Genomic DNA, 56704 nt, shown 5'->3' on the forward strand with positions numbered 1-56704 from the left:
CGGGCAGCAGGCCGGCGCGGCGGAAGTTGGCGGGCAGGCCGAGCGCGATGCCCGAGCCGCCCGTGACCAGCGCGTGGTCGGCGCAGGCCTCGCCCACCACGTGCAGGTCCGCGTCGGACAGCGCGTCGGTGATCGCGTAGCGCACGCCGTCGGCACGCAGCGCCGCGAACGCGTCGCGCACCGCCTGCGCGCCGCGCGCGATGATGTCGTGGCGCACCAGCCCGACCTTGGACGGTGTCTGCGCTTGCAGCACGCGCACCAGGTTCGCGTCCGTCATCGGCGTGAGCGGGTGGTGCTCCATGCCCGATTCGCTGAGCAGCGCGTCGCCCACGAACAGGTGGCCGCGATAGATGGTGCGGCCGTTCTCGGGGAAGGCCGGGCAGGCGATCGCGAGCTGCTGGTCGGCGCCGAGCGCCTTGGCCAGCGCGTCGGCGACGGGGCCGATATTGCCGGCGGCGGTCGAATCGAAGGTCGAGCAGTACTTGAAGTAGATCTGGCGGCATCCTTGCGCGCGCAACCAGTCGAGCGCGGCGAGCGACTGCGCGACCGCGTCGGCGGGGGCGATCGTGCGCGACTTCAGCGCGACGATGATCGCGTCGGCGTCGAGCGAGGCACCGGCCTCGGGCACGCCGATCGTCTGGATCGTGCGCATGCCGCTCCTGACCAGCATGTTGGCCAGGTCGGTGGCGCCGGTGAAGTCGTCGGCGATGCAGCCCAGCAGCGGCCGGGCGGGAGCGGCGGAGGAAGCTCGGGAGGAAGCGGTCATGGCGGCGGTCGGGATCAGCGGGCGGGCGGCAGCGTGATGCCGGGGAAGGTCTTGATCACGGCCGAGTCGTCCTCGCCGCCGTGGCCGGCGCTCGAGGCGCTCATGAACATCTGGTGCGCGGTGGCCGACAGCGGCAGCGGGAACTTGCTGCGGCGCGCCGTATCGAGCACCAGGCCGAGATCCTTGACGAAGATGTCGACCGCCGACAAGGGCGTGTAGTCGCCGTCCAGGATGTGCGGCACGCGGTTCTCGAACATCCAGGAGTTGCCGGCGCTGTGGGTGATCACCTCGTAGAGCGCGTCGGCGTCGACGCCCTCGCGCAGGCCCAGCGCCATCGCCTCGGCGGCCGCCGCGATATGCACGCCGGCCAGCAACTGGTTGATGATCTTCACCTTCGAGCCCGCGCCGTGTTCGGCGCCGAGCCGGTAGACCTTGCCGGCGATCGCGGCCAGCACGTCCTCGCAGGCCGCGTAGGCTTCGGCCGGGCCGGAGCTCATGACGGTCATCTCGCCCGAGGCGGCGCGCGCGGCGCCGCCCGAGACGGGCGCGTCGAGCATCAGCAGCCCGGCCGCCTCGACGCGCGCGCCGAGCTGGAGCGCGAAGTCGGGCGCGACCGTGGCGCTGGAGATCACCACCGAGCCGGCGCGCATGGCCGGCACCGCGCCCTGTTCGCCGAACAGCACGGCTTCGGTCTGGGCGGCGTTGACCACCAGCGTGATCAGCACCTCGCAGCGCGCGCCGAGCTCGGCCGGCGTGGCGCAGGGCACGCCGCCCTCGGCCGCGAACGCGGCCAGCACGTCCTCGCGCAGGTCGCAGGCGTGGACGCGGAAACCGGCGCGCAGCAGCGAGCGGGCGACGCCCAACCCCATGGCGCCGAGACCGATGACTCCTACTTGTCGTGACATGGATGAACCTTCGTATGAGCGGGTGGCCCGGCCTGGCCGGGCACGGGATCAGCGGATGCCGGCCTGCGCCAGGCGCCGCGCGGCATTGACCATGTGGGTGCGGGCCGCGTTGCTGGCGGCCAGCGCGTCGCCGGCGCGGATCGCGTCGACGATCGCGGCGTGCTCCTCGCGCACCTGGCGCGAGAAATCCTCGCGCGTCGCCTCGTTGCGGCGCGTGACGGCCACGCCGGCTTCCAGGTACTGGTTCAGGAAGCTCAGCGTCTTGAGGAAGTAGGGGTTGCCGGTGACGGCGGCGATCGTGCGGTGGAAGGCGACGTCCTCGGCCACGCCGTCGAGGCCGGCGGCCACGGCCGCGTCGATCTTCGCCAGCGCCTCGTCGATGCGCATCATGTCGGCGTCGGTACGGCACTTGGCGGCCTCGGCGGCCACCTCGGCCTCGATCGCGCGGCGCACCGACAGCAGGTGCACCAGCGAGCCCGATTCGACCGCCTCCGCGTAGTCGATCCGCAGCGGCCGGATCGCGCCGTGCGTCGCGATGAACACGCCGCTGCCCTGGCGCGGCTCGACCACGCCCTCGTTCTTCAGGCGCGAGATCGCCTCGCGGATCACCGTGCGGCTCACGCCGAATTCCTGCGCCAGCACCGTTTCGGTCGGCAGCTTGCCGGTGCCGGCGAAGGCGCCGATCTCGATCTGCTTGAGCAGTTGCTGGGCAACCGTGTCGCTCATCGCGCGGGCCGGGATTTTCTCGAACATGGATGGACCGGGTTATCAGGTTATGTGGTCATCATACAAATTTTTGTTCGAGAGGTGGCATGAGGGATTACCCGGGGAAGGCTTGGAAAGTCCGCCGTCTAGTGCAGCCGGGCGTTGAAGAACGCCAGCGCCTTGGCGTTGAAGTCCCGGTGGAAGGCGGCGCGATCGAAGCCCGCGCCATCGGTGCAGAGCGTCGGCGAATCATGCGCGAGGCTCGCCGGGCAGGGCGGCAGAAACGCGAAATGCGCGGCACCGGGCACCACGTGCGATTCGGGCCTGGTCGGCAGCGAGCAGGCCAGCGCCGCGATCGTGCCGGCCAGCACGCCGTCGCCGCCGAGCTCGGACGCCCAGAGCTGGATCGGCGCCTTCACGTCCTTCAGGTCCTCGGGATCGGGAAACTCGTTGAGCGGATCGGCCAGCACGTAGGCGCGGATCCGCGGGTCGCGCGCGAGCGGCTGGCTGGGCAGGCGGCGGTTGCGGATCTGCTCGCAGATCGGCAGCTTCGGGTCCGGGCAGGGCACGTTGGCATGCACGAAGTCGGGCCGGCCGCCGGCTAGCACCAGGCCGGTGTAGCCGCCGCGCGAGAAGCCGAAGAAGCCGATCCGGTCGGCATCGATCGATTCCGCCACCGGCGAGGTCGTCAGCAGGTAGTCGATCAGGCGCCGGATGTCGGCCGGCCGTTCGACGAAGGACGAGATGTCGGCGTTGCGGCTCATGTCGGCATGGGTATCGCCGGGATGATCGATCGCGGCGACCACGTAACCCGCGTCGGCCAGCGTCTCGGCCAGGTCGTGATGATTGAGCAGCGAGCCGCCGTGGCCATGCGAGATCACCACCAGCGGCAACTGCCTGCCGAGCGTCGGGCAGTCGCGCGTGGCGCTCAGCGCATAAGGGCCGATCGTCAGCGCTTGCGCGGCGGCGGCGCAGGGCGTCCAGATCGCGAGCTTCAGCGCGGGGCTGTCGCCGTCGGCGGGAACCTGGGCGAAACGCAGGCCGGCCGCCTGCGAGAGCGTGGTGGACAGACCGAACAGCAGCAGCGCCAGCAGCCAGCGTCTCATCGTGTCTCGCTCCGAGGCAGGCGAGCGCGTGGCGGCGGGGGGCCGCAAGCGCCCTGCAAGGTTCGCATTCCGAAACGGGCCGCGCTGTCGCGATGTGCGATGCGCAATGCGCAATGCGTTGAGGGCGCGGCGCCGCCGTGAACGACGACGATGTATAGCCGTGCGCGCGAGGCGCGTCAATCGTGCGCCGCGTCAGGCGGCGCGCCGCTCATCGATCGCGCGCCCTCAGCCGTTGCGCGAGGCCACCAGGAAGGCGCCGAGCACCAGCACGCCCGCGCCCAGCAGGGTCCGCGCCGACAGCGCGCCGCCATGCGCCCCGGCGCTGTCGAGCAGCAGCCCGAACACCAGTTGGCTGGCCACCAGCACGGCGATCGTGGTGCCCGCGCCGAAACGCTGGTAGCCATGGATGCTGGCGAACACGAAGAAGGCGCCGAGCAGCCCTGGCACCAGGCCCCAGCCGCGCAGCGCGCCGGCCAGTTCGCCGAAGCCGGCCTTGCCCGAGCGCATCGCCAGCAGGGTCAAGAGCGCGGCGAGCCCGACCGAGGAATTGACGATCAGCGCGATCAGCACCGTCGAGGCCGATTCGGTGATGCGCGCCATCAGGGTGTTCTGCACCACCACGGCCGCGCCCGCGCCGACCAGCAGGCAGAACGGCAGCCACGGCATCATGGGCGCGGCGCGTCCGGGTTCGGCCGCGCATCCAGCGTCAACTGCATGAACGTCAGGTCCAGCCACTTGCCGAACTTCATGCCGACCTGCTTCAGGGTGCCGGTATGGACGAAGCCGAGCCGCTCGTGCAGGCGCACCGAGCCGGCATTGTTGGCCTCGATGCCGGCCACCATCACGTGCTTGCCGATCGCGCGGGCCCGCTCGATCAGCACCGCCATCAGTTGCGGGCCGAGACCGCGGCCACGCTGGTCGTCGCGCACGTAGATCGAGTGCTCGACCGTGCCGCGAAAGCCGTCGAAGGCGCGCCAGTCGCCGAACGAGGCGTAGGCGACCACCTCGCCGGCTTCGTCGATGCCCACCAGCACCGGATAACCGGCCTTGCGCCGATCGGCGAGCCAGGCCAGGCGATTGGCCGTGTCGACGGCGGTCTCGTTCCAGATCGCCGTGGTCTGCAGGACCGCGTGGTTGTAGATGGCCGTGATACCTTCGATGTCCTGCGGGCCCGCGTCGCGAATTTCCATGCCAGCCTCCTTGGGCTGTCCACTAAATTGAAACGAGTGTACACCATAGTAGACGATATCGATCAACGAATCGGCGCCCGGATTCGCGCCGAGCGCGAGAGCCGCGGCTGGTCGCTGACCAATCTCGCCGAGAATTCGGGCGTGTCGCGCGCCATGATCCACAAGATCGAGCGCGGCGAGAGCAGCCCGACCGCCACCTCGCTGGCCAAGCTGGCGGGGGCCTTCAACCTGAGCATGTCGGCCCTGCTGGCGCTGGCCGAGCTGGAGGACGGGCGCCTGCTGCGGGTGGACGACCAGCCGGTCTGGGTCGATCCGCAAAGCGGCTACGTGCGCCGCCACGTCTCGCCGAAATCGGTGTCGCCGCTGACCCTGGTCGAGATCGACCTGCCGCCGGGCGCGGGGATTCCGATGCCGGCCTCGGCCTACCTGAACATGCGGCAGTTGATCTGGGTGCTGGACGGCACGCTGGTGTTCGTCGAGGGCGGCGAGCGCCATGAACTGCAGGCGGGCGACTGTCTGGAGATCGGGCCGCCCGCCGACTGCGAATTCCGCAACGACAGCACGGCGAACTGCAAGTACGCGGTGATCGTGCTGAAGAAGGGCTAGGGCGCGAAGGCGCCCTGGAGGGATCGGGCCGCGGGGCGGCGTGGTGCCTGCGCCGCGCCTGCGCGACCGATCGGGCGCGCCAAGGGAATAAATCGCCGGGCCGGGCCGTTCTGGTGTCGAGCCGATGCGTGTTCGTACCGCGTCGTGCCTTCTTCGTCCGACATCCACAGGAGGCCTCATGGCCAGCGGCTTGAACCGGTTTTTTCTTCAGGACACACGAGCGTTCTCGACCACCAACTACCTGACCACGGCAGGCGTTTTCCAGGTCAGCGACCAAGTCAACGCGGTCGACCTGCGCAAGGTGGGCGACGGGCAACTGCAGGTGGTGCGCATCGCGCCGACCATGCAGAGCGCGGAGTCCGACGATGCGCCGATTCCCGCCTATTGGGTGCCGCAGGGCGGATCGTTCGACGTGCCGGTGCTCGCCACCGATCGCAAGTTCGTGTTCACGCCGGATTTTTCCGGTTGCTCGCTGCTGGTCGACCAGATCAGCGACCGGACCTACCGCGTCTATCACGTCACGGGCGGCAGCAGCTATCTGCAGACCGAATACAAGAACCGCCGCGCCTCGGGGGCGATGCTGGCGGCGGCCCTCACGCACGAGGGCTACGGCACGCGCGAGTCGCCGCGCGCCTTGTTGTTCATGAAGTTCGAGGAGGGGCGCTGGTGGATCTACTACCAGGGCCAGACCGGTGCCGGTTACGGCCTGGTGGCAGGCGACCAGGTGCAGCGCGTGCAGGGCTCCACCGCCGCCGACACGATCCGCAGCGCGGGCCGCATGCCGGTGGCGAACGTCCTGAAGGGCGAGGTACCGGTGTTTACCGCCGACCGGCTGTGCGACGGACAACTGGTGGTGCCGCGTCCGCCCAGCCCGAATCCGGCGGTGCGCAAGCCGAACGCGCCGCAACTGATGACGAACCTGTGGATCTATTGAGCGGCGCCGGCGCGGCCTTCAACCCTTGGTCGCGCCGAAGGTCAGCCCCGCCACGAAGTGCTTCTGCATCAGGAAGAACATCGCCACCGAGGGCATCGCGGCCAGCACCGAGCCGGCCGAGACCAGGTTCCATGAGGTGGTCCATTGCCCCTTGAGGGCGGCCACGCCGACCGTGATCGGCGCGGCGTCGTCGCCCTGCGTCAGGCACAGCGCCCAGAAGTAGTCGTTCCAGACGAAGGTGAATACCAGGATCGAGAGCGCGGCCAGCGCGGGCCGGATCAGCGGCAGGATGATGCGCACGAACACGGTCCATTCGCCGGCGCCCTCGATGCGCGCGGCTTCCACCAGCTCGAACGGCAACTGCTTGATGAAGTTGCGCAGGAACAGCGCGCAGAAGCCGGTCTGGAACGAGAGATGGAACAGGATCAGGCCGCCCACCGAGTTGTAGAGGCCGAGCTTGAGCGTGAGGTCGCGTACCGGGATCATCAGCACCTGGATCGGCACGAAATTGCCGGCCACGAACACGGTGAACAGCGAGGTATTGCCGGGAAAGCGGTAGATCGCCAGCGCGAAGCCGGCCATCGCCGCCAGCAGGATCGCGCCGGCCACGGCGGGCACCGTGATCAACACGCTGTTCCAGAGGTAATGCAGCATCGGCGAGGCGGTCAGCGCCTCGCGGTAGTTGGCGACGATCGCGATGTGTCGTGGCCAGTCCCAGTAGTGGCCCGCGCTCAGTTCCTCGGAGGAGCGCACCGAGGTGAGCAGCACGGCGAGCAGCGGCAGCAGCCACACCAGCAGCGCGAGCGGCAGCGACAGCTTGTAGAGCGCGCGCGAGGCGGGTTTCCAGCGTTCGATCGGAGTCGGAAACATCGGGGTCTCCCGGGTGGCCTGGGGATCAGCGTTCGCTGCGCAGCAGGTGGCGCAGGTGGAACACGATGTAGAGCATCATGATCGCGAACAGCACGACCGCGATGGCGGACGAATAACCGAGCCGGTAGTACTTGATCGCCTGGTCGTACATGTAGTACGCGAGCACGGTGGAGCTGTCGAACGGGCCGCCGCCCGTCATCACCGAGATCAGGTCGAAGCTGCGCAGCGCGCCGATCACGGTCACCACGATCGCCATGAAGGTGGCCGGCCGCAGTTGCGGCAGCACCACGTGCCACAGCAGGGTCCAGCCTTTCGCGCCTTCCATGCGGGCCGCCTCGATCTGCTCGGCGTTGAGCGTGGTCAGCCCGGTCAGGTAGAGGATCATGCAGTAGGCGGTCTGCGGCCACAGCGCCGCGAAGATGATGCCGGGCGTGGCGTAGCGCGGATCGCCGAGCACCGGGATGCCGTGCCCGAGCAGCAGCTTGAGCAGGCCGAAGGTGGGATCGTAGAACCACGAGTAGATCAGCCCGACCACCACTCCCGACAACACGAAGGGCGCGAAGAACAGCGACTTCAGCAGCCGCATGCCGGCCAGCGCCTGGTTCAGGTACAGCGCGATCGCCAGGCCGAAGGGCGGCGCCAGCAGGAACAGCAGCAGCCAGACCAGGTTGTTCTTCAGCGCCGTGTAGAACGTGTCGGCGTGCAGCAGCTCGGCGTAGTTGTCGAGCCCGATGAAGCCGGGCTCGCTCATGCCGTCCCAGTGGTAGAAGGACAGGCGGATCGTCGAGATCACCGGCCACACCACGTAGAGCGCGAACATCAGGCAGGCCGGCGCGAGGAACAGGAAGGCGGCGAGCCGGTGGCGATGCGGCCGCCGGCGACGCGCGGGCGGCGCCAGCGAGCGTTCGCGCCGCGCGGACGCGGGGCGCGCGCCCTCGTCGCCGGGCGGCGCGGCGGCGGGCGAGAGCGACGAGGACACGGACGAAGGCAAGACGGAACGGGGCACGGCCGATCTCCTGAACCTCCGGAAGCGGCGGCGCGCGAGGCCGCGCCGCCGCTTCCGGCTTACTTCCTGTAGATGCGCTGGCGGGCGGCTTCGAGTTGCGCGAGCACCGCGTCGAGCCGGCTCGGGTCGGCCAGGAACTGCTGCATGCCCTTCATGCCCTCGTCGGCCATCTCCTTGGTCATGTCGCGATCGTAGAACTGCGCGAGGCCGCCCTTGGTGCCGGCCAGCATGCGAAACGCGATCTGCGAGATCGGCTCGTCCGGCGCCGGCGACTGGCTGTTCGCCGACAGCGAGCCGAGCCCCTTGGCGAGCTGCGCGCCCACGGCCGGCGTCTCGACGAAGGCGAGGAAGGCGCGCGCCTCGGCCTTGTGCTTCGCCTTGGCGGGGATGTGCAGCGATTCGACCGGCGCGTCCTCGGCGGTAGGCACGTTCGGGTCCATGATGGGGAAGCGGAAGAAGCCGATGTCCTGCCGCGCGGCCGGCGTGAAGCCGCCGGTGATGAAGGTGCCCATCAGCATCATCGCGGCCTTGCCCTGGAACAGGAAGGGCTGGGCCGCGTCGAGATCGTAGGACAGCGCGTTGTCGATGAAGTAGCCGGCGTCGATCAACTGCTTCCAGGCGGCATAGACCTTCTTCACGCGCGCGTCGGTATAGGCGACCTCGCCCGCCATCAACTGCTGGTGGAAGGCATTGCCGTTCAGGCGCAGGTCCAGGTAGTCGAACCAGCCCGCGAGCGTCCAGGCATCGCGCCCGCCCACTGCGATCGGCGCGACGCCGGCCGCCTTCAGCTTCTTGCAGGCATCGAGGAAGTCGGCCCAGTTGCCCGGCTCGCCGGCGATGCCGGCCTTCTTGAAGGCGCTCCGACTGTAGAACATGCCCCAGCCGTAATAGACGGTCGGCGCCGCGTAGGGCTTGCCCTGGAAGGACGAGGCTTCCCTGGTGGAGGCGTACATGCCGTCCCAATGGTTCTTCTGCCAGTCCTGCGAGAGATCCTCGAACAGGCCGCGCTTGGCGTAGTAGGCCATGCGCTCGCCGTCGTGCCAGTTGACGATGTCGGGCGGCGCCGTCATCAGCCAGTTCGGCAACTGCACCTTGTAGGCCTCCTCGTCGACGAAGGACAGCTTGACCTCGGTGCCGGGATGCGCCTTGCGGAACGCGTCGATCACCTCGCTCCAGACCGCGCGCTGGCTCGCGCCCTTGAAGGCGATATTGACGTTCAGCGTATCGGCCTGCGCGAGCGGTGCGCCGAGGCCGGTCAGCAAGGCGGCGAGCGCGGCGTACCTGGCGAGGCCGCGGCGCGGGCGTGACTGATGGATCTGCATCTGCTGTCTCCGTGTCTGGACTGCGTTTTATGGTGTCTCGGTCCTGGCTTATTGCGTGGCTTCGTGCTCGGGCGAGCGATAGGCGGCGACGCCGGCCGCCTCGATGCGCCGCGTGCCGATCACGATCGCCGCATCGGGAATGGCGGCGTCGAGCATGTGGGCACCCGGGCCGTAGTTGAAGACCCAGCTGAGCTTGCCGCGCCGGCTGACGCGTATCGAGTCGCCGAGCGCGACCGGCTCGAGGCCGGCTTCGCGGGCGATGCGGGCGAACAGCGCGGCCGTGGTGGCCTCGTCGAACAGGCTCGCGAGATAGTGCAGCGAGCCGTGGTGCAGCCAGGCCGGATGGCCGTCCTCGAAGCGCGCGCGAATCTCGGTGGCGGCGTGCCCGGCCTCGACCAGGTCGCGCCAGTGATGCGCCTCGCCCCGGTGCGCGGCCTCGTGTTCGGTGGCGGCGAGTTGCACCGGCTCGGCCAGGTTCGGCCGCAGCGATTCCACGCGCCACACGCGGATCGGCAGGATCGAGGCCAGCGGGCCGGGCGGCAATTCGGCGGGAATCCGCAGCTCGGCCGTCTTCGAGCCGCTGCGCGGGCCGAGCACCACCTGCGCGCCGCTGGCGGCCAGCCGCGCGGCGAAGTCGTCGGGCAGGATCGGCAGCGGGGGCACTACCACCAGGCGGTAGCCGTCGAGCGGCGCGTCGGCCGGCACGATGTCGACGTCGAGGCCGAGCGAGCGCAGCGCCGAGTAGTACTCGACGGCGAAGCGCGGATAGTGGAAGTCGGCGCCTTGCGGGTGGATCTCGAACAGCCATTTCGCGGTGTAGTCGAACACCAGCGCGACGCGGGCACGTACCGGGCCGCTCGCGTCGGCGTCGCGATCGGCCCGCAGCGCGCGCAGTTCCTCGGCGACGACGGCGGCCTCCTTGCCGCCGAGATCGAGCCGGTTGTCCGGCGTGTTCAGCCCGGCATGCATCTGCTCCTGCGCGAACGGCGCCTGGCGCCAGCGAAAGTAGGACACGCAGCCGGCGCCGTGCGCGAAGGCTTCCCAGCTCCACAGGCGCACCATGCTCGGCAGCGGCGAGGGGTTCCATTGCGCCCAGTTGACCGGCCCCGGCTGCTGCTCCATCACCCAGAACGGCAGTTTCGACATGCCGCGGTAGAGATCGTGGTTGAAGCTGGCGAAATCGGGATGACCGGTGCGCAGGTAGCGCGCCTTCACCGTCGGCGCGTACCACTGCTCCTCGAGCGCGCCGAGCGGGTAGCTGTCCCAGGCGGCGATGTCGAGATCGGCCGCCACCGGGTAGTGGTCGAACTCGGTGAACAGTTGCATGAAGTTGTGCGCGATCGGCCGTCCCGGCGAATGCGCGCGGATCAGCTCGACCTGCATGCGGTTGTAGCGGCGCACCTCGTCCGAGGCGAAGCGGCGGTAGTCGAGCCGATGCGAGGGATGCGCCTCGGTGACGGTGCCGACCGGCGCGTCGATCTCCTCGAAGCCGCGATACTCCATGCTCCAGAACACCGTGCCCCAGGCCGCGTTGAGCGCGCCGATGCTGCCGTAGCGCGTGCGCAGCCAGTCGCGGAAACGCGCCAGCGCGGCCGGCGAGTAGCTGAGCACCGTGTGGTGGCAGCCGTATTCGTTGTCGGTCTGCCAGTAGGCGACGGCCGGATGTTCGCCGTAGCGCCGCGCGACCGCCTCGCAGATGCGTCGCGAGGCTTCGAGATAAACGGGCGAGGAGAAATCGTAGTGGCGTCGCGAGCCGAACTGGCGCGGCCGGCCGTCGGCGCCGATCGCGAGGATCTCGGGATGAAGGTCGATCAGCCATTTCGGCGGCGTCGCGGTGGGCGTGCACATCACCACCTGCAGGCCCGCCGCGCCGAGCGTGTCGATCGCGCGATCGAGCCAGCCCCAGTCGTATTCGCCGGGCGTGGGCTCGATCCGGCTCCAGGCGAATTCGGCGATGCGCACGCGCTCGATGCCGAGCGCCTTCATGCGCGCGGCGTCGTCGCGCCAGAGGGCTTCGGGCCAGTGCTCGGGGTAGTAGCAGACGCCAAGATGCATCGGAGGTTCCTCGTGCGGGTACGTTCGTCAGGTCAGGGAGGGCAGGGCGGCGGCCTGCGCCGCGCGTGGCGCGATCGCGAAACCGTCGGCGCCGAACAGGTGGCAGGACATGGCGGGTGCGTGCAGGCCGAGGGTGTCGCCGCGCGCCACGCGCAGGCCGCCGGGCGCCTTCGCGATCAGCGTCGCGCCGGGCTGGTCGAGATGCACGTAGCTGTGTTCGCCGAGCGCCTCGACCAGCGTCACGCGGCGCGTCAGCGTCACGGCAGCGGTGGCTTGCGCGCCGTCGTTGCCCGAGGCGAGCACCAGGTGCTCGGGGCGAATGCCGAAGCACACGTCGTCGCCGGGCCGCAGGCGGCTCGGGTCGACCGGCAGCCGCGCGCTTTCCTGGCCGCCCTCGAGCCGGATCGTGACGCCGTGCTCGTCGGCTTCCAGCACCTTCGCCTCGATGAAGTTCATGCGCGGCGAGCCGATGAAGCCGGCCACGAAGCGGCTGGCCGGGCGATGGTAGAGCTCGAGCGGCGCGCCGACCTGGGCGATGCTGCCGTGGCGCTCGGTATCGGCGCCGCTGTGCAGCAGCACGATGCGATCGGCCAGCGTCATCGCTTCCACCTGGTCGTGCGTGACGTAGACCACGCTGGCCTCGCCGAACTGGCGATGCAGGCGGCCGATCTCGATGCGGGTCTGGCCGCGCAGCGTCGCGTCGAGGTTCGACAGCGGCTCGTCGAACAGGAACACGCCCGGCTCGCGCACGATCGCGCGGCCGATCGCGACGCGCTGGCGCTGGCCGCCGGAAAGCGCCTTGGGATGGCGCTCGAGCAGGGCGTCGAGCTGCAGGATGCGGGAGGCCTCGCGGACCTTGCGGTCGATCTCGGCCTTGGGCGTCTTCGCCAGGCGCAGGCCGAACGCGATGTTCTCGTAGACCGTCATGTGCGGGAACAGCGCGTAGCCCTGGAACACCATCGCCACGCCGCGCTGCGCGGCGGGCACGTCGTTGACGCGGCGCCCGCCGATCGACAGCTCGCCGCCGCTGACGTCCTCCAGCCCGGCGATCATGCGCAGCAAGGTGGACTTGCCGCAGCCCGAGGGCCCGAGGAACACGCAGAATTCGTGCGCGCCGATTTCCAGGTCGACGTCGCGGATCACCGGCGCCGCGTCGCCATAGGCCTTCCATACATCCTGCAAAACGATGCTGGCCATTCCCGCGTCTCCATGATTTAATTGCGCTCGATGTGTGATTAAGCGCTTAACCTTCCAGCTTCGAAAAAACGATCGTCGAGGCGATCGTCGTTTCCAGGCTCGGGTTGTCTGTCGATCATCGAGCGCGATTTGCCAACTGGCAACTATTTTTCCGCTGTCCCAGATATTGACGTCATGCCGACCCTGACCGAAGTGGCCCGCGCCGCGGGTGTGACACCCGCCACCGTTTCCAACGTGCTGCGCAATCGCGGCCGGGTGGGCGCGAAGACGCGCGAGCGCGTGCTGGCCGCGATCGAGGCGCTGGGCTACCGGCCGCACCTGGCGGCGCGCGCCTTGGCGGAAGGGCGCGCGCCGACCATCGCGCTGATGGTGTCGAGCATCGCCAACCCCTTCTATCCCGAGTTCGCGCTGGCGGTCGAAAGCGCGCTGCGGCGCAGCGGCCGTTTCCTGATCATCTGCAATACCGAGGGCGATCCCGATACCGGCCGCGCCTACCTCGACCAGATCGCCGGCACCTTGTCCGAGGGCGTGCTGGTGATGAACGCGAACCTGCGTTTCGAGGACCTGCATGCCACCGAGGCGCGCGGCGCGGCGGTGGTGCTGTGCATGTGGGAGCGGCCCGATGCGCCGCCGGGGCTGCCCTGCGTGGCGGTCGATTTCCGGCGCGCCGGCGAGCTGGCGGCCAATCACCTGCTCTCGCTCGGGCATCGCCGGATCGGCGCGATCGTCGGCAGCAAGGCCTGGGGCATCCACACGGCGCGCTACGAGGGCTTCGTGGCCGCGCTCGATGCGGCGGGCCTCGACGGCGCGGCGGCGCCGATGGTCTACGCGCCCGATACGATGCAGGGCGGCCAGGCCGCGGCGCGCGAACTGCTCGACGCGCATCCCGACCTGAGCGCGCTGTTCACCACCAACGATCTGCCGGCGCTGGGCGCTATCCGCGCGGCGGCCGATGCCGGCATCGCCGTGCCGGCCGAGTTGTCGATCGTCGGCATCACCGACATCCAGCTCGCCAGCGAATTCCGGCCGGCGCTGACCACCGTGACGGTGCCCACCGTCGAGGCGGCCGAGCAGGCGGTGGCCTTGCTCGACGAGTTGATCGCCGCGCGCGACGGCAGCGGTTCCGGCCAAGGCGCCGCGCCGCGCATGTCCGTGAGTTCCGAGCCGCGCCTGGTGGTGCGCGATTCGACCGGGCCGGCGCGTTCGATGCGCGACTAGCGCGCGCGGGCTCGTTGCGTCCGCAACGAGCCGCTTCCATTCCGTTTCCCGTCATGGCTTGCGCCGCTCATTGTGGGCGGCGGTAATCCTCCGACGATTTCCCTCCTTCCGTCCGACCTTTGTGCGTCGCATCGAGACGCTTGCTCATTGAATGATGTTCGTCATATCATGTTGCATGATGGTCGTCATATTATGGCGATGCGCGGCGCCCGTGAGCCGCGCCCGGCAAGGCGCCGGGGCGTATCACGGGCGCCGCGCGCGCATCCGGCCGCTCTCCGTCAGCCAGGGCCGGGCACCCCGCAGCGGTGGCCCGACCTGCCAGGCACCCCCGATTACAGGAGTCAAGCATGCAAGACAACAACGCCGCCGCAGGCGATGCCGCGGCAGGGCGCGATGCACCCCGCAAACGACGGATCATTCCTTTCGTCATCCTGACGGTCGTGGTGATCGGCGCGGTGGGTTACGGCATCTACTGGTGGTTGAGCGGACGTTTCTACGAGTCGACCGACGATGCCTATGTCGGCGGCAACGTCACGGTGATCTCGCCGCGCGTCTCGGGCTACGTGGCGCGCGTGCTGGTGGCCGACAACGCGCTGGTCCATGCCGGGCAGCCGCTGATCGAGCTCGATCCTGCCGATTTCAAGGCGCGCCTCGACGCGGCGCAGGCCGAGGTCGACGCGGCCAAGGCGGCGCTCACGCGCCTCGACGCGCAGCACCAGCTGGTGGAGGCCGACATCGCGCAAGCCCAGGCGCAAGCCGATGTCGACACCGCCTCGCTGCAGTTCGCCAATCGCGACGCCGAGCGCTACAGCAATCTCGCCGAATCGCATTCGGGCACGCAGCAGGATTCGCAGCGCGCGCAGACCTCGCTCGACCAGGCTCGCGCCCGCGTGCGCGCCTCGGCGGCGGCGGTCAACGCGCAGCGCCGTCAATTGACGGTGATCGAGGCGCAGAAGGTCGAGGCGCAGGCGCGCGTGGAGCAGGCGCAAGCCTCGATGCGCAATGCCAGGCTCGATAACGGCTACACCACGCTCTACGCGCCGGTCGACGGCTACGTCGGCAATCGCTCCGCGCATCCCGGCACCTACGTGGCGGCCGGCACGCAGCTGATGTCGCTGGTGCCCGCCAAGGGCCTGTGGATCGACGCGAACTTCAAGGAAGACCAGATCCGTCACATGCGCATGGGCCAGGCCGTCGAGATCGAGGCCGACGTCGACTCGGGCCTGAAGATCGAAGGGCATGTGGAGAGCCTGGCGCCCGCCACCGGCTCGGTGTTCAGCGTGATCCCCGCGCAGAACGCCACCGGCAACTTCACCAAGATCGTGCAGCGCGTGCCGGTGCGCATCGCGCTCGACCCGGCCGTCGCCTCGCTCGGCGCACTGCGTGCCGGGCTGTCGGTGGTCGCCACCGTCGATACCCGATCGGCCGCGCGATGAGCACGCCCGCCCAGGGAGCCGCGAGCGCCCATCCCCCCGTGCTGCCGTTCGCGGTGATGTGCGTGGGCATGTTCGTCGCGCTGCTCGACATCCAGGTGGTGGCCGCCTCGCTGCAGGACATCGGCGGCGGCCTGTCGGCCGGCCAGGACCAGATCGGCTGGCTGCAGACCGCCTACCTGATCGCCGAGATCATCACGATTCCGCTGTCGGGCTGGCTCACGCGCGTGTTCTCCACGCGCTGGCTGTTCGTGGCCTCGGCGATCGGCTTCACGATCGCCAGCATGCTCTGCGGGCTGGCCTGGAGCATCGGCAGCATGATCCTGTTCCGCGCCTTGCAGGGCATGCTCGGCGCGTCGATGATCCCCACCGTGTTCACCTCGTCCTTCCACTACTTCCAGGGCAAGCGCCGGCAGATGTCGGCCGCGGTGATCGGCACCATCGCGGCGGTGGCGCCGGCGCTCGGGCCGGTGATCGGCGGCTGGATCACCGACACCATGTCGTGGCGCTGGATCTTCTACATCAACGTGATACCGGGCCTCTTGGTCGCGCTCGGGGTGGCGACCATGGTCCGCATCGACGAGCCGGACATCTCGCTGCTCAAGGACGCCGACTATCCCGGCATCGTGCTGATGGCGGTGTTCCTCGGCTTCCTCGAATACGTGCTGGAGGAAGGCTCGCGCTGGAACTGGTTCGACGATGCCGACATCCGCCACTCGGCCTGGATCTCCGGTATCGCCGGCGTGCTGTTCGTGTGGCGCAGCCTGGTGTACGCGCATCCGGTGGTGGACCTGCGCGCATTCTCCAACCGCAACTTCACGATCGGCTGCATCCTGTCCTTCATCACCGGCATCGGCATCTTCAGCACCATCTACCTGCTGCCGCTGTTCCTCGGCTACGTGCGCGGCCTGTCGGCGCTGCAGACCGGCGCGATCGTCTGCGCCACTGGGCTCGGCGGCTTCCTCGGCGTGCCGGCCTACATGTCGCTCGCCAACCGGGTCGACACGCGCTACCTGATGATGTTCGGCCTCGCCATGTTCGGCCTGTCGATGCTGAGCTTCGCGCAGATCACGCACGAATGGGGCGGCGACCAGTTGTTCTGGCCGCAGATCATCCGCGGCCTGCCGCAGGTGTTCGCGGTCGCGCCGGCCGTCACGCTCGGGCTCGGCAGCCTGCCGATGGCGCGCGTGAAGTATGCGAGCGGCCTGTTCAACATGATGCGCAACCTGGGCGGCGCGGTCGGCATCGCGATCTGCGGCGCGATCCTCAACAACCGCACGAACTTCCACTTCGAGCGCATCGCCAGCGCGCTGACGAGCAGCAATGCCGCCATGCAGTCGCTGCTCGACGGCTCGCAGGCGAGCTTCGGGCAGGCCTTCGGCGACACCGCGCACGCGGCCTCGGCCACGCTGCTGCAACTGCGCTCGCTGGCGTTCCGCGAAGCCTCGACGATGGCCTACGCGGATGCGTTCCTGGTGATCGGCGCGGCCTTCGCGCTGGCCGTCCTGCTGGCCCCGATGCTGCGCAAGGTAGGTGCGCCGCCGCCCCCGAGCCGCGACTCCGGACACTGACATGGATGCGAACAAGATGGTTTCGATGAATACCGAGCGGCGCCTGCCATGGCGCGCACTCGCGCCGGCCGCGCTGGCGAGCCTGCTGCTGGCGGGCTGCATGGTCGGCCCCGACTATCACCGGCCCGAGCTGGCGATGGCCGACCACTATCATTCCGGCGCCGCGCTCGGCCAGCTCGCGAGCGACGGCAACGCCGACCTGGCCCGCTGGTGGCGCGGCTTCGACGATCCGGTGCTGACGCGCATCGTCGAGCGCGTGCTGGCGCAGAACCTCGACCTCGAGGCTGCCCAGGCGCGCGTGATCCAGGCGCGCGCGGCGGCGGGGCAGGCCGCCACCGGCTGGTTGCCGCAAGGCAGCCTGGACGGCAGCGTCACCGAGCAGCGCCAGTCGCTGGTGAGCCCGTTCGGCACCGTGGCGAGCCAGTTCCCCGGCTACAAGCGCAACATCACGGTCGAGCAGATCGACGTGGGCGCCAGCTGGGAGCTCGATCTGGCGGGCGGCCTGCATCGCCAGGCCGAGGCGCTGCGCGACGAGGCCGACGCGGCCGAGGCCTCGCGCATGGGCACGCGCGTCTCGGTGGTGGCCGAGGCCGCCGACGCCTACTTCCAGCTGCGCAGCGCGCAGGCCGCGATCGTGCTGCTGCGCGAGCAGATCGATACCGACCAGGCCTATGTGCGCGTGATGGACGACCGGGTCCACCAGGGCGTCGCGCTCGATCGCCAACGCGACGACGCCGAGGCCACGCTCGCGCAGGATCGGGCGCTGCTGCCGGGGCTGCGCACGCTGGCCGAGCGCCAGCGCAACCGGCTCGACGTGCTAATGGGCGACGCGCCCGGCACCAACGCCGCCGCGATCGGCGATACGCCGCCCGACATGTGGGTCTCGCCGGGGCTGCCGGCCGACCTGCGCCCGGCCGACCTGTTGCGGCGGCGGCCCGACGTGATCGCGGCCGAGCGCAAGCTGGCCTCGTCGACGGCCGGCATCGGCGCGGCGCTCTCGCAGTATTACCCGGACATTTCCTTGTCCGGGCTGCTCGGCTTCGACCGTATGAACAACGGCAGCCTGTTTACCGCGCGCGCCTTCGAGCCCACCGCGCTGGCCGGGCTGCACTGGCGCCTGTTCGATTTCGGCCGCGTCGATGCCGAGGTCACGCAGGCCAAGGGGGCGCGCGCCGAGGCCTTCGCGCGCTACCGGCAATCGGTGCTGCGCGCCAGCGAGGATGTGGAGAACGCGCTGGTGGCGCTGGCCGAGGCCGGCGAGAACACCGATCAGTGGCGCGCGGCGGTGGGCGCGAACAGCCGCGCCGAGCAATCGGCGCAGCGCAGTTACCAGCAGGGCGCGGCCGCCGAGGGCGACCTGCTGCTGCGCCGGCGCAGCCTGCTGGAGGCGCGCCGCGCCTGGGTGCTGGCCAGCGGCGATCGGGCGCGCGCCACGGTGGCGGCCTATCGCGCGCTGGGCGGCGGCTGGGCGCCGGAAGCGCCGCACGATTCGCACGAGGCGGCGCTGGCCAGCAATGCATCGGCATCGACCGCGCCGGCTGCGGGTACGTCGCACGCGAACGCGATGCCGTAAGGGCCGCGCGCCCGCTTGCCCGGCCTCGCTCAGCGAATGGGGCGGGGTCGCGGCAGAGGGCGGCGTGGTATGTTGTAGCGTTATTTGGCGAGGTGAGACGGATGCGATACAGCCCCGAGCACAAACAGGAAAGCCGCAATCGCGTGCTGGCGGCGGCGGCGCGCGCGATCCGCGAACAGGGTCCGGACAACGTCAGCGTGGCCGCCGTGATGGCCGAGGCGGGTCTCACGCATGGCGGGTTCTACGCGCATTTCGCATCGAAGGGCGCGCTGATCGTGGCTGCCATCGACTTCATGTTCGACGAGACCGCCGCGCGCCTGGACAAGCGCATGCACGGCAAGTCGCCGCGCGAGGCGCTGCTCGCCTATATCGACCACTACCTGTCGGCCACGCATTGCGCCGCGCGCAATACGGGTTGCCCGATCGCCGCGCTCGGTTCGGATATCCCGCGCCTCGACGACGAGACGCGCGCCGCCTTCGCGCGCGGCATGGAGCGGCAGCAGGAGCGCATCGCGGGGCAACTGCAGTTGCTCGGTTACGAGGATGCCGATTCGATGGCGCGCTCGATGCGCTCGGAGATGTTCGGCGCGCTGCTCAGCGCGCGGCTGGTGGACGGCGAGGCGCGCGAGGAGATTCTGGAGACCTCGCGGCGCGTGCTGTTGAAGCGGTTTCATCTGGAAACCGAAGCGGTGGAGTGAGTTGGGGGTGCATCGGTGCGCGCCGCGAGTCATTCGCGATATCGATGCACCTCGACGCGATCCGCGACATGTGCCAGCCAGTCGGCGTAACTCGTCGCCACCTGTTCGCGTTCCGGATCGTCGTGCCAGATGCGAATCACCTGTCCGAACGTGCCCCCAGGCGCTGGATCGAGATCGAGGCATAGGTGATTGCCGCTACCGTCGTGCGTGAAAGGAATCCACCCTGGGTTGTACCAATCGTCTCGTATGCCCGGTTCGGGCTCGGAACTCATGCCGTCGAAATCACCGCTGTCGGCCAGCCCTCTCCAGATTGACCATTGAACAAGGATGTCTCGCGCGCTCAACAAGCGGTCGCTATCAACCAGCGCGTTATGCGGTTGCACCTGGCCATCATGCATGCGCAGGCTGTCGAGCAAGGCCTGGGGCAGGGACGCCTGGGTAGCGGCTTGCAACCGCGCGATATCGTCGTCGTTCGCCGGTTCGTTGAAACCTCCCGGCAGCAGTCCTGGACAAGCGAATATCGCTGCCTCGATGCGTCGCCAGACCAAGGGAAGATCGGCAGACGGCAGCGACGGGGCGGACGATATGCTGTCGACCGTCGACGAGGGTGCTTCTTTCCGTGATGCGATGGCCGGCATCGTGGGATGAAGGAGGATATCGGGAGAGGTCCGATCCAATCGAAGAAACAGGACCGGGCTTCCTGATTCGATCGACTTGTCACCGGCCGGGATTGCCACGAGCACATCCGCATTCGCGACGCCGCTAATTTGACCTTCCCCCTGGAACGGTAGCAATTTGATCGATGACCTGCCGTCCGCGCCGAGATCCCGGTTACCCCATCGCATCGCATTGAACTCGGAATCTCGCTCGACCGAGTGCGCGACGATGCCGGTTTCCCACTGCGGGCCGGGCATCGCGACATGTTCCAGCAGGCCGAGCACATGCGCCGCCACGGTATGTAGGCCGATGGCCACGGCACCGATGTGGCCCGGGAAATTGAGCAGCGTGGCTTGATCGTAGGCGGTCAGCGTCTGCGTGCCGCCTGGTGTGCCGTCGGGCCGCAACCGCGGAATGGTCCATCGCTTTGACGGCGAGCGATCCTCGCTCCGTCCGAGATCGAATCGTCCGGCAGGCGATTGCTTGATGTCGATGGTCATTCGCGCATTTGTATACTGCGTCTGCCCGTTCAGACCACGGGTCTGAAATGGCGGACTACCGGGCAACCCGGCACCGATGATCAGGTCGTAGCGCTTCGACAACTCGGAAAGCCGCTGCTTGAAAAGCTGTTCGTCGTGCTGCACTGCATGTGGCGCCTGAATCGGGTTCGGTGGCGTGAGGTACTCGACCGCGGGAACCTCGTAACCCCACTGGCGCAACACCGCGCGCACGTAGGCGCCAGTCGCGTCGGGCCGTCGCCAGGGCTCGCGCACGGCTTCCGACATGGCCCGATCGTGGCCGACGATCAGGACGCCGATGCGCGGGCGTTTGACCACGTTCACTTCACGCAAGCCAGCGGCGATCAGCGCCAACTGATGGCGAGGGCCAAGACGCGTCCCCTTGGAAACCACCACCTCGCCCTGCCGATATTCGCTACCCGTCGTGACGACATTGCGCGATTCCGGCAACGGATACTGCAAAACCAGATAGGGCTGCTCATTACGGTATGCAGGCCGATGCTCGACATGCGAGGCAACGGTGTCCGCATGTTCGGGGAGTGGAAACCAGGCGGCGGCTTCGGCTGCTCGTCCCATCTGAAGTGCGCGGGACGCGGGGCTGGCATCGCCGGTCAGCAGCAGGCGCAATCCCGAGTCGACGCGTAACTCGGCAGGCTGGCGCGCTGTCGCGGCTGCCGTGTCGGCTGCGCGCAACGCATAGCCGTCGCAACTCGCCAACGCGACTGCCGGTACGTCACCGGGCGCAACGATATCGATTGCCGTGACACGCGCCAAGGCGTCCTCGACCGTGACTGTTTCAATCAACATCGCGCCTGGGACGGCATGTGCGCATAGCTCGTAGGCCTGTTTCAGCCAGGCAGGGAAGACTGCTTGTTCGCGCATACGTTCCTCGAATGCCATATCACGGCTCGCGGGGCTAATCGCGAATCGCATTTCCTTGGGGATGCGACAGAATCGGAGATCATCGCTTCGTCGCGCTTGCGCATCGACGTCGATGTGCAATGGTTGATTATCGGGCATGCATTGCCGCAAGTAGATGATGTCGAGGAATGAGTCTGCTCGACGCTCATTGCCTTTGTCGATTCGATGTCCCGTCGATTTCTCGTTCGTGACGTTCTCGCGATATTCCTTGTCGGTTCGCCTCTTGCATAGGAATATGCATCACCGGACCGGCTGGGGCGCATTGGAAGGATTCGTTCCATCTGGTTGTTTTTGTTTGACGAGAACAATACATTCTAGGCGCAACGAGAGGGATGATTTCGATGACGTCAAGGTTTCGGCGCGCGTTGATTGGCGCGATCGCGCGAGTGTCGGTCGCGCTGCTGTTTGTTTCAGGCATTGCAACCGGCGCCCGGGCTCAGCAGATGGATTTCGGCGGCATGTACGGCATGGGCGGAACGCCGTCGGGTACCTATTTCAACAACCCGGCCACCCATGCGCCGTCCTGCCCGGCGGGCTATACCGCTTATCAGGTGCTCGGCACGTCCAACGTGGACTGGCCAGCCTTCTGGTGCGGGCGTCCGCATGTCAGCGGTGTCGATCCGCTATTCGATTTTGGCGGAACCTACGCTTATTCATCGAGCACGGCCCAGGGTGCCGTGCCTTGGAAAGGCTATAACGCCTACGTCAATCCGTTCACTCATACGGATACCTGTCCACCGGGATATTCGAGCAGCCAGGTTCTGGGCACACCGAACGTCGACAACACGCTGTACTTTTGCTATCGGCCCCATCAGGCAAGTGGCCCGTCGATGACATTCGGCGGCATGACGGGAGACGGGCTGCCGCCTTATCCGAATCCGGCCACCGGCACCAGCTACACCTGTCCCCAGGGTTATGTGCGATACAGCGCCTACGGAACGCCTGGCGTCGATTATGCGATCTTCTACTGCGGAATCGCGGTCGATACGTCGTCCGTCAAGGCCGGCGATGGCTCGCTTGGCATTGGCGAGCCATTGGTATCGAATACCATTGTCAACAACTGGGGACTGCAGGATCAGATCAATGGCATCCTCTCGCTCCATCCGCGTGTCGTGAGGATGTGGATGTTGAGTTGGCAGGAATTCAGCGGCATATCGGCCGGTGTCGTTCAGCCGAATCCCGCCAACCTGGCGCTCTACCAGCAGTCCGTCGATCAACTGGTGCGGGCCGGTGTGACCGTGGTGGGAATGGACAACTCCTATCCATCCTGGATGACCGGCTCCAGCACGACGGCCGATTCGGCGAGCATTCCGTGCCCGGGCAGCGGTGCGCCCTACACCACATTTCTCGCCAACTGGCAGGCTACCTGGAAGGCACAAGCGCTGGCATTTCCCGGCATCGCCCAATGGGAAATCGGAAACGAGCTCAATGGCGCAAGGACGCTGTTGCCGATCCAGACCGGCGCCGGTTCGTGCGGCAAGACGACGTTCAATTATGCCGATCGCCTCAGGATTGCCCTCGATCTCATGTACTGGGGAGATCGCGGCGTCAAAGCTGGTAATCCGGGCGCGACGGTGTACATGCCGGCCGCGGCGCCTGTCACGGCGGATGACATTGCCTCGAACGATCCGAGCCTGAATGGAATCGCGAGGTATCTGGGCGACATCTACCGGGCCATCGCCGCGAATGGCGCTCTGTCGACGAACAAGCGTGACTATTTCGACGGGGCGAACTGGCATCCCTACATCGCCCAGGACGCCACCATGAGCACCTGGGTTGCCACCAACCAGGCGGTGCACGATGTCCTGGCAAGCAATGGGGACGGCGGCATTCCGGTCCTGCTGTCGGAGGACGGCTATACCACGCCCAACACCTCGGCTTCGCAGCAAGCCATGCTCGACACGATCAATCTCACGCAGACTAACCTGCCCTGGGTCAGGTACCTGATCTGGTTCAGGGCGTTCGCCAACAGCCCGGATCCGGAATACGCCATCCTGCTTGGATTCCCGTTCCAGCAAACCTTGTCGTCCCAGGTGTTTTGCCAATTCACCGGATGCGGCAATCTCCCGTATCGGCAGTATTGACACGGGAGCAGGCATCACACCACGAGACCCGAGCGGCGGATGGCCCGCGCCGCGAATCTCGTCGATAATCGCTCGTCGTCCAACTACAAAATCTCACCGCGAGGGCCGCAAGATGCAAAAACGAAAATGGATGGGGGCTGCCGGCTGGCTGCTGGCAGCGATGCTTGCGTGGCTGCCGGCAGCATGGGCTACGCCCACCGACGTGTCGGCTGGTTCTTTTGTCTTCCTCAGCCCGGAAACCGCCTGCGCGGCGAACCCGCAGAACTGCATCACCACCAACGCCGCGGCGGCGGGGACGGCGGTCGATGCGCTGGTCCAGGCCGGTGGCGCGTTCTTCCTGCTGCCGTCCCTGGATCGCTTCGATCCGCAGGTGCTCGAATCCGCCATCGCGTCCCGCCACAAGAAATTCCTCAGCTTCGAGGAATGGGCCTTCCAGGCAGCGCGATCGACCGGCAAGTTCGATTGCGCGTCCTATACGGCAAACCGCATCGTCCCGTTCCTGTTGCCCTTGAAGGCTGCCTATCCTGACGCGTTCTACGGCTTCAATCTCGCCGACGAACCCGGCAGCTCGGTTCATGCGGACCTGGGACAGTTGCGCGCCTGCCTGAAGCAGCAACCCCAATTCGCGGCGATGAAGATCTTCGTCAACCTGGGGCCGGCCAATGCGAATTCGGCGGCCCTGAACGATTACCGCTCGCCCAAGGCAGATATCCTGTCTCCGGCCGAGTACGGGGTGGACTGCAGCAGCAATACCATTGCCAACCGCAGCCTGACCAACATGGTGATTGCCAATTACGGCGCCTATGTCCGTTCGGCCATCAACAACATCGGGCCGGACATCCTGGCGTTCGACAATTATCCGTTTACGCCTGCTTTCGATACCTGCTCCGCGGCGCGCGAATTGATCACCAGCGAGAACATGAGCAATATCGCCGGCATCGCGCGTACCGCCGGCATTGCCTCGGTCGCCTACCTCCAGAACATGCGCACGCCGCCCGGCGTCACCCCGGTGAGATTCGACAGCGCGGGATTCCACGCGCTGCGCTGGTACTCGGCCTGGTTCTTCACGTTCGGCGGGCAGGGTTTCGCGAACTTCCTCAGTCATGACGCGTCGGCGAGCGTCGCGGGAATCCCGATGCAGGGCATGCTCTCGATCGACAACACGCCGCGCGATCTGCTCAACGAGCAGCAGTCCACCTTCGGGATGAACAGCCAGGTCCAGGCGAACCTCCAGGGATATCCGTTCCAGGATTTCGTCGCGCCCTGGTTGGGTGTCAACACCGGCACCGTGATCGGCTGGCTGCCCTCGACGGATCTGATGGCGGGCGAATATGGCACGCCGGCCGGCGGCCGCGTGATGCTCTTCATCGCAAGCCGGCCGATCACGGGCACCGTCGGCACGACGCTCGGGCTCAATCAATGGTGGGCGAAGATCGAGCAGCTCGATTTCAATACCGGCACGTGGAAGGTGGTGGGCACCAGCACCAATGCCATCACGGTGTCGCTGGGCGATTTCCCGGGCGCGCTCTATCGTCTATCGAGCCAGCCCTGAACGAAGGGCGGACCTCGGTCCGCCTCACCCCTCCCGCCGATTCCCATGCTCGTCCCGCTCCCGCGCGGGCGGCATGTGCAGCAAGGCCTCGACCCGCTCCATCCTCTGCCGGGCCAGCTCGGGCTGCCGGCTCACCATGCTGATCACCAGCATCTCGCAGAGCGCGAGCGCCGGCACCGAGCTCTCCAGCACCTCGTAAGGCCGCCCGTGCACGCGCAGCACCACCTCGGCGAAGGCGCCGATCGGCGACATCCATTCGTCGGTCAGCAGCAGGATCCGCGCGCCCTGCCGATGCGCGGTGGCGGCGAACTCGATCACCGCTTCCTGGTAGCGGCGGAAGTCGAGCAGCAACAATAGGTCGCCGGGCCCGATGTCGGCGAGGATGCCCCACGACGAGGCCAGGTCGGGCTGGATCAGCGCCACGTTCGGCCGCGTGTAGGCGAGCGAATAGGCCAGCGAGGACGCCAGGAACGACGAATAGCGCCCGCCGCCGCAATGCACGCGCAGGCGCTCGTCCGACAGCAGCGCGACCGCGCGCCCGAAGGCGGCCTCGTCGAAATGCGCCTTGGTGTCCTGCAGCGAATCGGTCAGCCGGTCGAGCATCGAAGCCGGCGTCGGCTCGCCGCTCAACTCCGAGCGCGGCATGTCCATCCGGCTCAGCGGCGAATTCATGGCCGCGTCGATCTCCGCGTGCAGCGCCTGCTGGAAGGCCGAATAACTGTCGAAGCCGAGCTTGAGCGCGAAGCGGAACACGGTGGGCGCGCTCACGCCGGCCCGCTCGGCCACCTCGGCGATCGGCAGCAGCCCGAGGCTCGGGTAGCGCTCGAGCAGCGCCGCGGCGATCCGGTGCTCGGAGGCGGTGAAATCGGGCGGGGCCGACAGCAGGGTGGTGCGGATCGTCTTGCTCATGGTGCCGGTTTCGCTTGCCGCCTATATGGATGGAGAGGAGAGGGCCTGTAACGGACATTACATCCTGCCCGCGAGGAAAAGGCGAAGCAAGGGCGTCGAGCGCGGGTATACACCGGGATTTTGTCCACATATTGCACATGCTACGATCGCCGTCATTCCGATATGTACCGAACGTTACATCCATCGGCAAGGCGGGCAGGCGCATTTCCGGGGGGATCGCGGCTCGGCCGTGAACCCGTCCCCCATGGAGCGCTTATCCGATGCGGCGATTTCTTCTCGTAGCCACCGTCCTGACGCTGGCCGTCCAATCGATTGCCCAGGCGGCATCCGAGCCCGCCGTCGAGGCGCAGCACGGCATGGTGGTGTCCTCGCAGCATCTGGCCTCCGAGATCGGCGTGCAGATCCTCAAGCAGGGCGGCAATGCCGTCGACGCGGCGGTGGCGGTCGGCTACGCGCAGGCCGTGACCAACCCCTGCTGCGGCAACATCGGCGGGGGCGGCTTCATGACCCTGCACCTGGCCGACGGCCGCGACCGCTTCATCAATTTCCGCGAGAAGGCGCCGGCCGGCGCCTCGGCCAACATGTACCTCGACGAGGCCGGCAACGTGAAGCCCGGCGAGAGCCTGTACGGCTATCGCGCGGTCGGCGTGCCGGGCACGGTGGCGGGCCTGAACCTGGCCGAGCGCAAATACGGCAAGCTCACGCTGCGCCAGGTGATGGCGCCGGCGATCAAGCTCGCCCGCGACGGCTTCGTGCTCACGCGCGGCGACACCGACATCCTCGATACCACCACCAAGCGCTTCCGCAGCGATCCGGACGCGGCGCGCATCTTCCTGCGGGCCGACGGCTCGCCGCTGCAGCCGGGCGACCGGCTGGTGCAGAAGGATCTCGCGGCGACGCTCGAGAACATCGCCCGGCACGGCGACGAGGCCTTCTATCACGGCAGGATCCCGCAGGTGGTCGAGGCGGCCTCGAAGCAGGGCGGCGGCGTGATCAGCGCGGCCGACTTCGCCGCCTATCGCGCCGAGGACACCGAGCCGCTCAAGTGCGACTATCGCGGCTACACCTTCATCTCGGCGCCGCCGCCGAGCTCGGGCGGCGTCACGCTGTGCGAGACGCTGAACATCCTCGAAGGCTACGACATGCGCGCGCTCGGCTACCACTCGGCCGCGGCGGTGCACTACATGACCGAGGCGATGCGCCATGCCTACCTGGACCGCAACACCCTGCTGGGCGACCCGCACTTCATCGACAACCCGCTCGACAAGCTGCTGAGCAAGGACTACGCGGCCGAGCTGCGCAAGACCATCAGCGAGGACAAGGCCTCTTCGTCGAAGGACGTGATCCCGGGCTTCAGCGTGCATGAGAAGCCGGAAACCACCCACTACTCGATCATCGACGCCGACGGCAACGCGGTGTCGACCACCTACACCGTCAACGGCCGCTTCGGTGCCGTGGTGATCGCGCCGGGCACGGGCTTCTTCCTCAACGACGAGATGGACGACTTCACCGTCAAGGTGGGCGTGCAGAACCTGTTCGGCCTGGTGCAGGGCACGCGCAACGCGATCGCGCCGGGCAAGCGCCCGCTCTCGTCGATGGCGCCCACGGTGGTGACCAAGGACGGCAAGACCTTCATGGTGATCGGCTCGCCGGGCGGCTCGCGGATCATCACGATCACGCTGGAAACCGCGCTGAACGTGATCGACTACGGGATGGCGCCGCAGGACGCGGTGGACGCGCCGCGCATCCATCATCAGTGGCTGCCCGACGAGGTCTATTACGAAACCATGGGCCTGTCGCCCGACACGCTCGCGATCCTGCGCAAGATGGGCTACAAGATGGTCGAGCAGACCCCCTGGGGCGCCGCCGAACTGGTGCTGGTCGGCCTGCCCGGCACCGAGGTGGCCAGCCGCGTCAGCTCGGGCAACGATTCCTCGGTGTCCGGCATCGTGCGGCCCGGCTTCATCTACGGCGCGAACGATCCGCGCCGTCCCGCCGGCGCGGCGGTCGGCTACTGATCGATCGCTGTCGCCGCCCCGCCTCGCCGATATCGCGGCGGGGCGGCTCTCTCGGCTCTCTCTTCTCCCGCGGGCGCATCCGATGACGATGCGCCCGTGTCTTTTCCGGCGGCCCGATTCCTTCGCGGGCGCTCGATCGTTGACGCTGGTGGAACAGTGATGCCCATTCCGGGCGGATGATCTTTGCGGCGCGCTCGCGCATCATCGATGCCAGTCCCCGGTACCGACCGGGAGCCCCGTTCGGCAAGGCGGGCCCGCGCATCGTGGGCGTCCCGCCTGCCACGACCCGCTGGAGTCCCGCTCGATGCCGCGCCGCCTGCTTCGCCTGTTCCCGAGTTTCGTCGCGCTGCTGGCGATGCTCGGCATGACCGCCTGCAGCGGCAAGCCCGAACCCGACGCCGCCCGGAACCTGACCATGAAGCCCTCCGTCACCTATCTGCACCTGCTGCGGCATACGCCGTTCTTCACCGCGCTGTCGACCGAACAACTGCAATGGACCATCGACCATTCGCGCGAATGGGAAGCCCAGGCCGGCGCCGTGATCGCCACCTGCGACGAGGCCGTCGACACCGATGCGCCCTACTGGATCCTGCTCGACGGCGGCTGGCGCGTCGAGGCACGCGATCGCGCGTTTCCGGCCGGGCACGCCGATCCCGGCAAATGGTTCAGTGCAACCGTGGCGAACGGTGCGTCCTGTCGGCTCGTCACCACCGAGACCAGCTACGTGATGCGCATCGAACGCCAGGAAATGCAGCAGATGCTGGCGCGCGGTTTCGGGTTCGGCGCGCATCTCGAGGCGGGGGAGGCTTACTACCGGCGCTTGTTCGCCGGCGAGTGAGCCGGGCGCGCGACCACGATGTCCGGATCATGTCTGCATGGATCTTTCGCGCCGGCATGACAATCCAGGTTGTTTTTCGCGACATTGTTTCGTGTCGATGAGCGATCCCGGTGCAGCGTCCCGAAGGCTCGGGCCTGCTACACGAAACTCGACAAAATTGTTCCCGGCTTCCGCTCAACTTCCGAGGCTCGATGCCGTTAATCCTGCCGACAAATCAGGTTGCGCCCACACGCATGGCGCGCAACGCCTTGGGGAAGGAAGTCATGAACATACAGTCGGGTTCCGGCAATACCGCGGCCGGATCGATCTCGTCTGTCACCTCCACATCGCGTACCGGCAACGGACGTGCGATGCGGATGACGACGAGCCAATCGAACGCGACGGCACGCGCGGCCGTCAGCCATGCCGCGTCGACGCAGAACGCGTCGACGCAAAACACCGGCACGCAGCAGGGCAGCAAGACCGGCACGCAAAACGGCGGCAAGCCCGCCGGCAATTCGACCAGCACCGCGAATACCTCGAATACCGCGAACGGCTCGAAAGCCGCGAGCGGCGCGAATGGCTCGAAAGGCGCGAACGGCAGTAACAGCAGCAGTTCGATCACCGACGATCCGAACTGGCTGCCCAAGCTCAGGAAAAGCATCTCGGGCTGGCGCCAGCAACTGGCCGACGCGCACCATCGCTGGTGGACCTCGCGCCACGATCGCGGCGCACGCAATGCCGCCCGCAAGGACGAGCGCACGCTGCAGGCGTCGATCGCCAGCGCGAACCAGTTCATCGATACCGAGTTGCGCAGCGAACGCATCCGCGTCGGCTCGAAGATCAACACCAGCGCCTGAGGCACGCGTCGACGGCCGCGCCATGCAATGCGCGGCCGCCGCGCCGTCTCTCCATTCGCCAGGAGAACCAGCATGATCATCCCGCCGGGATCCGCCAGTTACACGAGCGCCTTCGATACCTCCTCCTCGGGCACCGGCAACGGCGACCGCGACAGGCAACGCCGGGCCGAGGCAGCGGCCGCGGCCGGCACGGCCAATGCTGCGAATGCGGCGTCTGCCGGCAAGGCGGCGCCGCCCGTGAGTTCCGCCGGTGCCATCGGCAGCGATGCCGCCGGCAAGGCAGCGGCGACGACGTCGCCGAACCCGGCGTCCACCGCAGCCACCACGGCCTCGACCAGCGCATCGAGCGACTCGAAGTCCTCGAATGCTTCCACGTCCTCAGGCGCGTCACCCGCCGCGAGCACCGCGAAACCGGGCAAATCCGGCGGCGCGGCGGGCGCGAGCGGCAGCGGCCAGTCGAACAGCGGCGTCGCCTTGATCGAGCAGGTGATCAAGCGGCTGGAGCAGATGCTCAAGCAGGTGGAGAAGCAGCTCGCCCAGGCCCACAACGAGACCGAGCGACAGGCCCTGCTGCAGGAGATCGAACTGATCAGCGGCCAGTTGCAGCAGGCACTCGCGGCGCTGTCGAAGGCCATGAACGGCCAGACGGGCGGCGCGACCTCGGTGGACATCCACGCCTGAGCGGCGGCGCTGCTATTTCTCGATCATGGCATCGACGAAGCGCGCGGCACGGCGGTCGAATTCCCGGAAATCCGCGCCGCAGGTCTTCCTGACGAGAAACCGGAACAGGTAGCGGCCGGCGACGACGTGCTCGAATTCGTAGTTGGCCGACCATGCCCCGGCGTCCCGGACGCTGACGGTGTCGCCGAACGCGTCGTCGAACACACGATAGCGAATCGGCGTGGACACGCTCGCGGCCGAATCGGCATACAGCCGGAACCCGTCCTGATCGGCAAGCCGGTAAGTGCCCGCTGCTGCCTGCTGCGCCTGGTCGGGCCCGCGGGGAACACCCATCACCACCAGGTGATCGCCTGGCGGGCAGGTGGTGGCGCTGCTGAATTCGAGTCCCGGGATCGGGCGGTTGATGGCGAAGAAGCCGGTGTTGACGATCGGCGCGAGATCGCCGGCGATCGTGAATGTCTGGCGGGAGCCGTCATCTGCCGGGATGTTCACGTGGATCGACTTCGCGGAAGCCTCGGCAGCCTGTTGCCGATACGTCCAGCCCCAGGCCAGCAGGATCGCGGCAAGCGTGGCGACACACCACCAGGTCTTTTTCATTGCGTATCGGCCCCGTGCTCTCTCATTGGTCTTGATTCGATGGCGCAATCGCCGGCGGGGCCGGCGACGCATCGATAGTGGCGAATATACGATATTGCGCGCGAGTCTATCCGCGCATCGGGGCGGGGCCGCCCCGATGGCGAGTCACACGCCGGCGGCTCAAGCCCCGCGCGGCGCGAGCAGCCGCTCCGCCACGCCGACGATGTCGCGCATCGCGTGCTGCAAATGCTCGCGCAGCAGCGCGGCGCCGCCGCGCACGTCGCGCGCGCGGCTCAGCTCGATCATCTCCAGGTGCTCGCGACGCGTGTGCTCGCGAATCGGCACGTTCACCACCTGAAAACGGAAATAGCGCTCGTTGCGATCGTTGAGGCGGCGCAGCGTCTCGATTGCCAGATCCAGCCCCGAAGGCGCGTAGAGCGTTTCATGGAAACGCCAGTTCAACTGCCCCCAGGTGGTTTCGGTCGCCTGGTCCATCTGCAGGACCAGCGCGCGGGCGGCCTCGAAGGTCGTCTCGCTGGAGGCCGGCATCGCGCGGCCGAAGATCCAGGGTTCGAGGCGCAGGCGGATCTCGAAGGTCTCGCGCACCTCGTCGGCCGAGATCGCGCAGACATAGGCGCCCTTGTGCGGAATGATCGTCACGAAGCCCTCGCCCTGCAGGCGCGTGATCGCCTCGCGCACCGGCACGCGGCTCACGCCGAGTTCCTCGGCCAGCGCTTCCTGGCGCAGCGGCGCGCCGGGCGGCAGCTCGCCGCGCAGGATCTTGCCGCGGATCGCCTCCAGCGCGAGATCGACGGTGGTCGAACGGACCAGCTTGCCGGAGGATGGCGAGCGGGCAGGGGAGGAGCCGGGCGGCTCGGACAGGTCTTGCATCGTCATCGTGATTCCTGAATTACAGGCCAAATCATGCCACAGACAGTGCTTGACACCAAAAAACGCGTACAGCATATTGGATACAATCTACAGTGTTCAGGATATCGCAACACGCTGACAGGTTCGATCCGGCCCCGCGGGCCGATCCCCCATTCCTTTCAAGAGGTCAAGGCTCATGCGCTGGAGCAGGACATTTACGGTGGTGAACTGCCACGCCGAAGGCGAGGTCGGCAACGTGGTGACGGGTGGCGTGTTCGACGTGCCCGGCACCAGCATGTTCGAGAAGATGATGTACCTGGAGGAGCAGGCCGACGAACTGCGCCGCATCGCCATCTTCGAGCCGCGCGGCTCGGCGAACCAGAGCGTGAACTTCATCCTGCCGCCCACCGATCCGCGTGCGCAGATGGGCTACGTGATCGCCGAATCGACCGAATACCCGGCCATGTCGGGCTCGAACACCATGTGCGTGGCCACCGTGCTGCTCGAGACGGGCATCCTGCCGATGGTCGAGCCGGTCACCAACCTGCTGCTCGAATCGCCGGCCGGGCTGATCTCGATCCGCTGCGAATGCTCGAACGGCAAGGTCACCAAGGTCGAGTTCACCAACCAGCCGGCTTTCGCCAACCATCTCGACCAGATGATCGAGGTGGAGGGCGTGGGCACGCTGAAGGTGGACGTCGGCTACGGCGGCATGACCTACGTGATCGTCGACGCCGAGGCGCTCGGCTTCGGCATCACGCCCGACGAGGCGCGCGAGCTGTGCGAACTCGGCCAGATCATCAAGACCGCCGCCGCCGAGCAACTGCCCTCGCCGCATCCGCTCAATCCCTACATCAAGGGCATCACGCAGACCGAATTCGTGCTGCCGGTGCGCCGCGAGAACGGCGTGCTGAAGTCGCGCAACACCGTGATCGTCTCGCCGGGCCGCTGCGATCGCTCGCCCTGCGGCACCGGCACCTCGGCGCGGCTCGCGGTGCTGCACGCGAAGGGGCTGATCAGCGTCGGCGAGACCTTCGTGCACGAGTCGATCATCGGCTCCATCTTCGAAAGCCGCATCGCCTCGCTGACCAAGCTCGGCGATCGCCCCGCGGTGGTGCCGGTGGTATCGGGGCAAGCCTGGATCAGCGCGATCTCGCAGGTCGGCGTCGATCCGACCGACCGCTTCCAGACCGGTTTCACGCTGTCGGATACCTGGCTCGAGGCCGTCGACGACAAGCTGATCAAGTCGCGCCAGTAAGCAGCAAGGCATCGATCGACCACGCGGCGCGAGCCGCGTATCGTCACGGAGGACACAGCAAGGCACGGCAGGATCGGAACCGTGGGTTCCGCTCATTTTGTTATTGAGGATTCCGGATCGTTACGGCACCTGGAGCCAGGCCGCCGCCCCGGCTCTCCAGTTGTTGAACCAACCCGTAGGACATGACATGAACAATCTGACCAAGGCAGTGGCAGCGTGCAGTCTTTGCGTGGCGTCGGCGTGGGCGATGGCCGACTCGACCGTGACGATCGGGCTTTCCGGCCCGCTGACGGGCCCCCAGGCCGGCAGCGGCAAGGACAACGAGAACGGGGCGAAGCTGGCGATCGCCGATCTCGATGCGAAGGGCATCACGGTGGGCGGGCAGACGGTCAAGCTCGCGCTCGACTCGGAGGACGACCAGGGCGACCCGAAGGTGGGCGTGCAGATCGCCCAGAAGCTGGCCGACAGCCATGCGCTGGCGGTGCTCGGGCCGAACAACTCGGGTGTGGCGATTCCCGCCTCGCAGATCTACCAGAACGCCGGCGTGGCGACGCTGCCGGTGGCCACCAACCCGGCGCTGACCGCGCAGGGCTACAACACGATCTTCCGGATCGGCGCGAGCGACGCGCAGCTCGGCAGCTCGATGGCCGATTTCGCGCAGAAGGTGCTGAAGGCGAAGAAGGTGGCGGTGATCGACGATCGCACCGCCTACGGCCAGGGCCTGGCGCAGGAGTTCATCAGCGAGGCGCAGAAGATCGGCCTGACCGTGGTCGGGCGCGAGTTCACCAACTCGAACGCGGTGGACTTCCGCGCGATCCTGACCAACCTGAAGGAGAAGGCGCCCGACGCGATCTTCTACGGCGGTTACTCGGCGCAGGCGGGCCCGATGCTCAAGCAGATGCGCTCGATGGCGATTCCGGCCAAGCTGCTCGGCGGCGACGGCATGTGCTCGGCCGAGCTGCCGCAACTGGCCGGCGACGCCTCGGTCGACGCCTTCTGCGCGCAGGGCGGCACCGCGCTCGACAAGACGCCGGCCGGCCATGCCTTCGTGCAGCGCTACAAGTCGACCTATCACGTCGACATGCTGGTGTATGCGGCGAACTTCTACGACGGCGTGATGATGATCGCCAAGGCGATGCAGGCCACCGGCACCACCACCGATCGCGCCAAGATCCGCGGCTACCTGGCGGGCATCGAATACGACGGCATCGCCGGCCATTATTCGTTCGACGCCAACGGCAACCTGAAAGGCGCGCCGACCACCGTCTACACCTTCCGCAAGAACACCCTCACGCCATACTGAGCGCGCATCCGGATGAACGGCGATTCATCCGGTCAAGCGGGGCGGCGTTCGCGCGCCGGTGCCCCCCGCGGGCTGCAAGGTGACGGCGGGCACTCCCCCCGTCCGCCGTCACCAAGCGGTTTTCCCTGCTGGTTTTCTTTTCCCTTTCCGGTATTCAGAACGAAGGCGGGTAGCCTGGCGAGCCGTCGTGCGTCGCCGCGTCGAGCACCTCGGCCGGCGCGATTTCCGCGGCTTCCGCTGTCTCCCCCGGCACCTCCGCCGCCGCGCCCCCTTTCTCCCGATACGCCGCCGGCGTCGCCCCGAACTGCTTGCGGAACTCGCGCCCGAGATGCGAGGCATCGGAGAAGCCGCAACTGGTGGCGATATCGGCCACGGTGCGATCCGAGCTGGTCAGCAGCCACGCGGCGGTGCGCAGCCGGACCTGCTTGGCGAAGGCCTGCGGGCTCTTGCCGGTTTCGGCCTTGAACAGCCGCTCGAGCTGCCGCGCCGACAGATCCAGCTTGCAGGCCAGCTCGTCGAGCGGCAGCGCGCGCCCGACATGCTGCTCCATCAGCAGGATCGCGCGCTTGACCTTCGGGTGCGTGGCCGGCTCCAGCCCCGGCGGATGCGGCTGCGGGGCGTTGCCCTTCTGCATCTCGCCCACCAGCAGGATGCGCAGCGCCTTCTGCACGGTGGCGTGATCGAAGTGGCGCAGCAGGATCGCGGCGGCCACGTCGATCGAGGCGCGCCCGCCCGAGCAGGTGATGCGGCGCCGGTCGATCACGAACAGCCGGTCGGCGATCAGCCGCTCGGCGTCGACGTTCGGAAAGCGCTCGATGAAATCCCAGTAGTGGAACCAGCTCACGCAGATCCGGTGCGCGTCCAGCACGCCGGCACGCATCAGCGCGAACACGCCGGTGCAGATCCCCACCACGTTGGCGCCGCCCTCGGCCGCGCGCCGGATGAACTGCAGCGCCTCGGGGCTCGCCTGCGGCCCGGAATGCAGCAGCCCGCCCACCACCACCACGTAGTCGTAAGGCTCGCCGCCGGCGTCGAAGGTCTCCCAGGGCGTGATCTGGATCCCACAACTGGCGCGCACCGGCGCCAGCGTGTCGCCGATCACGCTCCAGGCGCAGCGCACCGGCTTGCTGTAGTCGCCGTCGTCGGCCGACAGCCGCAGCATGTCGACGAAGCCGGAAAAGGCGGTCAGCGTGAAATTCGGCAGCAGCACGATGCCGAAGCGCAGCCGGGTGGGGGCCGGGTCGGCGGAGAGGAGCGAGGCGGGCAGGTCGGGCGTCATTGCAGCGTGTTCAGGGAAAGCGAGAAGCCGGGGGCGCCCCGGCCGGTGGCGGCGCCCCGTGTGTCGAGCGTCGCCGATCGCCGGCGGGCGGACTTGCGTTTTTCCGTCGCGAATCATCGCCAAAACGCACAATCCGGCCCCGCCGGTGCCGGGGTGGCGGCGGCATCCCACTTCGATGCCGGTTTTGTTCTATCGGCGGATTTTACGCTTTGATGTACTGACGCCATTGTCCAATCCCCGCGTTTCCACCGGAGAAGCTCCCAGATGAACGTCAGCGTTTTCGATCTGTTCAAGATCGGCATCGGCCCGTCGAGCTCGCACACGGTCGGCCCGATGATCGCGGCATGCCGGTTCGCCTCGCATGTCGAGGACGCCAACCTGCTGGCCTTCGTGCGGCGCGTGCGAGTCGAGCTGTACGGCTCGCTCGGCGCCACCGGCAAGGGCCACGGCACCGACAAGGCGGTCCTGCTGGGCCTGGAAGGGCACCTGCCCGACCTGATCGACCCGGACCTGATCGAGCCGCGCCTGAAGGCGATTCGCGCCGAGAAAACCCTCTGCCTGCTGGGCCGGCGCTCGGTGCGCTTCGAGGAGAAGGAGGACATTGGCTTCTACCGCCGCATGATGGCCGGCACCAGCGTGGTCCACCCGAACGGGATGCGCTTCCAGGCCTTCGACGAGAACGGCCAGTTGCTGGTGGAGAAGGAGTATTACTCGGTCGGCGGCGGCTTCGTGGTGAACCGCGACGGCGATCGCGTCAACGGCGTGCGCGCGGCGGCCGAGGTGCCGTATCCGTTCCGCACCGGCGACGACCTGCTGCGCGCGAGCCGCGAGAGCGGCCTGTCGATCGCCGAGCTGACCTTCCGCAACGAATGCGCGCTGCGCCCGGCCGAGGAAGTGCGCGCCGGCCTGCTGGCGATCTGGAACACCATGGCGGCCTGCGTCGAGCGCGGCTGCAAGGTGGAGGGCGAGCTGCCGGGCCCGATGCGCGTCAAGCGCCGCGCCGCCGAGCTCTACCACCGCCTGCGCAACCGCTCCGAGGAATCGCTGCGCGATCCGCTGTCGATGCTCGATTGGGTCAACCTCTATGCGATGGCCGTCAACGAGGAGAACGCCGCGGGCGGGCGCGTGGTGACGGCCCCCACCAACGGCGCGGCCGGCGTGATCCCGGCGGTGCTGCATTACTACGTGAAGTTCGTGCCGGGCTCCAACGAGCAGGGAATCATCGACTTCCTGCTGACCGCCGCCGCGATCGGGATCATCTACAAGGAAACCGCCTCCATCTCGGGCGCCGAGGTGGGCTGCCAGGGCGAGGTGGGGGTGGCCTGCTCGATGGCCGCCGCCGCGCTGGCGGCCGTGATGGGCGGCAACCTCGACCAGGTCGAGAACGCCGCCGAGATCGGCATGGAGCACAACCTCGGCATGACCTGCGACCCGGTGGGCGGGCTGGTGCAGATTCCCTGCATCGAGCGCAACGCGATGGGCGCGATCAAGGCGCTGAACGCCTCGCGCATGGCGCTCAAGGGCGACGGCACGCATTACGTGTCGCTCGACTCGGTGATCAAGACCATGCGCGAGACCGGCGCCGACATGAAGACGAAATACAAGGAAACGTCCCGCGGCGGCCTCGCCGTGAACGTCATCGAGTGCTAAAGGAAGGTACCTGGAAATGAGCCGCTACTCCGTATTCAGCCTGTTCCGCAACGGCCTGTCGTACCACGAGAATTGGGAACGCCAGTGGAAGAGCCCCGAACCGAAGAAGGAATACGACGTGGTGATCGTCGGCGGCGGCGGGCACGGCCTGGCCACCGCCTACTACCTCGCCAAGGAGCACGGCATCACCAACGTGGCGATCCTCGAGAAGGGCTGGATCGGCGGCGGCAACACCGCGCGCAACACCACCATCGTGCGCTCGAACTATCTGTGGGACGAATCGGCCGGCCTCTATGAAAAGGCCATGAAGCTCTGGGAAGGGCTTTCGCAGGACCTCAACTACAACGTCATGTTCAGCCAGCGCGGCGTGATGAACCTCGCGCACACGCTGCAGGACGTGCGCGACACGCAGCGCCGCGTCAACGCCAACCGGCTGAACGGGGTGGATGCCGAGTTCCTCACGCCCGCGCAGATCAAGGAAATCGAGCCGACCATCAACCTGAACAGCCGCTACCCGGTGCTGGGCGCCTCGATCCAGCGGCGCGGCGGCGTGGCCCGCCACGACGCGGTGGCCTGGGGCTTCGCGCGCGGCGCCGACCGCGCCGGCGTGGACATCATCCAGAACTGCCAGGTGGTCGGCATCCGTCGCGACGGCGACCGCGTGACCGGCGTCGATACCGTCAAGGGCTTCATCAAGGCCAAGAAGGTGGCGGTGGTGGCGGCCGGCAACACCACCACGCTGGCCGACATGGCCGGCGTGCGCCTGCCGATCGAGAGCCACCCGCTGCAGGCGCTGGTGTCCGAGCCGATCAAGCCGGTGGTCAACACGGTGGTGATGTCGAACGCGGTGCACGCCTACATCAGCCAGTCCGACAAGGGGGATCTCGTGATCGGCGCCGGCATCGACCAATACACCGGCTTCGGCCAGCGCGGCAGCTTCCAGATCATCGAGGGCACGCTGGAGGCGATCGTCGAGATGTTCCCGGTGTTCTCGCGCGTGCGCATGAACCGCCAGTGGGGCGGCATCGTCGACGTCTCGCCCGACGCCTGCCCGATCATCAGCAAGACCGACGTCAAGGGCCTCTATTTCAACTGCGGCTGGGGCACCGGCGGCTTCAAGGCCACGCCCGGCTCGGGCTGGTGCTACGCGCACACCATCGCGCGCGACGAACCGCATCCGCTGAACGCGCCCTTCGCGCTGGACCGCTTCTACAGCGGCCACCTGATCGACGAGCACGGCGCCGCCGCCGTCGCCCACTGAGCCACCACCACGAGGAGAACCGAACATGCTGCTGATCAACTGCCCGTGGTGCGGACCGCGTGCCGAATCCGAATTCTCGTGCGGCGGCGAGGCCGATATCGCCCGCCCGCTCGACACCGACGCGCTGTCGGACCGCGAATGGGGCGACTACCTGTTCATGCGCGAGAACCCGCGCGGCGTGCATCGCGAGCAATGGCTGCACACGCAAGGCTGCCGCCGCTGGTTCAAGGCGACGCGCGATACGGTGAGCTACGAAATCCAGGGCTACGAGACGTTCGGCGTGCCCGCACACGACGCACAAGAGGGCAACACCAAATGAGCCAGAAAGACCGCCTCGGCGCGGGTGGCCGGATCAACCGCGCGATTCCGCTGACCTTCACGTTCAACGGCCGCACCTACCAGGGTTTCCAGGGCGACACGCTGGCCTCGGCGCTGCTCGCCAACGGCGTGCACTTCGTGGCGCGCAGCTTCAAGTACCACCGCCCGCGCGGCATCGTGACGGCCGACGTGGCCGAGCCGAACGCGGTGGTGCAACTGGAGACCGGCGCCTATACCGTGCCGAACGCGCGCGCCACCGAGATCGAGCTGTACCAGGGGCTGGTGGCCTCGAGCGTCAACGCGGTGCCCTCGCTCGAGCACGACCGCATGGCGATCAACCAGAAGTTCGCGCGCTTCATGCCGGCCGGCTTCTACTACAAGACCTTCATGTGGCCGCGCAAGTTCTGGCCCAAGTACGAGGAGAAGATCCGCGAGGCGGCCGGCCTGGGCAAGGCGCCCGAGGCGCTCGACGCCGATCGCTACGACAAGCAGTTCGCGCATTGCGACGTGCTGGTGGTGGGCGGCGGGCCCACGGGCCTGGCGGCCGCGCATGCGGCGGCGGCGAGCGGCGCGCGCGTGATCCTGGTCGACGACCAGCGCGAGCTGGGCGGCAGCCTGCTGTCCTGCCGCGCCGAGATCGACGGCCGGCCCGCGCTGCAATGGGTCGAGAAGATCGAGGGCGAGCTGGCCAAGCTGCCCGACGTGAAGATCCTCACGCGCAGCACCGCCTTCGGCTACCAGGACCACAATCTCGTCACCATCACCCAGCGCCTGACCGAGCACCTGCCGGTATCGATGCGCAAGGGCAGCCGCGAGCTGCTGTGGAAGGTCCGCGCCAAGCGCGTGATCCTCGCCACCGGCGCGCAGGAGCGGCCGATCGTGTTCGGCAACAACGACCTGCCGGGCGTGATGCTGGCCGGCGCGGTGTCGACCTACGTGAACCGCTACGGCGTGCTGCCGGGCCGCGAGGCGGTGGTGTTCACCAACAACGACCGCGGCTACCAGGCCGCGCTGGACCTCAAGGCGCACGGCGCCAAGGTCACCGTGGTGGATTCGCGCGCGGCCGGCAACGGCGCGCTGCCGGCCGCCGCCAAGCGGCACGGCATCGCGGTGCTGAACGGCTCGGTGGTCACCAGCGCGAGCGGCAAGCTGCGCGTGCAATCGGTGGAGGTGGCCGGCTACGCGAACGGCAAGGTGGGCGCGCGCGGCGCCACGCTGTCCTGCGACCTGCTGGCGATGTCGGGCGGCTACAGCCCGGTGCTGCACCTGTTCGCGCAATCGGGCGGCAAGGCCCACTGGCACGACGAGAAGGCCTGCTTCGTGCCGGGCAAGGCGATGCAGCCCGAAACCAGCATCGGCGCGGCGGCCGGCGAGTTCTCGCTGGCGCGCGGCCTGCGCCTGGCGGTCGACGCCGGCGTGGACGCGGCCAAGGCGGCCGGCTTCAACGCCGCCCAGCGCCCCGTCGCGCCGCAGGCGACCGACGCCGCCGAGGCGCCGCTCGAGCCGCTCTGGCTGGTCGGCAGCGGCGAGCAGGTGACGCGCGGGCCGAAGCGCTTCGTCGATTTCCAGAACGACGTGGGCGCGGCCGATATCCTGCTGGCGGCGCGCGAGGGCTTCGAATCGGTCGAGCACGTCAAGCGCTACACGGCGATGGGCTTCGGCACCGACCAGGGCAAGCTCGGCAACATCAACGGCATGGCGATCCTGGCGCAGGCGCTTGGCAAGACCATTCCCGAAACCGGCACCACCACCTTCCGGCCGAACTACACGCCGGTCACCTTCGGCACCTTCGCGGGCCGCGAGCTCGGCGATTTCCTCGATCCGATCCGCAAGACCTGCATCCACGAATGGCACGTCGAGCACGGCGCGCTGTTCGAGGACGTCGGCAACTGGAAGCGCCCCTGGTACTTCCCGAGGAACGGCGAGGACCTGCACGCGGCGGTGGCGCGCGAGTGCCTGGCGGTGCGCAACAGCGTCGGCATCCTCGATGCCTCGACGCTCGGCAAGATCGACATCCAGGGCCCGGACGCGGTCAAGCTGCTGAACTGGATGTACACCAACCCCTGGGGCAAGCTCGAGGTGGGCCGCGCCCGCTACGGGCTGATGCTCGACGAGAACGGCATGGTGTTCGACGACGGCGTGACGGTGCGCCTGGGCGAGCAGCACTACATGATGACCACCACCACCGGCGGCGCCGCGCGCGTGCTGACCTGGATGGAGCGCTGGCTGCAGACCGAATGGCCCGACATGAAGGTGCGCCTGTCGTCGGTGACGGACCACTGGGCCACCTTCGCGGTGGTCGGCCCGAACAGCCGCAAGGTGGTGCAGAAGGTCTGCCAGGACATCGACTTTGCCAACGCGGCCTTCCCGTTCATGAGCTATCGCGACGGCACCGTGGCCGGCGCCAGGGCGCGCGTGATGCGGATCAGCTTCTCGGGCGAGCTGGCCTATGAAGTCAACGTGCCGGCCAATGCGGGGCGCGCCGTGTGGGAGGCGATCATGGCCGCCGGCGCCGAGTTCGACATCACGCCCTACGGCACCGAAACCATGCATGTGCTGCGCGCCGAGAAGGGCTACATCATCGTCGGCCAGGACACCGACGGCTCGATCACGCCGCACGACCTCGGCATGAGCGGCCTGGTGGCCAAATCGAAGGACTTCCTGGGCCGGCGCTCGCTGTCGCGCTCGGACACCACCAAGTCCAACCGCAAGCAGTTCGTCGGCCTGCTGACCGACGACCCGGCCACCGTGCTGGAGGAAGGCGGCCAGATCGTCGAGCCCAATGCCGCGGCCAACGCCGAAGGCCTGACGCCGATGATCGGCCACGTCACCTCCAGCTACTACAGCCCGATCCTCAAGCGCTCGATCGCGCTGGCGGTGGTGAAGGGCGGCCTGGGCAAGATGGGCGAGTCGGTGGCGATCTCGCTGGCCAACGGGCGCAAGGTCAACGCCAGGATCACGAGCCCGGTTTTCTATGACACCGAAGGGGTACGTCAGAATGTGGAATGAAACGCGCAACCAGTCCTCGGTGGCCTCGCAGGCGGCCGGCCCGCGGCTCGAATCGCCGCTGATCGGCGCCCAGGACGTGCTCAAGCCGCACCAGGCCCGCGCCTCGCAGAAGTTCCAGCTGCGCGAGCGGCCCTTCCTCGATCTCGTCAACGTGCGCGGCGAGTTGTCGGATCCGGCCTTCGTCGAGACCTTCGAGCGCGTGGTCGGCTGCCGGCCGCCGGCCAGGCCGAACACGGTGGCGCGCGGCGCCGACTACGACGTGCTCTGGCTCGGTCCCGACGAGTGGCTGGTGCGCTCGAACGGGCCGGTGGCCGCCGGCCTGCTGGAAGGCAGGCTGGCGCCGGCGCTGGCCGGGCTGTACGCGGCCGCGGTCGATATCGGCAGCGGCTACACGGTGCTGGAGATCAGCGGCGAACGCGTGCGCGACGTGCTCGCGCGCGGCTGCCCGCTGGACCTGCATCCGCGCCTGTTCGGCGTCGGCCAGTGCGCGCAGAGCCACTACTTCAAGGCCTCGCTGACCCTGCTGCCGACCGGCGAGCAGAGCTACGACCTGGTGATCCGCCGCAGCTTCGCCGACTACTTCTGCCGGATCATGCTCGACGCCGCGGCGCCGCTGGTCTCATGAAGCCGGTCGACGATCCGTTCGCGACGCTCGGCACGGCCCGCGCCATGGGGCGCGGCTGGAGCGTGTTCATCGAGGAGCTGAAGGTGCCGGCGCGGATCGGCCTCCACGCGCACGAGCACGAGGCGCCGCAGCCGATCGTGATCGACGCGCGGCTCGGCTATCGCTGCGAGCCGGTCGAGCAGGGCGCGATCGGCTTCGTCGACTACGACGGCTACTGCGCGCGTGTCGCCGCCTGGCTCGCGCACAAGCCGCATACGCGCCTGCTCGAGACGCTGGTGGTCGAGCTGGCGGCGCTGTCCTTCGAGGAATGGCCGGCGCTGGAAGCGGTCACGCTGTCGATGCACAAGCCGAAGATCCGGCCCGGCACGCGGCGCGTCGGCGTCGAGCTGGACTGGACGCGGGCCGATTACCTGGCCTGGCGCGAGGCGGTCGAGGCGCGTGGGCGCGGGGCGGGCATCGCTGCGCGGAAGGGCGGCACGGGAAGCATCGGCGCGGACTTCACCGCGCATTGAGCGGCGCGCGCGCCGGCGGGCTTGCTGGCATCAGTGCGCGGCGAGCCGGCTCGACTGGCGTTCGAGTTCGCGCAGGCGCGCGACGATGTCGTCGAGCTGGGTGCGTTCGGCATCCTGCAGGCCGTCGCGTGCCAGCACGGCCTCGAGTCGCGCGAGCCAGAGGGCGATCCGAGCCGGCTCGCCGGGCGTGAGCCGCGCCACCAATTGCTCGAGCGTGGACAGGTCGGCCTCGATGGCCGTCGGTGCTGCGTCGTCCGTTGCTGAGTCCTCGTTACGATCGCCTGGCATGGTGTCCTCGGTCTGTTGCTGGGTTGGCGCCTCGATCGATGATCTGCGCCGCGTCGCGGGGCCGGTCTCTCAGGCCGGCAAGACGATGCCCGGCCGTGGCCGGGCATTCGCGACATTGTGGTCGAAGCGGATGACGCTGGCGAGACACGCGAGCGAAGAACGGCCCGAATGTCTCCTCCAGTGCGTCACCCTCATCCTGTCATCGCCATTGCATCGTTGCGCGGGCGTGCTCAGTGATGGTCCTTGTTGCGCATCGCATCCTTCGCGGCGTCCTTGACGTCGCCATAACCCTTGCGGGCCTCGCCCTCGGCCTGCTGGAGATCGCCCTTGACCTCCTGCTTTGTGTTGCCGGTGGCCTTGCCGACCGCCTCGTTGACCTTGCCCTTCACTTGCTCGGCCGTGCCCTTGATGTGTTCCTTGTTCATGATTCACCTCCAGGTTTGAGTGCTTGCAGATCAGCTTGTTGACGGATCGACGCCCGCCGTCACGGGTACCCACTTCCTCGCCGCGCGTCGCTGGCGGCGCGCGTGCGTGACGCTCAGTTCACGTTCTTCCTCTTCAGCTCGGGCGGCAGCCCTTCGAGCAGATCCGCCATCTCGTCGGCATGTTCCTCCTCGACCGCGAGGATCTGCTCGAACAGGCGGCGCGTGGTCGGATCGCGATCGCCGAGGTACTGGACCATCTCGCGATAGCTGTCGATCGCGATCCGCTCGGCCACCAGGTCCTCGTTGATCATGTCGACCAGGGTGCTGCCTTCCACGTATTCGGCATGGCTGCGCTTGGCGAGCTGGTTGGGCGCGAGATCGGGGCTGCCGCCGAGCTGGACGATACGCGCCGCGATCATGTCGGCATGGCTCTGTTCCTCGTTCGAGTGCGCGAGGAATTCCTCGGCGATGCCCGACGAGTGGATGCCCTTGGCCATGAAGTGATGGCGCCGGTAGCGCAGCATGCAGACGATCTCGGTGGCCAGCGCCTCGTTGAGCAGGCGCAGCACCGTCTCGCGGTCCGCGTGGTAGCCGGCGGTCACGGCGCCTTCGTCGACATGCTGGCGGGCGCGTTCGCGCAGGGTTTTCACATCCGTCAATTGCGTGTTGTGGGCCATCGCAGTTCCTCTTTATCGGTCTGTCGAATAAGACGGCGGCTGGCGTTTCGCCTCGGGCGAAGCCGGCTGCCTCCGGCGAGGATCAAGCAGGAGCCGTGCCCGTCCAGGCATGCAGGCGCTGCCGGCGCGGCGCCACGGGGCTGCGCGGGCGCGGCGGGGCTGACGGGCATGCTTGCGCGGCGCGGATGCAGGCAAGCCTGGCGGGAAGGGCTTTGTAATTTGTACAGGCGCGAGCAGCGGGACGCATTCCGGCGTGCCGAGGTGCTATCTGCCCTGACGCGAGCGGGCGGTGGACCGTGTTTGCCGCGTTTTTGTCGATTGCACCGGCTTCGCCGCCAGCGAGGGCGAGCGCTCGTCGAGCGCGGGCACCGCTTCCCGCTCGCGTTCCGCGCGCCGCGCGCCGGCGAACTGCTGCCGGTAGGCCAGCGGCGTGAGCGCCCTGGCCGCCTTGAACTGCCGGTTGAAATTCGCCGCGTTCGGAAAGCCCGAGCGCTCGGCGATCACCGAGACCGGCATGCGCGTATCGGTCAGCAGCCGGCAGGCATGGCCGATCCGCACGCGCGTGATGTAGCGGCCGACGCTCTCGCCGAGATGGCGCGTGAACTGGCGCGTCAGCGAGCGCTCGGACAGGCCCGCGGCCCTGGCCAGCGCGGCCAGTTGCAGCGGCCGCGCGAACTGCGTGTCGATCAGCGCCAGCACGCGGTCGAGCCGCCCCGCCTCGGGGCTGGCGCACGCGCCCTCGGCCGCGCCGAAGGCGTTGGGCGCGGCCAGCGAGGCCGCCGGCGCCGCCGCCAGCCGGTGCAGCACCTCCAGCACCGCCGCCAGCCGCCGCTGCGGCTCGGGCGAGAGCAGCGCGTCGAGCCGCTCGCGCATCGCCGCGCCGGCGCCGGCCTCGAAATGCAGCCCGCAGGCGGCGCGCCGCAGCAGATCGCGCAGGACGTTGTGTTCCGGGCAGACGTCGGCGAGCCGCTCGATCCAGTCGCCGTCGAACCAGACCACGATCGCGACCTGCGCCGCCGCCGCGTCGATTGAGCGGTTCGAGGCCCAGGTATGCGGCAGGTTGGGCGGCACCAGCACCAGGTCGTCGGCGCCGTAGGCGGCCACCGAATCGCCGATATAGCGCTTGCCCTGGCTGTTCAGGGTCAGCGTCAGTTCGTACTCCGGATGGTGATGCCACTCGAAGGGGATCCGCGACAGCCGGCGATGGTAGATCCGCACCGAGCAGCCCTGGCCGAAATCGACATGTTCGTAAGCGGGTTTCATGGCCGGATCCGCAATGAGAATGGCGGGATCGTATCACTTCCGTCCACCGTGCCGACATACGATCCGTCTCACCCACAACAGCAGACGGAGACGACATCATGGCCCTCTACATCGACGACCTGCCCGCCGCCATTCGCCAGGCCAAGCGGGAATTGCGCGCGGCGCTGCCCCGTTATCGCGAGGTGTTCGCCGAGGTCGAGGCGGCCATGCGCGAGGCGGCGCGCGAGATCGCCGAGGAACGCGCGCGCGGCGCGGCGGTGATCCCGGAGATCGAATTCGCGGCGATCGTCGCCGGGCGGGTGAGCGAGGCGCAGCTCGCGCGCGTGAAGTCGCGCGGCGCCTGCGTGATCCGCGGCGTGTTCGAGCGCGAGCGCGCCGAGCGCTGGGATCGCGAGATCGCCGACTACGTGGAGCGCAATCGGCTCGACGCGCGCCTCGAACATCGCGCCGAGGACAAGTACTTCGGCCAGCTCGCTTCCAGCAAGCCGCAGATCCATGGCGTGTACTGGTCGGCGCCGCAGGTGGAGGCGCGCCAGTCGCCGGCGCTGACGCAGGCGCGGGTGTTCCTGAACCGGCTGTGGCGCGCGCACAGCGAGGGGCGCCGCCATTTCGATCCTGACCAGGTGCCGGCCTATGCCGACCGGCTGCGCCGCCGGCCGCCCGGCTCGGCTTCGCTGGGGCTGTCGGCGCATTGCGACGGCGGCTCGGTGGAGCGCTGGATCGAGGCCAACTTCCGCCGCGTCTATCGCCACGTGTTCGCCGGCAACTGGCGCGACTACGATCCCTTCGACGCGGCCTGGCGCACCGAGGTCGAGGAGATCGCCTCGCCGGCGGTCTGCTCGATGTTCCGCACCTTCCAGGGCTGGGCCGCGCTGACCGCGCAAGGCCCCGGCGACGGCACGCTGCAACTGGTGCCGATCGCCAACGCGATAGCCTATGTGCTGCTGCGTGCCCTGCAGGACGACGTCGCCGAGGACGACCTGTGCGGCGCGATGCCGGGCCGAGCGCTATCGATCCGCCCCGAGTATCACGCGCCGCTGTTCGAGGCGCTCTCGTCGATCCCGCTGATGCAGCCGGGCGACACGGTGTTCTGGCATGGCGACGTGATCCACGCGGTGGAGGACGCGCATCGCGGCGCCGGCTACAGCAACGTGATGTACATCGCCTCGGCGCCGGGCTGCGCGAAGAACGAGGCCTATCTGCGCCGGCAACTGCCGAGCTTCCTCGCCGGCGAGAGCCCGCCCGATTTCCCGGCCGATCACTTCGAGGTCGATTTCGACGGCCGCGCGAGCGCGGCGGACCTGACGCCGCTCGGGCGCGCGCAGCTCGGGCTGGACGAGGTGGAGACGGCGGCGCGCTGAGGCGCCGCTGGCGGCGGGGAAGGCACGCGGGCGATCGCTGCGCGCCGCGTGATCGTGCTGCCGCGCACCGGCGCTCAGGGCGTGGCGCTGCTGCAATACTCGGCGAAGCCGGGGCGCGCCGAGAGCCGCTGCTGGTAATAGGCCTCGACGGCCGGCAGCGAGGGTTGCTGGAACGGCGTGCCGAACCAGCGATGCACCGACAATCCGATCGCGATATCGGCGATCGAGAAATGCTCGCCGGCCACGAAGGCGCCGGTGTCGGCGAGCCGCGCGTCGAGGATGCGCATCAGCCGGGTCCAGCCCGCGATCGCCTCGGCGGTGGCTTGCGGATCCTGGTGCGCGGGCGACTTGCGCACCAGGCCCAGGAAGGCGTAGCTCCAGGCGCGGTTGAGATCGGTGGCCTGCCAGTCGAGCCACTGGTCGACGCGCGCGCGGGCGACCGCCTCGGGCGGGTAGAGCGCCTCGCCGCCGTAGCGCGTGGCCAGGTAGCGGATGATGGTGTTCGATTCCCACAGCACGAGATCGCCGTCGCGCAGCACCGGCACCAGGCCGTTCGGGTTCAGCGCCAGGAATTCGGGCGTGTTGGGCGAGCGGAAGCCCGCGCCCCAGTCCTCGCGCTCGAACGGCAGTTGCAGTTCGGCACAGGTCCACAGCACCTTGCGCACGTTGATCGACGGTATCTTTCCGAGAATGTTCAGCATGGCGGCTCCGCTCGCGGGGAAGGGGGAAGGCGAGCCGGCAGTGTAGGCGAGCGCGGGCCGATCGGCCATGCACAGTCGAGCGGCGCGTGCGCGGGAGAGTGTGCGGAGGCCGGGCGGGACGGTGCCTCGACAATTCTGCACATCCGGGTTTTTTGCCGCTTGGCATGATGCCGGACGATATCGGCATCGACGGAAACAGGATCATGCGTTTCGGGTGGAGATTACTGGCCGCCGGCTTGCTCGTCGCGACGACGGGCGGATGTTCCAGCCTGACCGGCCTTCTGTATTGCCAACAAAGCGGGATCCGGATCGTGGACTTGCGTTGTTTCCCCCTGGCTTCTCCCTGAACGTGGGCGAATCGGAAAGGCCACTGGGACCTTTCCGATTGCCTTCCTGGCGATGCCCTCAGAACCGCTGCCGGATCCCCAGGCTCACCAGCGCCTGCGAGCGGGATGCCGAGGAATGGCCGTTGCCCTTGTCGGATACCGAGGCGCTGGCCGCCACCACCTGCCCGTTCGCGTCCAGCGTGCTGCCCGAGGCGTGTTGCCAGCCGGCCAGCAGGTAGACGGTGGTGCGCCGCGAGAGATCGTAGGTCGCGCCGGCCGAGACGTTGTGATAGACGGCGCGCTCGTCCAGCCCGTCCAGTTCGCTGCCGCGCGTGTAGCTGTAGCCGAGGAACAGTTGCGCGGCCGGGCTTGCCTGCCAGCGCGTGAACACGCCGGCGATGTCGAAGCTGGCGTGGCCGCGGAACAGCGACTGCGCGCCGGCGCGGTACTGCACGTTGCTGTAGTTGACGCCCACCACCGTCGAGCCGAAATCCCAGGTCGCGCCGGTCGCCACGATCTGCTGCGTCTGCGCGCTCGCGTAGCCCTCGCTGATCGATGAGTTGAAGGTGCCGTCGTCGCCGCTGGCCCAGCCGCCGGCGCTGCTGTCGCCGGGGCCGGTCTTGCTGTTGTCGGAGCGCTCGAAGCCGGCGCCGAGCTTGAGCGGCCCGTTCGCGTAACCGGCGCCCACGCTCCAGGTGCCGCGACGCTTGACGCTGCCGGCCTGGTTGCCGAAGCCGTACATGGCGCCGAAGCTGAAGCCCGCGTAGTTCGCGCTGGTGTACTTGACCGAGTTGTCGACGCGCACCGTCTGGTCGAGATCGTCGATATCGCCCGGATGCGCGCCGAAGCCGCCGATATAGCTGACCGGCGCCACGCCGGACACGAAATCGTCGAGCGGCGTGTACTGGCGGCCGAGCGTGAGCGTGCCGTAGCGCTGGTTGCCGAGGCCGACGTAGGACTGCCGGCCGAACAGGCGGCCGCCCTGGCCGGCGCGGCCGTTGCTGATGTCGAAACCGTCCTCGAGCGTGAAGATCGCGCGCCAGCCGCCGCCGAGCTGCTCGGTGCCGCGCAGGCCCCAGCGGCTGCCCGACAGGTTGCCCGAGCTCAGGCCCAGGTCGGAATGGCCGGTCGCGTCCGGCCCGGTGCCGGTGCGCTCGTTGCTGCGGTAGGTGATGCCGGCATCGACGATGCCGTAGAGCGTGACGGACCCCTGCGCGGAGGCGGCGGTCGCCAGGCTCAGCAGCAGCGGGGCTGCGGTCAGTTGCTTTTTCATGATGAGCGAGTGTCGTTTTATGTGGTCGGGCCGGACGGAGCGGGGCGTCCGGTGATGCGGCGAGGGCGAGTGCGGAGGCGGCGGCCCGGCCGGGATCGACGGCCGGGGCGGTGCGGCATGCCGATGACGGGATCGGCCGCGGCTGGCGCGCATCCTGCAGCCGCTCGCCTCCGTGTGCGTCATGCTAGATGGGACCGGTTCCAGAATGAAGCGCGGCGATGTCAACAGACCGTTGCGTATCGCGTGACAGTCGGCGCGCCGGGAGCAGTTGCCGTACCTGCCGCGCCGCTCCGGGCGAGGGCGAGCGCGCTAGACGCGCGAGGCGATCGGCACCTCGAGCCGGCGCCTGGCGGGACGCGAGAGCCAGGCCCGCAGCGGCGCGTCGACGTAGCGGTCGAGCAGGGCGACCAGCACCAGCATGCCGGCCACGAAGGCGGCCAGCGCGGGCTTGCCGTACACGGCGTGCCGATGCGGCTCCAGCAGCCGGTAGGCCAGCAGCAGCACCGGCACATGGAGGATGTAGAGCCCGTAGGAGACGCGGCCGAGCGTCTCGAAGGCGGGCGCGAGCCAGGCCGGCGGCTCGAACGAGGTGGCGGCATGGACGATCAGCGGGATCGCCACGAACACCTCGGCGATCGCGGCCGGGCCGGCCCAGCGCGGCGGGATCTTCGCGCACAGCATCAGCAGCACGGCCGCCAGCGCCAGCAGCGAGACGGCGGCGCTGGCCGGCCGCGGCCCGCCGCGTCGCAGCCGGAACAGCAGCGCGCCGGCCGAGAACGAGAAGCCCACCCGCGCCAGCGCGAGATACCACTTGCCGAGGTCCCAGCCCTCGTCGATGCCGTGATGGTCGAGCGCGTAGCGCAGCATCACGATGGCGCACGGAATCATCGCCAGGACCAGGATGCGCGGCACCGCGCGCCGCACGATGGCCGCGAAGGCGAGGTTGGCGACGATCTCGTAGAACAGCGACCAGGCCGGGTTGTTGACCAGGTAGAGCGGCGTGGCGCGCGAGGGCAGCATCAGCAGCGACAGCAGCACGAACAGCGTGGTGGCGAACAGCGACGGGAGCGGCCGGCCGTGCTGGTGCAGGTGCGCCATCGCCACGAAGTGGCTCGCCAGGCCCAGCACGATGCCGATCAGGTAGAGCGGGTAGAGCCGGATCAGCCGCAGTTTCGCGAAGGCGAGGAAACCGAGCGCGCCCGAGCGCAGCCGCGCCTCATAGGCGTTGGCGACCACGAAGCCGCTGATCGCGAAGAACAGGTCGACCGCCAGGTAGCTCTGCGGGAAGCTCGGCGAATGGAACAGCAGCGGCGCGTGGCGGAACACGATCAGGATCGCGGCGAGCCCGCGGATGGCATCGAGGTTGGCGTACTTCCACTTCGTCATGGTGAATGAAGCGCGTTCTCTGGTGGAGCGGCGGCCGGCGCCGGCTGGCGACCGGGGCGGCTCGACGGTGACGGGCGGCAGGCAGCGGCAAGGCCATGGCGAGGGCAGCGGCGAGTCGCTGGCCGTCGCGGGCGGCGACGCGGGTGCTGGATATCGGCGGGCGTGATTGTAAGCCGCGATGCGAGGGGCTTGCAGAGGCTTTTCCGCTTGCTTGCGGGCCGCCGGGCGAGTGGAACGGGAGGGGTAAACGAAGCGGACGTCAGTTCGATGACGCGGCGATGCCCCCGTGCCGGCCGCTGTTTTCGATGGCGCCGACACGGCCGCGTGCGATACTCGCCGCTCGTCCGCGCGAGCGGAGCCAGTCACCGGAGGAGCCGCCGTGTTCGCGAGTTATGATCCGACCCATACGGGTTTCGTCGCCGAGATCGACGGCTGTCGTTGTGTCATCGAGGGCATCGCCTCGCCGATCGCGGACCAGATCGATTGGCGCTGGACCATCTCGATCGCGCACCTGGACAACCCCGACGGCATGGATCCCGACAAGTTCGACGTGCTGGCGACGGGGGAGACGGTGACGCCGCTGCAGGCCTCGCAGCAGATCGTGGCCTGGCTCGATGCGCATCCGCCCGAGGACGATGAGGAGGAAGGCGCCTCGCCGGAAGGCGGCGAGGGGCGCTGAGCGGCGCTTCTTGCGCCGCCCGCGCCTGAAGGGAACCGAGGTTCGAGGGGCGGCGCGCCCCTCCTTGCCTCAGCGCCAGGCTTGCGTGAACTCCGCGATCACGCGCGTCAGGTGCGCCTGCATCGCCTCGCGCGCAGCCTGCGCGTCGCGCGCCATGATGGCCGAGAAGATTCGCTGGTGCTCGTCCTGCGAGGCCTCGCGCAAGGCCGTGTCGTGGAAATGCTCCTCGATCTTGCGCCACAGCGGATCGGCCCGCGAGCCGTCCCACATCGCCGCCACCATGTGCCTCAGCACCGCATTGCCGCTGGCTTCGGCGATCCCCAGATGGAATTCCCGGTCGGCCGCCTCGTTGGCGGCCTTGTCGCCCATGTTCTCGCGCATCGCGCGCAGCGCGGCGAACAGGCGGTCGAGATCGGCATCCTTGCGCTCGACGGCCGCCAGCGCGGCGATTTCCGCCTCGATCAGCGCCCGCGCGCGCAGCGTCTCGATCGGCCCCGGCCCGCGCGGCAGATCGAAGGGCGTGGGCCGCGCCTCGCGCGTCTCCGCCACGTAGATCCCCGAGCCGACCCGCACCTCCACCACGCCGCGTACCTCCAGCGCGATGATCGCCTCGCGCACCTGGGTGCGGCTCACCGCGAAACGCTCGGCCAGGGTGCGCTCCGAGGGCAGGCGCGCGCCGGCGCCCACGTCGCCCGAGGCGATCAGTTCGTAGATCTGTTTTGCCAGCCCGACGTAGGAGCGGTCGGCCGCGTCGGCTTCGGCGGCGCGGCCCGGCGGCGTGGAAAAGACTTCGGCCATGCGATGTGCTCTCGAGATAAGGCGCCGGCCGGGAAGGGCCGGCCGGGGGAACGCGAAAAATGGTACACCAGTTTGGCCGGCCGCCGGCCACGGCCGATCTGGCTCCGGCCGAAATCCTTGCCAGCCGGCCCGCCGGGCCTGGTCGACACGTTTTCTCAACTGGTAAACCACTATTCCGCCAAACTGGTTGACCAGTGAGAATCTGGTCCAACCAGGCGGGGTCGGGCGATCCGGCGCGCCGCCATGCGACGTTCATGAAGGAGGAGCGCACGGTGAAGATGTCCTTTCGTTGGTACGGCGATGCCGATCCCGTTTCGCTGCAGTACATCCGCCAGATTCCCGGCGTCACGCAGATCGTGTCGGCCGTCTACGACGAGCCGGTGGGCGAGGTCTGGCCGCTGGCGAAGATCGAGGCGCTGAAGGCGAGGATCGAGGCGGCCGGGCTGCACTTCGAGGTGGTCGAATCGGTGCCCGTGCACGAGGACATCAAGCTCGGCAAGCCCTCGCGCGATCGCCTGATCGCCAACTACCAGCAGACCCTGCGCCACCTGGCGGCGGCCGGCATCCGCGTGGTCTGCTACAACTTCATGCCGGTGTTCGACTGGACCCGCACCGAGCTGGCCAAGACGCTGGAGGACGGCTCCACCTGCCTGGCCTTCAGCACCGCCGAGGTGGAGCGCATCGATCCGGCCGAGGGCATCTCGCTGCCGGGCTGGGATTCGAGCTACCAGCCCGGGCAGTTGCAGGCCCTGCTGGCCGAGTACCGCGAGATCGACGAGGCTCGGCTGTGGGCCAACCTCGAATACTTCCTGAAGGCGATCGTGCCGGTGGCGGCCGAATGCGGGATCCGCATGGCGATCCATCCCGACGATCCGCCGCGCCCGATCTTCGGCTTGCCGCGCATCGTCAAGAACCGCGACGACCTGGCCCGCATCCTGAAGGCGGTCGACCACCCGGCCAACGGCCTGACGCTCTGCTCGGGCTCGCTCGGCGCGGGGCCGCAGAACGACGTGGAGGCGCTGGTGCGCGAGTTCGGCGCGATGGGCCGCATCCACTTCGCGCATATCCGCAACGTCAAGATCACGCCCGAGGGCGACTTCGAGGAATCGGCCCACCTGTCGAGCTGCGGTTCGCTCGATATCGCCGCGATCGTGAAGGCCTACCACGACACCGGCTTCACCGGCTACGTGCGGCCCGATCACGGCCGCATGATCTGGGGCGAAACCGGCAAGCCCGGCTACGGGCTCTATGATCGCGCGCTGGGCGCGGTCTACCTGAACGGGCTCTGGGAAGCGCTGCAGAAGTTCGATCACGCCTGAGCCGCGCACGGATGCGGGCGCGGCGCCATGAGGCCCGCGCCCGCGTTTCATCGCGCGAGACGCGATACACCACCGACTACACCGACAAGCACGCCAACGTGCGACCGATGACGTCCGCCCGACACGAGCGGACGCGCCGGCAACCCAACGAAGCGGAGACCTTCGATGCCGAACATCCGATGGGCGATGATCTTCATGTGTTTCCTCGCCAACGTCATCAATTTCGTCGATCGCGCCAACCTCGCGATCGCCGCGCCCAGCATCCGCGCCGAGCTCGGCCTCGATGCGGTCGGCATGGGCCTGGTGCTCAGCGCCTTCTTCTGGACCTACGCGTTCCTGCAACTGCCGGCCGGCTGGTTCATCGACAAGGTCGGCGTGCGCGTCGCGCTGGCGCTGGCGGTCGGCTGGTGGTCGGTGTTCACGGTCGCCACCGGCGCCGCGCGCGGGCTCGGGCAACTGGTCGGCATGCGCCTGATGCTGGGCGTCGGCGAGTCGGCCGCGATCCCCTCGTTCGCCAAGGTCGCCTTCAACTGGTTCCCGCGTCGCGAGCGCGGGCTGGCCAGCAGCATCTTCGACAGCGGCTCGCGGGTGGGCTCGGCCTTGTCGCTGCCGCTGGTGGCCTGGCTGATATCGCTGATCGGCTGGCGCGGCTCCTTCGTCGTGACGGGCGGGCTGGGCATCGTCTGGGCGCTGGCCTGGTGGTTCATCTACCGCGACCCGGAGCGCTATCGCTCGATCGCGCCGGCGGCCGTCGAGGCGTTGCTGGCCGAGCGGGCCGGCGCGGCCGACGTCGGCGGCAAGCCGGGCGCGCCCGTCGCGTCGGGCGCCGAAACCGCCGCGCCGCGCGTGTCCTGGCTCGACCTGTTCCGCTATCGCACCATCTGGGGAATGATGATCGGCCTGTTCTGCCTGAACTTCGCGATCTACTTCTTCATCACCTGGTTCCCGAGCTACCTGCTGCAATCGCGCGGCTTCTCGCTGGCCTCGCTCGGCACGCTTGGCATGCTGCCGGCGCTGGTCGCGATCCCGGGCGGCTGGCTCGGCGGCTACGTGTCCGACGCGCTGTTCCGGCGCGGCTGGAGCGCCACCGCGGCGCGCAAGACCTGCCTGGTGGGCGGCATGCTGGCTTCCTCGTCGATCGCCTTGTCGGCGCTGGTCGACAACGTCGGCCTGTGCCTCGCGCTGTTCTCGCTGTCCTATGCGGGGCTGTCGTTCGCCGGCGCCAACGTCTGGACCCTGGTGGGCGAGGTGGCGCCGTCGCCGGCCCATGTCGCCTCGATCGGCGGGATCCAGAACTTCGCCGGCAACCTGGCCGGCATCTTCATCACCACCTTCACGGGCGTGATGCTGTCGATCACGCGCGGCTCCTTCGTGGTGCCGCTGGTGGCGGCCGGCACGCTCTGCGTGGTGGGCGCCTTGTCCTACCTGTTCCTGGTCGGCCGGGTCGAGCCGCTGCCGCCGTTGCGCGGCGGCGCGCCGGCCGGCGGGCGCGCCAGCGCGGCCTGATGATGCGAATGCGCCGGCGCGGCCGTTGCCGCTGGCCTCGCATCGGACGTCGCCATCTTCGACGCGTGCGGGGCGAGGCCTTGCGGCGGGTGCTGTCGCAGGCGCTGCCGCTCAGTCGATGATCCGCTCAGTCGATGATCCCGACGCGGCGCGCGGCCGAGGCGAGATAGAGCGGCGAGGGATCGCGCTGGTATTCGCGCCAGCAGGTGTAGCTCATCTTGATCACGTGCTCGTCGTCGGCCAGCACGGCGCGGCGCAGGATCTCGTCCCAGTCGGCATCGACGCGCGGCAGCGGCTTGTCGACGTCGAGCGGCACCTCGATGCTCGCGTAGGCGGCGCACAGCGCGACCCACAATTCGGGCAGGCTGCGCGCAACCAGTTGCGACGGAAGTTGCGCGAACAACAATCGCGAGGCGTGCGTGGCCGTCACGGTGTGCAGCACGGTGAAGTCGGGCGCACGCCAGTAGGCGGCGATGGTGGCCGCGGCGATCCCGTCGAGCAGGTGTTCGGTCTCGGGCGGCGCGAGCAGGGCCTCGCGAAAGCGCGGGTGCTTCGCGACCACGCGCAGGCGATCGGTGATGAAGTCGCCGCTGATCTCCCGCTTGTCGATGGCGCGCGCGGCCTGCACGAAGGCGGTATCGATCCGCTCGGCGCGCGGTCGCGAGGCGGGGTCGATCTCGATCGGCAGGTGCCCCGACACCAGCGCAGCCAGCGCGGCGGCGATCTCGCCGTCGTGCGCGGCCTCGATGCCGTAGGCCAGCCGGATCACCGCGTGGAAGGCGCCCGAGGCCGGCGCCAGCGGCATCTGCTTGAGCACCGCGACGATCACGGCCGTCGCGCCCTCGTCGCCGATCCAGTCGACGAAGCACAGCCGCAGCGCGCCGAAGGCCTTGCCGTCGCCGACGTGGCGCCGCCAGTCGCCTCGCGCGATGCGGGTGTCGACGGCGGGCGCGGGCAGCGCGTATTCGCGCGACCACATGTCGAAGTAGGCCTGCAGGCGCTCGGGCGACGCGCCCATGCGCGCCAGCGCGACCAGCGCCATCGGCAGGTGGTTGGTGGTGCCTTTCGCCTTCAGGTCGAAGCGGGCGTTGGCGTCGAGCAGCGTGTTCAGCAGGGTGTCGGTGTGGTGTGTCGACATGGTTCCTCTCCTGGTCCAGGATGCGGGTCTCGATTCTAGAAGTTCAAGTGCGATTGAGAACAAGCAAACCCCTTCGCGCGTGATGGGAACGTCGCGGGGGGCATGAAGGACAAGCAGATCCCGTACCGGGAACGCGGCCATGAGGCTGTCGCTGGCGAGCAGGAGAGGCGCGGTGGGGAATGGCTGCGCGAGGGAAGGAAATCGCTCAATAATCGCGGCGATTTCGCACGAGCGAGCAAGTGTGCGGATGCACTATTCGCTTGCCGATATCCGGCCATGCGCGAGCCGAATAGGATTGCGAGCCGAACGCTGAATGATGCGTGGCACTGGATCGAAACGCGCCGGCAGCCTGTGTCGCCCGGGTGACGGCCGCCGGCATTCGAGCGAGTAAAAATCCCTTCGGCTTTGCAATAAGGCGCTATCCGCCTGGCGATGCGTTTGTCCCTTGATTCAGAATCCTTTCCAGTAGTCCACGAACCCCTGCTTGTAGTGAAAGTAGGTGGTTTGCAGTTCCCGGTTGATTCCCGCGATGCGCGTCTCGAGTTCGGCCAATCGAGGGTAGCCGCGCTTGAACAAGTACCAGCTTTTGGCTTGCGGCGAATATACCGAAGCGGCGTAGCCCCATTGCTGCATCAGCAAGGACATGCTCCTGTTGGTATGGAAGGCCGTATGAACCATGGTGTTGATGTAGAACCAATCCGGATCCTTCGGCACGCGCTCGGCGATCACCG

Annotated in this window: 52 protein-coding genes (1 of these 52 cut by a window edge); 25 read left to right on the top strand and 27 right to left on the bottom strand. The window is 68.3% G+C overall.

Annotated elements, in window-relative coordinates; genetic code table 11:
- The 6 genes from otnK to F3J18_RS11080 all read right to left on the bottom strand — a co-directional run.
- On the bottom strand, positions 1-766 hold a 766-nt coding region (gene otnK, locus F3J18_RS11055), incomplete at its 3' end, for a 3-oxo-tetronate kinase (RefSeq protein ID WP_166912841.1).
- Between the two features lie 14 nt (positions 767-780).
- Positions 781-1671: an L-threonate dehydrogenase gene (gene ltnD / locus F3J18_RS11060; protein WP_036040353.1), complete on the bottom strand. Its 891-nt coding sequence runs from the start codon at positions 1669-1671 to the stop codon at positions 781-783.
- Between the two features lie 48 nt (positions 1672-1719).
- Positions 1720-2424 carry a FadR/GntR family transcriptional regulator gene (locus F3J18_RS11065; RefSeq protein WP_025100378.1) on the bottom strand — a complete coding sequence of 235 codons (705 nt, stop codon included), beginning with the start codon at positions 2422-2424 and terminating at the stop codon, positions 1720-1722.
- Positions 2425-2522: 98 nt separating this feature from the next.
- Complete coding sequence (locus F3J18_RS11070; RefSeq protein ID WP_166912842.1) at positions 2523-3482, bottom strand: alpha/beta fold hydrolase; 960 nt, start codon at positions 3480-3482, stop codon at positions 2523-2525.
- Between the two features lie 225 nt (positions 3483-3707).
- Entirely contained in the window at positions 3708-4151 is a 444-nt protein-coding gene (locus tag F3J18_RS11075; protein ID WP_025100380.1) for a DMT family transporter, read from the bottom strand.
- Positions 4148-4672, bottom strand: a complete 525-nt coding sequence (locus F3J18_RS11080; protein ID WP_017917969.1) for a GNAT family N-acetyltransferase — start codon at positions 4670-4672, stop codon at positions 4148-4150. The genes F3J18_RS11075 and F3J18_RS11080 overlap by 4 nt, the downstream gene beginning before the upstream one ends.
- A gap of 36 nt (positions 4673-4708) precedes the next feature.
- Between F3J18_RS11080 and F3J18_RS11085 the strand changes: the two genes are divergently transcribed.
- Both F3J18_RS11085 and F3J18_RS11090 read left to right on the top strand, forming a co-directional pair.
- Positions 4709-5278 (top strand): helix-turn-helix domain-containing protein, encoded by a 570-nt coding sequence (locus F3J18_RS11085; RefSeq protein ID WP_025100381.1) that lies wholly within the window; start codon positions 4709-4711, stop codon positions 5276-5278.
- A gap of 178 nt (positions 5279-5456) precedes the next feature.
- Positions 5457-6212 (top strand): hypothetical protein, encoded by a 756-nt coding sequence (locus F3J18_RS11090; protein ID WP_025100382.1) that lies wholly within the window; start codon positions 5457-5459, stop codon positions 6210-6212.
- Between the two features lie 18 nt (positions 6213-6230).
- On the opposite strand, the gene F3J18_RS11095 is transcribed toward F3J18_RS11090, so the two are convergent.
- From F3J18_RS11095 to ugpC, 5 genes are read right to left on the bottom strand one after another with little or no spacing between them, the layout of a single operon-like run.
- On the bottom strand, positions 6231-7082 hold the full coding sequence (locus tag F3J18_RS11095) for a carbohydrate ABC transporter permease (protein WP_036040361.1): 852 nt from the start codon (positions 7080-7082) through the stop codon (positions 6231-6233).
- Between the two features lie 25 nt (positions 7083-7107).
- Positions 7108-8088, bottom strand: a complete 981-nt coding sequence (locus tag F3J18_RS11100; RefSeq protein WP_025100384.1) for a sugar ABC transporter permease — start codon at positions 8086-8088, stop codon at positions 7108-7110.
- A 59-nt stretch (positions 8089-8147) separates the two neighbouring features.
- Positions 8148-9410: an extracellular solute-binding protein gene (locus tag F3J18_RS11105; protein ID WP_166912843.1), complete on the bottom strand. Its 1263-nt coding sequence runs from the start codon at positions 9408-9410 to the stop codon at positions 8148-8150.
- Positions 9411-9458: 48 nt separating this feature from the next.
- Entirely contained in the window at positions 9459-11465 is a 2007-nt protein-coding gene (locus F3J18_RS11110; protein ID WP_166912844.1) for a beta-galactosidase, read from the bottom strand.
- Positions 11466-11492: 27 nt separating this feature from the next.
- Positions 11493-12662, bottom strand: coding sequence for a sn-glycerol-3-phosphate ABC transporter ATP-binding protein UgpC (gene ugpC, locus F3J18_RS11115; RefSeq protein WP_166912845.1), 1170 nt, complete (start codon positions 12660-12662; stop codon positions 11493-11495).
- Positions 12663-12836: 174 nt separating this feature from the next.
- On the opposite strand from ugpC, the gene F3J18_RS11120 reads away from it, so the two are divergent.
- The 5 genes from F3J18_RS11120 (at position 12837) to F3J18_RS11140 (ending at position 19155) form a co-directional block, all read left to right on the top strand.
- A complete protein-coding gene (locus F3J18_RS11120; RefSeq protein WP_166912846.1) occupies positions 12837-13880 on the top strand; it encodes a LacI family DNA-binding transcriptional regulator in 1044 nt (347 codons plus the stop codon).
- Between the two features lie 347 nt (positions 13881-14227).
- On the top strand, positions 14228-15316 hold the full coding sequence (locus F3J18_RS11125; protein WP_166912847.1) for an HlyD family secretion protein: 1089 nt from the start codon (positions 14228-14230) through the stop codon (positions 15314-15316).
- On the top strand, positions 15313-16884 hold the full coding sequence (locus F3J18_RS11130) for a DHA2 family efflux MFS transporter permease subunit (protein WP_025102007.1): 1572 nt from the start codon (positions 15313-15315) through the stop codon (positions 16882-16884). The genes F3J18_RS11125 and F3J18_RS11130 overlap by 4 nt, the downstream gene beginning before the upstream one ends.
- Position 16885: 1 nt before the next feature.
- A complete protein-coding gene (locus tag F3J18_RS11135; protein ID WP_240156383.1) occupies positions 16886-18457 on the top strand; it encodes an efflux transporter outer membrane subunit in 1572 nt (523 codons plus the stop codon).
- 101 nt (positions 18458-18558) lie between these two features.
- On the top strand, positions 18559-19155 hold the full coding sequence (locus F3J18_RS11140; RefSeq protein WP_166912848.1) for a TetR/AcrR family transcriptional regulator: 597 nt from the start codon (positions 18559-18561) through the stop codon (positions 19153-19155).
- A 29-nt stretch (positions 19156-19184) separates the two neighbouring features.
- Here F3J18_RS11140 and F3J18_RS11145 read toward each other — a convergent pair whose 3' ends face one another.
- On the bottom strand, positions 19185-21350 hold the full coding sequence (locus F3J18_RS11145; protein ID WP_240154595.1) for an SMI1/KNR4 family protein: 2166 nt from the start codon (positions 21348-21350) through the stop codon (positions 19185-19187).
- Between the two features lie 233 nt (positions 21351-21583).
- Between F3J18_RS11145 and F3J18_RS11150 the strand changes: the two genes are divergently transcribed.
- Both F3J18_RS11150 and F3J18_RS11155 read left to right on the top strand, forming a co-directional pair.
- Positions 21584-23335: a hypothetical protein gene (locus tag F3J18_RS11150; protein WP_166912849.1), complete on the top strand. Its 1752-nt coding sequence runs from the start codon at positions 21584-21586 to the stop codon at positions 23333-23335.
- Positions 23336-23465: 130 nt separating this feature from the next.
- Complete coding sequence (locus F3J18_RS11155; RefSeq protein ID WP_166912850.1) at positions 23466-24887, top strand: hypothetical protein; 1422 nt, start codon at positions 23466-23468, stop codon at positions 24885-24887.
- Positions 24888-24911: 24 nt separating this feature from the next.
- Here the strand turns inward: F3J18_RS11155 and F3J18_RS11160 are convergent, their stop codons facing one another.
- The gene (locus tag F3J18_RS11160) at positions 24912-25796 is read right to left on the bottom strand and encodes a MurR/RpiR family transcriptional regulator (protein WP_166912851.1); all 885 of its coding nucleotides are present in this window, start codon (positions 25794-25796) and stop codon (positions 24912-24914) included.
- 260 nt (positions 25797-26056) lie between these two features.
- Here F3J18_RS11160 and ggt point away from each other — a divergent pair, with 260 nt between their 5' ends.
- The 3 genes from ggt (at position 26057) to F3J18_RS11175 (ending at position 29491) form a co-directional block, all read left to right on the top strand.
- The gene (ggt, locus tag F3J18_RS11165; protein WP_017917957.1) at positions 26057-27814 is read left to right on the top strand and encodes a gamma-glutamyltransferase; all 1758 of its coding nucleotides are present in this window, start codon (positions 26057-26059) and stop codon (positions 27812-27814) included.
- Between the two features lie 304 nt (positions 27815-28118).
- Positions 28119-28652 carry a hypothetical protein gene (locus tag F3J18_RS11170; protein ID WP_013689465.1) on the top strand — a complete coding sequence of 178 codons (534 nt, stop codon included), beginning with the start codon at positions 28119-28121 and terminating at the stop codon, positions 28650-28652.
- A 110-nt stretch (positions 28653-28762) separates the two neighbouring features.
- Positions 28763-29491 (top strand): hypothetical protein, encoded by a 729-nt coding sequence (locus F3J18_RS11175; RefSeq protein ID WP_166912852.1) that lies wholly within the window; start codon positions 28763-28765, stop codon positions 29489-29491.
- 98 nt (positions 29492-29589) lie between these two features.
- Here the strand turns inward: F3J18_RS11175 and F3J18_RS11180 are convergent, their stop codons facing one another.
- Entirely contained in the window at positions 29590-29985 is a 396-nt protein-coding gene (locus F3J18_RS11180; RefSeq protein ID WP_166912853.1) for a hypothetical protein, read from the bottom strand.
- Between F3J18_RS11180 and F3J18_RS11185 the strand changes: the two genes are divergently transcribed.
- A complete protein-coding gene (locus F3J18_RS11185; protein ID WP_111946562.1) occupies positions 29978-30172 on the top strand; it encodes a hypothetical protein in 195 nt (64 codons plus the stop codon). The two genes, F3J18_RS11180 and F3J18_RS11185, sit on opposite strands and share 8 nt — an antisense overlap.
- A gap of 12 nt (positions 30173-30184) precedes the next feature.
- Here the strand turns inward: F3J18_RS11185 and F3J18_RS11190 are convergent, their stop codons facing one another.
- Together F3J18_RS11190 and F3J18_RS11195 are read right to left on the bottom strand one after the other, a co-directional pair.
- Positions 30185-30769, bottom strand: a complete 585-nt coding sequence (locus tag F3J18_RS11190; protein ID WP_166912854.1) for a hypothetical protein — start codon at positions 30767-30769, stop codon at positions 30185-30187.
- Positions 30770-30928: 159 nt separating this feature from the next.
- Positions 30929-31645 (bottom strand): GntR family transcriptional regulator, encoded by a 717-nt coding sequence (locus F3J18_RS11195; protein ID WP_166912855.1) that lies wholly within the window; start codon positions 31643-31645, stop codon positions 30929-30931.
- A 169-nt stretch (positions 31646-31814) separates the two neighbouring features.
- Here F3J18_RS11195 and F3J18_RS11200 point away from each other — a divergent pair, with 169 nt between their 5' ends.
- The gene (locus F3J18_RS11200) at positions 31815-32876 is read left to right on the top strand and encodes a proline racemase family protein (protein WP_166912856.1); all 1062 of its coding nucleotides are present in this window, start codon (positions 31815-31817) and stop codon (positions 32874-32876) included.
- 187 nt (positions 32877-33063) lie between these two features.
- A complete protein-coding gene (locus F3J18_RS11205; protein ID WP_025101263.1) occupies positions 33064-34179 on the top strand; it encodes a branched-chain amino acid ABC transporter substrate-binding protein in 1116 nt (371 codons plus the stop codon).
- Positions 34180-34333: 154 nt separating this feature from the next.
- On the opposite strand, the gene F3J18_RS11210 is transcribed toward F3J18_RS11205, so the two are convergent.
- Entirely contained in the window at positions 34334-35458 is a 1125-nt protein-coding gene (locus F3J18_RS11210) for a GlxA family transcriptional regulator (protein ID WP_166912857.1), read from the bottom strand.
- A 264-nt stretch (positions 35459-35722) separates the two neighbouring features.
- Here F3J18_RS11210 and F3J18_RS11215 point away from each other — a divergent pair, with 264 nt between their 5' ends.
- From F3J18_RS11215 to F3J18_RS11240, 6 genes are read left to right on the top strand one after another with little or no spacing between them, the layout of a single operon-like run.
- Positions 35723-37108 carry an L-serine ammonia-lyase gene (locus F3J18_RS11215; RefSeq protein WP_166912858.1) on the top strand — a complete coding sequence of 462 codons (1386 nt, stop codon included), beginning with the start codon at positions 35723-35725 and terminating at the stop codon, positions 37106-37108.
- Positions 37109-37124: 16 nt separating this feature from the next.
- Complete coding sequence (locus F3J18_RS11220; protein ID WP_013689471.1) at positions 37125-38369, top strand: sarcosine oxidase subunit beta family protein; 1245 nt, start codon at positions 37125-37127, stop codon at positions 38367-38369.
- A 25-nt stretch (positions 38370-38394) separates the two neighbouring features.
- On the top strand, positions 38395-38688 hold the full coding sequence (locus F3J18_RS11225) for a sarcosine oxidase subunit delta (protein WP_013689472.1): 294 nt from the start codon (positions 38395-38397) through the stop codon (positions 38686-38688).
- Positions 38685-41696 (top strand): sarcosine oxidase subunit alpha family protein, encoded by a 3012-nt coding sequence (locus F3J18_RS11230; protein WP_166912859.1) that lies wholly within the window; start codon positions 38685-38687, stop codon positions 41694-41696. Before F3J18_RS11225 ends, F3J18_RS11230 begins: the two co-directional genes overlap by 4 nt.
- On the top strand, positions 41686-42321 hold the full coding sequence (locus tag F3J18_RS11235; protein WP_166912860.1) for a sarcosine oxidase subunit gamma: 636 nt from the start codon (positions 41686-41688) through the stop codon (positions 42319-42321). Before F3J18_RS11230 ends, F3J18_RS11235 begins: the two co-directional genes overlap by 11 nt.
- On the top strand, positions 42318-42833 hold the full coding sequence (locus F3J18_RS11240; protein ID WP_166912861.1) for a dihydroneopterin aldolase: 516 nt from the start codon (positions 42318-42320) through the stop codon (positions 42831-42833). Before F3J18_RS11235 ends, F3J18_RS11240 begins: the two co-directional genes overlap by 4 nt.
- Before the next feature lie 30 nt (positions 42834-42863).
- Here F3J18_RS11240 and F3J18_RS11245 read toward each other — a convergent pair whose 3' ends face one another.
- From F3J18_RS11245 to F3J18_RS11260, 4 genes are all read right to left on the bottom strand, one after another.
- The gene (locus F3J18_RS11245) at positions 42864-43121 is read right to left on the bottom strand and encodes a hypothetical protein (protein WP_025101255.1); all 258 of its coding nucleotides are present in this window, start codon (positions 43119-43121) and stop codon (positions 42864-42866) included.
- Positions 43122-43351: 230 nt separating this feature from the next.
- Complete coding sequence (locus tag F3J18_RS11250; RefSeq protein WP_025101254.1) at positions 43352-43546, bottom strand: CsbD family protein; 195 nt, start codon at positions 43544-43546, stop codon at positions 43352-43354.
- Between the two features lie 113 nt (positions 43547-43659).
- Complete coding sequence (locus tag F3J18_RS11255; RefSeq protein WP_025101253.1) at positions 43660-44223, bottom strand: ferritin-like domain-containing protein; 564 nt, start codon at positions 44221-44223, stop codon at positions 43660-43662.
- A 264-nt stretch (positions 44224-44487) separates the two neighbouring features.
- Positions 44488-45486: an AraC family transcriptional regulator gene (locus F3J18_RS11260; RefSeq protein ID WP_166912862.1), complete on the bottom strand. Its 999-nt coding sequence runs from the start codon at positions 45484-45486 to the stop codon at positions 44488-44490.
- 98 nt (positions 45487-45584) lie between these two features.
- On the opposite strand from F3J18_RS11260, the gene F3J18_RS11265 reads away from it, so the two are divergent.
- Entirely contained in the window at positions 45585-46847 is a 1263-nt protein-coding gene (locus tag F3J18_RS11265) for a DUF1479 domain-containing protein (RefSeq protein WP_166912863.1), read from the top strand.
- A 74-nt stretch (positions 46848-46921) separates the two neighbouring features.
- Here the strand turns inward: F3J18_RS11265 and F3J18_RS11270 are convergent, their stop codons facing one another.
- From F3J18_RS11270 to F3J18_RS11280, 3 genes are all read right to left on the bottom strand, one after another.
- On the bottom strand, positions 46922-47548 hold the full coding sequence (locus F3J18_RS11270; RefSeq protein ID WP_166912864.1) for a glutathione S-transferase: 627 nt from the start codon (positions 47546-47548) through the stop codon (positions 46922-46924).
- Positions 47549-47953: 405 nt separating this feature from the next.
- Positions 47954-49147 carry a porin gene (locus tag F3J18_RS11275; RefSeq protein WP_166912865.1) on the bottom strand — a complete coding sequence of 398 codons (1194 nt, stop codon included), beginning with the start codon at positions 49145-49147 and terminating at the stop codon, positions 47954-47956.
- 309 nt (positions 49148-49456) lie between these two features.
- Positions 49457-50533 carry an acyltransferase gene (locus F3J18_RS11280; protein ID WP_025101248.1) on the bottom strand — a complete coding sequence of 359 codons (1077 nt, stop codon included), beginning with the start codon at positions 50531-50533 and terminating at the stop codon, positions 49457-49459.
- A 379-nt stretch (positions 50534-50912) separates the two neighbouring features.
- On the opposite strand from F3J18_RS11280, the gene F3J18_RS11285 reads away from it, so the two are divergent.
- Positions 50913-51212, top strand: coding sequence for a hypothetical protein (locus F3J18_RS11285; RefSeq protein ID WP_025101247.1), 300 nt, complete (start codon positions 50913-50915; stop codon positions 51210-51212).
- A 69-nt stretch (positions 51213-51281) separates the two neighbouring features.
- On the opposite strand, the gene F3J18_RS11290 is transcribed toward F3J18_RS11285, so the two are convergent.
- Positions 51282-52010 carry an FCD domain-containing protein gene (locus tag F3J18_RS11290; protein ID WP_025101246.1) on the bottom strand — a complete coding sequence of 243 codons (729 nt, stop codon included), beginning with the start codon at positions 52008-52010 and terminating at the stop codon, positions 51282-51284.
- Between the two features lie 272 nt (positions 52011-52282).
- Here F3J18_RS11290 and uxuA point away from each other — a divergent pair, with 272 nt between their 5' ends.
- Together uxuA and F3J18_RS11300 are read left to right on the top strand one after the other, a co-directional pair.
- A complete protein-coding gene (gene uxuA / locus F3J18_RS11295; protein WP_172876342.1) occupies positions 52283-53329 on the top strand; it encodes a mannonate dehydratase in 1047 nt (348 codons plus the stop codon).
- A 165-nt stretch (positions 53330-53494) separates the two neighbouring features.
- On the top strand, positions 53495-54835 hold the full coding sequence (locus tag F3J18_RS11300) for an MFS transporter (RefSeq protein WP_166912866.1): 1341 nt from the start codon (positions 53495-53497) through the stop codon (positions 54833-54835).
- A gap of 127 nt (positions 54836-54962) precedes the next feature.
- Here F3J18_RS11300 and F3J18_RS11305 read toward each other — a convergent pair whose 3' ends face one another.
- Both F3J18_RS11305 and F3J18_RS11310 read right to left on the bottom strand, forming a co-directional pair.
- Positions 54963-55973, bottom strand: a complete 1011-nt coding sequence (locus F3J18_RS11305) for a questin oxidase family protein (protein ID WP_166912867.1) — start codon at positions 55971-55973, stop codon at positions 54963-54965.
- A gap of 450 nt (positions 55974-56423) precedes the next feature.
- Positions 56424-56704, bottom strand: partial view of a class I SAM-dependent methyltransferase gene (locus tag F3J18_RS11310; protein WP_084152562.1) — the end only. It continues 541 nt past the right edge of the window; only the last 281 of its 822 coding nucleotides appear in the window; the start codon falls outside the window, past its right edge; its stop codon occupies positions 56424-56426.

Origin of the sequence: Burkholderia sp. Ax-1720 (assembly GCF_011753035.1) — a bacterium.
GTDB classification, from domain to species: Bacteria; Pseudomonadota; Gammaproteobacteria; order Burkholderiales; family Burkholderiaceae; genus Burkholderia; species Burkholderia gladioli.

Coding starts and splice junctions, on each gene's coding strand:
- ltnD (WP_036040353.1), bottom strand. CDS start 1,671: ATGTCACGACAAGTAGGAGTCATCGGTCTCGGCGCCATGGGGTTGGGC.
- F3J18_RS11065 (WP_025100378.1), bottom strand. CDS start 2,424: ATGTTCGAGAAAATCCCGGCCCGCGCGATGAGCGACACGGTTGCCCAG.
- F3J18_RS11070 (WP_166912842.1), bottom strand. CDS start 3,482: ATGAGACGCTGGCTGCTGGCGCTGCTGCTGTTCGGTCTGTCCACCACG.
- F3J18_RS11075 (WP_025100380.1), bottom strand. CDS start 4,151: ATGATGCCGTGGCTGCCGTTCTGCCTGCTGGTCGGCGCGGGCGCGGCC.
- F3J18_RS11080 (WP_017917969.1), bottom strand. CDS start 4,672: ATGGAAATTCGCGACGCGGGCCCGCAGGACATCGAAGGTATCACGGCC.
- F3J18_RS11090 (WP_025100382.1), top strand. CDS start 5,457: ATGGCCAGCGGCTTGAACCGGTTTTTTCTTCAGGACACACGAGCGTTC.
- F3J18_RS11095 (WP_036040361.1), bottom strand. CDS start 7,082: ATGTTTCCGACTCCGATCGAACGCTGGAAACCCGCCTCGCGCGCGCTC.
- F3J18_RS11105 (WP_166912843.1), bottom strand. CDS start 9,410: ATGCAGATCCATCAGTCACGCCCGCGCCGCGGCCTCGCCAGGTACGCC.
- F3J18_RS11110 (WP_166912844.1), bottom strand. CDS start 11,465: ATGCATCTTGGCGTCTGCTACTACCCCGAGCACTGGCCCGAAGCCCTC.
- ugpC (WP_166912845.1), bottom strand. CDS start 12,662: ATGGCCAGCATCGTTTTGCAGGATGTATGGAAGGCCTATGGCGACGCG.
- F3J18_RS11120 (WP_166912846.1), top strand. CDS start 12,837: ATGCCGACCCTGACCGAAGTGGCCCGCGCCGCGGGTGTGACACCCGCC.
- F3J18_RS11125 (WP_166912847.1), top strand. CDS start 14,228: ATGCAAGACAACAACGCCGCCGCAGGCGATGCCGCGGCAGGGCGCGAT.
- F3J18_RS11130 (WP_025102007.1), top strand. CDS start 15,313: ATGAGCACGCCCGCCCAGGGAGCCGCGAGCGCCCATCCCCCCGTGCTG.
- F3J18_RS11135 (WP_240156383.1), top strand. CDS start 16,886: ATGGATGCGAACAAGATGGTTTCGATGAATACCGAGCGGCGCCTGCCA.
- F3J18_RS11140 (WP_166912848.1), top strand. CDS start 18,559: ATGCGATACAGCCCCGAGCACAAACAGGAAAGCCGCAATCGCGTGCTG.
- F3J18_RS11145 (WP_240154595.1), bottom strand. CDS start 21,350: ATGCCCGATAATCAACCATTGCACATCGACGTCGATGCGCAAGCGCGA.
- F3J18_RS11150 (WP_166912849.1), top strand. CDS start 21,584: ATGATTTCGATGACGTCAAGGTTTCGGCGCGCGTTGATTGGCGCGATC.
- F3J18_RS11155 (WP_166912850.1), top strand. CDS start 23,466: ATGGGGGCTGCCGGCTGGCTGCTGGCAGCGATGCTTGCGTGGCTGCCG.
- F3J18_RS11160 (WP_166912851.1), bottom strand. CDS start 25,796: ATGAGCAAGACGATCCGCACCACCCTGCTGTCGGCCCCGCCCGATTTC.
- ggt (WP_017917957.1), top strand. CDS start 26,057: ATGCGGCGATTTCTTCTCGTAGCCACCGTCCTGACGCTGGCCGTCCAA.
- F3J18_RS11170 (WP_013689465.1), top strand. CDS start 28,119: ATGCCGCGCCGCCTGCTTCGCCTGTTCCCGAGTTTCGTCGCGCTGCTG.
- F3J18_RS11190 (WP_166912854.1), bottom strand. CDS start 30,769: ATGAAAAAGACCTGGTGGTGTGTCGCCACGCTTGCCGCGATCCTGCTG.
- F3J18_RS11195 (WP_166912855.1), bottom strand. CDS start 31,645: ATGACGATGCAAGACCTGTCCGAGCCGCCCGGCTCCTCCCCTGCCCGC.
- F3J18_RS11200 (WP_166912856.1), top strand. CDS start 31,815: ATGCGCTGGAGCAGGACATTTACGGTGGTGAACTGCCACGCCGAAGGC.
- F3J18_RS11205 (WP_025101263.1), top strand. CDS start 33,064: ATGAACAATCTGACCAAGGCAGTGGCAGCGTGCAGTCTTTGCGTGGCG.
- F3J18_RS11210 (WP_166912857.1), bottom strand. CDS start 35,458: ATGACGCCCGACCTGCCCGCCTCGCTCCTCTCCGCCGACCCGGCCCCC.
- F3J18_RS11215 (WP_166912858.1), top strand. CDS start 35,723: ATGAACGTCAGCGTTTTCGATCTGTTCAAGATCGGCATCGGCCCGTCG.
- F3J18_RS11220 (WP_013689471.1), top strand. CDS start 37,125: ATGAGCCGCTACTCCGTATTCAGCCTGTTCCGCAACGGCCTGTCGTAC.
- F3J18_RS11225 (WP_013689472.1), top strand. CDS start 38,395: ATGCTGCTGATCAACTGCCCGTGGTGCGGACCGCGTGCCGAATCCGAA.
- F3J18_RS11230 (WP_166912859.1), top strand. CDS start 38,685: ATGAGCCAGAAAGACCGCCTCGGCGCGGGTGGCCGGATCAACCGCGCG.
- F3J18_RS11235 (WP_166912860.1), top strand. CDS start 41,686: ATGTGGAATGAAACGCGCAACCAGTCCTCGGTGGCCTCGCAGGCGGCC.
- F3J18_RS11240 (WP_166912861.1), top strand. CDS start 42,318: ATGAAGCCGGTCGACGATCCGTTCGCGACGCTCGGCACGGCCCGCGCC.
- F3J18_RS11245 (WP_025101255.1), bottom strand. CDS start 43,121: ATGCCAGGCGATCGTAACGAGGACTCAGCAACGGACGACGCAGCACCG.
- F3J18_RS11250 (WP_025101254.1), bottom strand. CDS start 43,546: ATGAACAAGGAACACATCAAGGGCACGGCCGAGCAAGTGAAGGGCAAG.
- F3J18_RS11255 (WP_025101253.1), bottom strand. CDS start 44,223: ATGGCCCACAACACGCAATTGACGGATGTGAAAACCCTGCGCGAACGC.
- F3J18_RS11260 (WP_166912862.1), bottom strand. CDS start 45,486: ATGAAACCCGCTTACGAACATGTCGATTTCGGCCAGGGCTGCTCGGTG.
- F3J18_RS11265 (WP_166912863.1), top strand. CDS start 45,585: ATGGCCCTCTACATCGACGACCTGCCCGCCGCCATTCGCCAGGCCAAG.
- F3J18_RS11270 (WP_166912864.1), bottom strand. CDS start 47,548: ATGCTGAACATTCTCGGAAAGATACCGTCGATCAACGTGCGCAAGGTG.
- F3J18_RS11275 (WP_166912865.1), bottom strand. CDS start 49,147: ATGAAAAAGCAACTGACCGCAGCCCCGCTGCTGCTGAGCCTGGCGACC.
- F3J18_RS11280 (WP_025101248.1), bottom strand. CDS start 50,533: ATGACGAAGTGGAAGTACGCCAACCTCGATGCCATCCGCGGGCTCGCC.
- F3J18_RS11290 (WP_025101246.1), bottom strand. CDS start 52,010: ATGGCCGAAGTCTTTTCCACGCCGCCGGGCCGCGCCGCCGAAGCCGAC.
- F3J18_RS11300 (WP_166912866.1), top strand. CDS start 53,495: ATGCCGAACATCCGATGGGCGATGATCTTCATGTGTTTCCTCGCCAAC.
- F3J18_RS11305 (WP_166912867.1), bottom strand. CDS start 55,973: ATGTCGACACACCACACCGACACCCTGCTGAACACGCTGCTCGACGCC.